Source organism: Fictibacillus macauensis ZFHKF-1, from assembly GCF_000269865.1.
Taxonomy (GTDB): Bacteria; Bacillota; Bacilli; order Bacillales; family Fictibacillaceae; genus Fictibacillus_C; species Fictibacillus_C macauensis.
Window position 1 is genome coordinate 1 of the sequence record NZ_AKKV01000007.1, and the last position, 57,671, is coordinate 57,671.

Sequence of the window (57,671 nt, forward strand, 5' to 3'; positions counted from 1 at the left end):
CTTCTGCCTTCACAGTTCGGGACTTTCACCCTATAGATTGTACCCATGCCAGGCACACCAAAAAAAATCAGATGAATGAGGTTACTCATCCATCTGATTTTTCATTTGTTTTAAAATTTTCTTTTCGAGCCGTGACACCTGCACTTGAGAGATGCCTAGGCGGAGCGCGACTTCGGATTGTGTCTGGTCCTTGTAGTATCGCAAGTAAACGATGACTCGCTCTCGTTCATCTAAAGAAGCAATGGCTTCTTTTAAAGAAATTTTATCAAACCATTTGTTTTCTCCACTATCAGCAATTTGATCAAGCAATGTAATCGGATCGCCATCATTTTCATAGACTGTTTCGTGAATAGAGGCCGGTGCTCTTACGGCTTCTTGCGCAAGCACGGCATCTTCTACCGAAATATCCAATTTCTCCGCCACCTCGTGTATTGTCGGGATTCTGCCTAGCGTTTTTGATAATTCATCTTTCGCCTTACGTACTTTATTTCCCGTTTCCTTCAGAGATCGACTTACCTTAACCGTACCATCATCTCGGATAAAGCGTTGAATTTCACCGATAATCATTGGCACAGCATACGTAGAAAAGCGCACATCATACGATAAATCAAATTTATCGACCGATTTTAATAAACCGATACTTCCGATTTGGAACAAATCATCTGGCTCATAGCCACGATTAATAAAGCGTTGCACAACCGACCAAACGAGTCGCATGTTTTTTTCTACAATTAAGTCACGCGCTTGTTGATCGCCTTCTTGACTTCGTTTAATCAATAGCTTTACTTCTTCATCTTTAACGAACGATTCGTTCTTGCCTCCCTTAACCTCAACATCCATAAGGCATGCTCCTTAATTATAGACGGCTTTATTTTTGGCCAAATATTTTGTTACGTGAATCGTCGTCCCATACGCAGGCTCCGAAATCACTTCCACTTCATCCATGAAATTTTCCATAATCGTAAAGCCCATACCTGAACGCTCAAGCTCTGGCTTAGACGTAAATAACGGTTGGCGCGCTTCATCTAAGTCTTTAATACCAAGTCCTTTATCGCGAATTGTCAGGCGCACCACTTCTTCATCAATGCTTGCTTCAATATAGACAATGCCATCGGCTTGATTTTCATAGCCATGTATGATGGCATTCGTTACAGCTTCCGAAACGACCGTTTTAATTTCTGTTAATTCATCAACCGTTGGATCGAGCTGGGCAATAAAGGCCGCAACAGTTACCCTGGCAAAGGATTCATTTTCACTAAGCGCAGAAAATTGAAGCTTCATTTCATTTTTCATTACGCCACCCCCAAGGATTGAAGAGCGTATTCTTCGCTCGTTTCAAGACGCATGATTTTAAATAAGCCAGACATGTCGAACAAGCGTTTCACCGCAGGCGAAATCGCACACACGACCATTTCTCCTTGCTGACTTTTTATTTGCTTATAACGTCCTAAGATCACACCAAGACCTGAACTATCCATGAATTCTAAGTCTTCAAGGTTTAAAAGGATATGATCAATGTTTTTCGTTTTAATGAGCTCATCTACTTTTCGACGTAAGTCATCTGCCGTATGATGATCCAGCTCCCCTTCTAGTCGTATACAAAGCACGTTATGCTTAATTTCAAGCCCGATGTTAAGACCCAACTCCTTCTCCTCCTTCTTCTTGATACTGACATTTTCGCTGAAAAAAGGACGAATTCCTTCACGCTAGCAAAACTAGTGAGGATTCGTCCTTATCAGTCAAATTATGAGAAATTCTTTAATGAACCATTTCGCTAATGGTCCGCTTAAACAAACGCCACCATGAAGCACTGTCTACATCTTCCGAAGCTAGCAACGGGCTTGACGTTACCACTTTACCATGTTGCATAATTTTCAATTCTCCGACAGGCTGGCCTTTTTTAATCGGCGCTTTTATGTTGTTATGCAGTGTAATAACGGACTTTGCTTCGCTGTTGCGATCGCCTTTTTTATTCAAAACGGAAATGCTTTCTGACGTAACAGCTGCTAGTTTTGGTTGACTTCCTTTTTGTACATTTACTTGCTGAACGATTTGATAGCGATCATACAACCGTTTTGTTTCATACTGCGAGAACGCATAGTCTAACATTTTCGTCACTTGTGCATTGCGCTCTTTCGGATTAGGTGCACCCATAACGACGGCAATGACACGCATATCCCCTTTTTTCGCTGTTGCTGTTAGACAATATTTCGCTTCTTGTGTAAAGCCTGTTTTTAAACCGTCCACGCCAGGATAAAATTTCACAAGGCGATTCGTATTCACAAGCCAAAACTTTTTCTTCGTATTTTGGCGTAGAAAATCTTCATAAAGTCCTGTATACTTCGTGATTTCTTCATGTTTTAAAAGCTCGCGACCCATCATTGCCATATCGTGCGCCGATGAATAATGCCCAGCTGATGGCAGACCTGTTGCATTTTTAAAAAACGTTTCTTTTAAGCCAAGCTGCTTCGCTTTTTTATTCATTAACTCGACAAATGCTTCTTCAGAGCCTGCGATTTTCTCAGCCATGGCGACTGAACCATCGTTCGCACTCCCAATAGCGATTCCTTTTAATAGATCGTGAACCGTCATTTCCTCACCTGGTTCAAGGAAAATTTGCGAACCACCCATAGAGGCAGCATAATCACTGACACGTACCGCGTCATTACTTTTAATTTTCCCCTCATCTAAAGCTTCCATAATTAAAATCATGGTCATAATTTTTGTCATGCTTGCTGGTGGTAGTTTCACATGTGAATTTTTATCATATAATAACTTGCCCGTATCTCGTTCAATCAAAACAGCGGACGACGCATTCGGTACAAGCTCCTTCGTCGATTGTTCCTTAGCCAGGACGCCATTACCACTAGCTCCTACGAGTAAAATGACAGCGAATAACGCCATTATGTATCGTTTCATGTTCGTTCCCTCCATATTCAATGTACTCCTATTTTTTCCAACCACTCCTGCTTTATACGTTTTCTTCAACAAAAAGCAAAATCGGAAAAGGAAGGGAACAAAAAACTCGAGGGGCAATGGTATGGAACCATCGTCTCCCTCGAGTTTTGTTGTTTTGTTATTTAATAATATCGTGAATAAGCTCTGGCGCTGGAACTTCTTTGTCTGTAAATGTATAAGCGTCTTTTAGCGTTTTTTCTGCAACAGCGATATCTTCCGCATTCGCATGGAAAATCGCAAGTGTATCACCTTTTGCTACCGTGTCACCGACTTTTTTCAGCAGAGTAATGCCAACTGCATAATCGATCGCATCTTCTTTCGTTTTACGACCCGCACCTAGTAACATGGCAGCAATTCCAACAGATTCTGCATCAATGGCTTCTACATTACCTTCTGCTTCTGCTTTAATTTCAATATGATAGGCTGCTTGAGGCAACGTTTCTGGTGAAGTAATTTGATTGCCATTACCACCTTGGGAAACGACGAAATCTCTCATTTTCTCAACAGCTTTACCTGATTTTAGCACGTCTGTTAAACCTGCATACGCTTCTTCAAACGTATCATACGCCCCACCAAGTACGGCCATATTCCCAGCAAGCGTTAAACATACTTCTGTTAAGTCATGATCGCCTTTTCCGCTTAACACGTCAATCGCTTCTTTCACTTCATTCGCATTTCCGATTTCATGACCTAGTGGTTGACCCATATCTGTAATAATAGCAATCGTTTGACGACCCAATTTATTACCGATTCCAACCATTGCATTTGCAAGCTTACGTGCGTCATCTAATGTTTTCATAAACGCACCTGAACCAAATTTCACATCAAGAACGATGGCATTGGAGCCAGAGGCAATTTTTTTAGACATGATTGATGAAGCAATCAATGGAATAGAGTCCACTGTGCCCGTTACATCACGAAGTGCATAAAGCTTTTTATCAGCTGGCGTCAAGTTTCCACTTTGGCCCACGATGGCAATTTTATGTTCATTTACATTATCAATAAATTGTTGCGTCGTTAATTCCACTTGGAATCCTTCAATCGCTTCTAATTTATCAACCGTTCCACCAGTATGACCAAGTCCGCGCCCACTCATTTTAGCGACTGGAATGCCGACTGAAGCGACGAGTGGCCCGATAATTAAACTTGTTTTATCACCAACACCGCCAGTAGAATGCTTGTCTACTTTAATACCCTCAATTTTAGAAAGGTCAATTTGATCACCTGACTGCACCATTGCGTTCGTTAAATGTGCTGTCTCTTCTTCCGTCATTCCTTTAAAGTATACGCTCATTAAAAAAGAAGACACTTGATAGTCTGGAATGTTCCCCGCAGTATACCCTTCAATTAAGAAGTCGATTTCTTCCTTTGTCAGCTCTTTACCGTTACGTTTCTTTAAAATGATGTCAACTGCTCTCATATGTTCCCTCTCCTTTTAAGAAAAAAATTCTATTTTTACAGTGTTACGTCTTTTACAAGCTCTTTAACAAGTTGGATAAACTTCGGCTTTGTACGGTTTGCGACAGCAACTACTTGCTCATGTGTTAATGGCTCAAGCTCATCGGCAACCGCCATATCTGTAATACAAGAAATACCAATAACTTTCATACTCATATGACTTGCTACGATGACTTCTGGAACGGTTGACATACCAATTGCATCGCCACCGACTGTACGAAGCATGCGAAGCTCTGCTTTTGTCATGTAAGTTGGTCCTGTAATACCTGCATAAACACCTTGTTGGACGTTCACGCCAAGACGCGCTGCTGTTTCTTTTGTAAACGTTACAAGCTCTGGTGTGTAGGCTGTACTCATGTCTGGGAAACGAGGCCCAAGTTCTGCATCATTTGGCCCGATGAGTGGATTTGCTCCAGTCATGTTTAAGTGATCTTCAATGATCATTAAATCGCCTGCCGCAAAGCTTGGATTCATTCCACCACATGCATTCGTTACGAGAAGAAGCTTAACACCAAGTCCTTTCATTACACGAACTGGGAACGTTACTTCTTGCATAGAATAGCCTTCGTAAAAGTGGAAGCGTCCTTGCATCGCAAGTACTGTCTTTCCATTAAGTGAACCAATGACAAGTTTTCCAGCATGTCCTTCTACAGTTGAGACTGGGAAATGAGGAATATCACTATAATCGATGTGAACCGCTTGCTCGATTTCATCTGCTAATTCTCCAAGACCTGAGCCGAGAATCAATCCAATTTCAGGGTGTAACCCGTTCATTTTTTCTGTAATGAAGCTTACTGCTTCGTTCATTTTCAAAGATAAAGTTGCCATTTATTTTTCCTCCTTAAATAGATTGAACAATGCCTTTAACTAAACCTAAAAAGTTTGCTTTAACGCGTTCTGTCGTTTCCATCACTTCATCGTGTGTTAACGGTTGATCCAAAATGCCTGCAGCCATATTTGAAATACAAGAAAGACCTAGTACTTCCATACCTGCATGACGAGCAACGATGACTTCTGGAACGGTTGACATACCGACTGCATCGCCACCAAGCGTACGAAGCATGCGGATTTCAGCTGGTGTTTCATAGCTTGGTCCAGAGTTTGCAACGTATACGCCTTCTTGTAATGAAATCGATAAAGAAGTAGCGACCGAACGAGCCACGTCTTGCAGGCGTTTCGTATAAGCTTCCGACATATCAGGGAAGCGAACACCACGAGTTGGATCATTTGGTCCAATAAGTGGGTTATCACCTACTTGATTAATATGGTCCGTAATGAGCATAAGATCTCCTGCTTCAAACGAAGTATTAATCCCACCTGCCGCATTCGTTACGAGCACCGTTTCAACACCAAGCGCTTTCATAACAACAATCGGAAATGTTACTTTTTCTAGAGAATAGCCCTCATAAAAATGGAAACGTCCTTGCATAGCAATGACTTGTTTGCCTTCTAATTCACCGATTACCAATTGGCCTGCATGACCTTCTACAGTAGAAACCGGGAATTCAGGAATTTCATTATAAGGAATCATAACTGGATTTTGAATTTCATCCGCTAAAATACCAAGGCCTGAACCTAGCACAAGGCCAATTGTTGGTTTGTTTGAAAGTTTACTTTCAATATAAGCTGCTGCTGTTTGGATGTTCATGTCAACGTTCTCCTTACTTTCTTAAGATAACTGATCGAGGAAGCTCGTTCCGTGTTTCGGAAGTGTTACATCATAATTGTCGGCAACGGTTGCACCAATATCGGCAAACGTATGACTTACGTTCAATGGCTTGCCTTCTGCGATGCCTTTATAGTAGACAAGTAGTGGTACATATTCACGCGTATGATCCGTGCCGTGATGGACCGGGTCATTTCCGTGATCAGCCGTAATAATGAGAACATCTTCATCGGTCATTTTCGCAAATACTTCTGGTAAGCGGGCATCAAATTCTTGCAGTGCCGTTCCATAGCCAATTGGATCACGACGATGGCCGAACAACGCATCAAAATCAACAAGATTTAAGAAATTCAACCCTGTAAAATCTTGATCCATTGATTGAACAAGCTGATCCATTCCATCCATGTTGGACTTCGTACGAATGGCTTCTGTAACACCTTCACCATCATAAATGTCGGAAATTTTCCCTAACGCAATCACGTCAAAGTGATTGTCACTTAACTCATTCATCACTGTACGTTCAAATGGTTTTAAAGCATAATCATGACGGTTCGCTGTGCGTTTAAAATCGCCCGGTGAGCCAACAAATGGTCGTGCAATAATACGACCAACCATATATTGATCATTCATTGTCATCTCGCGCGCCATCTTACAAATGTTATACAATTCTTCTAACGGTACTACGTCTTCATGCGCCGCAATTTGCAACACAGAGTCAGCAGACGTATAAACAATGAGCGCTCCTGTTTTCACATGCTCTTCGCCAAGTTCATCCAAAATTTCTGTTCCAGAAGCCGGTTTATTCCCGATAATTTTACGACCTGATTTTTCTTCTAATTGTTGAATTAAATCAGCCGGAAATCCTTCTGGAAATGTTTGAAACGGTTGTTCAATATGAAGGCCCATGATTTCCCAATGTCCTGTCATTGTATCTTTTCCGTTGGATGCTTCTTGCAGCTTTGCAAAATGTGCCTCTGGGCGCTGTGCAACGGGTACACCTTGGATTTCACGAATATTACTTAAGCCTAATTTCGCCATATTAGGCATCTTAAGACCGTTCATTTCGCGGGCAATATGACCAAGCGTATCCGAACCAAGATCATCAAAGCGTGCTGCATCAGGTGCTTCCCCAATACCGACAGAATCCATGACGATTAAAAAGGTTCGTTTGAATCGTTTGTACTGTTTCATAAGTAGTCCCTCCAAAAAAATCCATCATTCTGCATCTTAACTAGTGTTTCCGTTTCATTAAAACATCAAACAAAAGTCGGGGATGTCAGAAGTCAGACATCTATCCACAAAAAGAAATTACGCACGCGGATGGTATGAAGAATAAATATCTTTTAACCGCGCTTTAGAAACGTGCGTATAAATTTGAGTCGTCGAGATGTCTGCATGTCCGAGCATTTCTTGCACGGCACGTAAGTCTGCTCCATTTTCTAACAGATGTGTCGCAAAAGAATGTCGAAGCGTATGCGGCGTTAATTCTTTTTGAATATTCGCCTTTTGAGCTAACTGCTTTAAAATCTTCCAAAAGCCTTGTCGTGACAAACGATTACCATGATGATTAAGAAACAGTGCCGTCCCATTTTTCCCTCGAGAAAGCTTAGGTCGACCTCGTTCTAAATAACGCGTAATTGCTTCTGCTGCCATCGTTCCTAACGGGATTATTCGCTCTTTATTCCCCTTACCGACACACCGGACAAAGCCCATCGTTAAATGAACATCTCCTAAATCAAGTGAGATCAGTTCTGAAACACGAATACCTGTCGCATAGAGCAACTCAAGCATTGCTTGATCTCGTTGGGAAAAAGGAGTCGTCCCTTTTGGCGTATCTAAAAGCGCTTCCACTTCTTTCATCGTTAGTACTTTCGGAAGTTTCCGCTCGGCCTTTGGTGTTTCAATATGTACCGACGGATCACTTTCGCATACTTTTTCACGCAATAAAAATTGATGTAGCGATCGGATCGAAGCGATATTGCGTGCAATCGTGGTCGTTGCCTTTCCGCCTTCCTTCAAATGAAGAAGATATCCGATAATATGGGAACGTTGCACATGATCCAGGTTGGTCACGTTTTCCTTCGTCTCAATATACATCGTATACTGAGAAAGATCTCGGCGGTAAGATTCGACCGTATTTTTTGAAAGACCACGCTCGACAGTTAAATAATGCATAAAATCATCGATAGGATCCTTCACATTTAACGCTCCTTATTCACCAGATTCAAAGAAAAACAGCAATCGTTTCAGCCAATCATTTCCTTGCTCACCGACTTCAGATGAGTTGGCTTGGTATACTTTGACTGCTTTTCCCTTCGGTTCATCATATTTATGATAATTTTGATATTCTTGATTCATCCATAGTAAGCCGAAATAAAAGATTAACGTACACACTGTGAATGAAAGAAAGATTTTGGCAGCATGCCATCCCGCTCTCCATGCTTTCACTTGTCCATCCTCCTGTACAAAACATATTAGTACAGGGTATGCCAATGGAAGAACAGAATATACGCATCAATTTAAAAAATTGATGCTAACTTTACGTTAACTGATTGAGCGCGATTTGTAAATAAAAAAGATGAGCTCCATTAGGACGTCTCATCTTTTTCCTCATTTTCATGACACCGATGACAAATTCCATGAAACGTCAAGCGGTGATCTTTAATTTTGAAATTCCAGCCTGCTTCTACAATTCGTTCTACGTCTTCTAGTAAATCTTCTTGAATTTCGTCCACTGCCCCGCATTCTAGGCAAACGAGGTGATGATGAAAATGAGCGGCTCCTTCCGTCCGTAAATCGTACCGTGAAACGCCATCTCCGAAATTTATTTTATCGACCACTTTTAATTCGGTTAATAGCTCCAACGTCCGATACACCGTGGCTAATCCAATTTCTGGAGCCTTTTCTTTGACGAGAAGATAGACATCTTCCGCACTTAAATGATCTTCCTCGTTTTCTAGGAGGACCCTAACGGTCGCTTCTCGCTGCGGGGTAAGCTTATAGCTTTGAGAATGCAGCTGTTTTTTTATCCGGTCTAGACGGCTTTCCATACCTTATCCTCCCTTATTCATCACCTTTTTATTATAAGTCATGAGAAGAAAAGGTGTCAATTTAAAATAATTATAATCTAGAGATGATAATTATTATTAAGTGAGAATCACTTCCCAATCAAGCTCATAATACCTTTCATTAAATAAGGAGAGACGTAGGCTTCAAATCCTGAAGCAACACTCATCAATAATCCAATCCCTACTATAATAGACGAATATCTAAAAAAGGAAGGAAAAAAAGGTTCTGATTTCTTTTTTAAAAACTGTTGTTTAATCATGTTCACGGAAAATAACACCGAAGCACCTCCCGCACAAAGAATGAGCGGTACAACGAGTATATTCTGGGGTAGCACAGAAACAAAGGCTAAAAAAAAGCCATGCCAGCCCATTTGGCTCACCAAAAATCCAACCGTAAAACCAATCACCGCACCTTTAATAAAAATCATAATTAACACAATCGGTAACCCGACCACTGTTAATCCTAAAATCCATAATAAAAAAATGTACTTAATATTATGACTGAAACTTTGCGAAAACATATCCGCTGCATTCGCAAAGTTTCCACCTTTTACTTCTGAAAAGAAACGAAGCAAATACGTAAATAAATCTTGCTTTTGTGATAGCGTTAAACTATTTACAATGACGGCCCCAAAGATGACGCCAACGAACATTAATACCGAAATAAACACATATAAAGGATAGTTTTCTTGTAAATGAAATCGCGCAAAGCGTTTAATAGCTTGCATCTCTCTTCCTCCCTTAGTCTCTTAATATATTCTATGAGACGGGTTGGAAGATATGTCACTTTTACTAGAGTTCTCTCTCTATTATTTCGTTAGTAGCTGTTGCAATTGTAAATATTGCACGGCATACACTGTTTTCGCATCATGAATTTCTTCATTTAGCACCATTTGTTCTGCTTCCTCTAGCGATACTTCTAGTACATCTAGAAATTCATCTTCATCTAATTGTTGTTTAGAAAAAGTTAAATCCTCTGCTACATAAAGATGAATAAGCTCATCTGCAAAGCCTGGCGACGTGTAAAAAGAGCCAATAGAACGCAAGGAGCCACTTTCATAACCTGTTTCTTCTTGTAATTCGCGCACGGCACTCTCTTTTGGATCTTCCCCTTTTTCTAGCTTGCCTGCTGGGATTTCCACGATTACTTTTTCAAGTGCTTTTCGATATTGACGCACGAGCAAGAGTTTATTTTCTTTTGTAACGGCAATAATAGCTACTGCTCCCGGGTGTTTTACAATTTCACGCTTACTTGTAGAGCCGTTTGGTAAGGAGACGTCTTGCACTTCAACATCAATGATTTTTCCATTGTAAATCGTCGAGACGGATAGTGTGTTTTCTTCCAAATGCTTCATTAGTATCTACTCCTTGTTCTATTCCTTATTTACTCTCATAAAGTGTATCACAAGACAGTTCACAATCCTACGAACGGAGGTTCATCTGTGAAAGTATTCATTCAGCCAAAGCGGATTATGGTGTCAGGAAAAGCCTGGCAAGTACAATATCTATTAAAAAAATATATGCAAGAATATGAGACCGTACAAGACTGGATTGATGGACGGCCAAAACAAAAATAATAGAAGAATGGAAAGAACGGAGCGCCTACTCTCTGTTCTTTTTTCATGTAGTAGAGGCTGAAAAATTACCATCTTGGCGGTCAATGCGCTATAGTAGTAACTAAAAAAGGACTGATTGCATATGAAGCGCAATACGCTTGGATCTTCTGATTTAGTTGTAAGCGAAATAGGATTAGGATGCATGTCCATCTCTCCCAACAACCCAGAAGAAGGTAAGAAAATTATCGCGACCGCTCTTGAAGCTGGCGTTACCTTTTTTGACACAGCTGACTTGTACGATTTCGGATGGAATGAATCATTTATTGGCGAGGTACTGAAACCTTATCGGAATCAAATCGTGCTCGCTACAAAAGTCGGCAATCGCTTTACACCTGGCGTAGAAGGCTGGGAGTGGGATCCGTCCAAAACCTACATAAAAGCCGAAGTAAAGGAAAGCCTTCGCCGCCTCCAAACCGATTATATTGATTTATATCAACTACACGGTGGTACGATTGAAGATCGTATGGATGAAACCATTGAAGCATTTGACGAATTAAAACAAGAAGGTGTCATTCGTGAATACGGGCTATCTTCCATTCGTCCGAACGTCATCGATTATTATGCAGAACATTCATCCATCGTGTCTGTTTTAACTCAATATAGTATTTTAGATCGTCGGCCTGAAGAACAAACGTTAGATCGTTTAGCGGAAAAAAACATTAGCGTCATTGCTCGCGGACCGCTAGCAAAAGGATGGTTATCCTCCCGTGCTTTCGAAAAAGATGGGGCCGCTTATTTAACGTATTCATCCGAAGAAATGAAGCAGCTTTTAACAGCATTTCAAGAAACATTGCCGCATCGCTCGTTGCTTGAACTCGCTCTGCGCTATCCATTGCACCATCCTGCAGTTGCCACGATTATTCCTGGAGCAAGTTCTGCTACGCAACTGCAAGAAACGATTGCAGCTGGCACGTGTGCTTCTCTTACAGAAGAGGAAGTAAAGCAGCTCCAGGCTCTTTCGAAAGCAGATGTGTATGAGCAACATCGCCTATGAGCGTTCCTATTTACGACTTAGGACACACTATTTCCTCTGTTTTGTGGCACATGAGCGAGCTTAGCGCTTGATTTGCTCTCTTTTCCTCTTTTGCGTATGCTCTGAAGGCTGATTTGTCTTGCTTGCGCGCGAATCGAGTGCTCCTGCGCGCGAACGGACATGCTCTGCGCGCGAATCGAGTGCTTCTGCGCGCGAATCAGGCGCTTCTGCGAGACTTGAACACAAGACAATCTACTATAAAATAACAAGCAACATCAAAGAATGGCTTCAGCATCAAAAACCGATGATGAAGCCATTTTTAGGAGTGAGAGCTGTGAATGTCACAGCCTCTTTTTTTGTGGCTCTGTCTTACACATTTTCAATGAGCATGGCAATGCCTTGACCGCCACCAATGCATAAGCTTGCGATGCCATAGCGCTTGTCACGGCGCTTTAGTTCGTATGCAAGCGTAAGCAAAAGACGACTACCGCTTGCACCAACCGGGTGACCAAGGGCAATGGCACCGCCATTAACATTGGTTTTCTCCCGATTTAACTGCAATTCTTTTTCAACGGCTAAATATTGAACGGCAAAGGCTTCATTGATTTCAAATAAATCGATGTCTTCACTAGTTAAACCGCTTTTTTGCAGCACGTTCGTAATGGCTGGAACCGGTCCAAGTCCCATCCGTCCTGGATCGACACCGCACACACTCCAGTTCACAATACGCGCGAGTGGTTTCACATGAGATGTGCGGATCATCTGTTCATGCGCAAGTATGAGAGAAACAGCACCATCATTTATACCACTCGCATTGCCTGCTGTTACCGTACCTTCTTTCTTAAAAGAAGCACGCAAAGAGCCGAGCTGTTCTAATGAGCTGTCTTCTTTAATGCGCTCATCTTGACAAAATGAACCCTTTTTCCCTAACGGTACCGAAATCATTTCTTCTTCCAAACGACCGGCAGCCGTTGCGGCGGCGGCCCGTTGGTGACTTAGTAGCGCAAACTCATCTTGTTGTTGCCGCGTGATCTGATACTGATCGGCCAATGCTTCAGCTGTTATTCCCATTGGTACACCGATATATTGATCGGTCAATGTATGCAGCAGCATATCTTCTAACGCAAGTGTCCCCATTTTCGGGCCACTAAATCGTTGTGTATACGTCGCATGTGGACTCATCGACATGTTCTCAATGCCTCCACAAAGTGCATAATTATTCCCTTCGCTTACTAGCTGCTGGGCACTAGAAATAACCGCTTGTAGTCCTGAGCCACAAAGGCGATTGACTAGCAGCGCTGGAACTTCGACCGGCACACCAGCCTTGAGCGCTGTATGGCGAGCAATGTAAGCGGCATTTGTGCTCGCATGAATCACATTGCCGTAAACAACATCCTGCACTTGTGTCGGTTCAATGCCTGCTTTTTTCAAGGCAGCTTCTGCTGTTACAAGACCAAGTTCAACAGGAGCTACATCTTTTAATGAACCTCCGAAACTACCAAACCCTGTTCGTGCTCCATCAACAAGATATACAGAACTCATCTTTTCACCTCACGTTTAATACGCTTCTAACTTCACGTCTTCATCAATAAGCAGTGTAGCTTCTGTACATTGTTTAATTGCTTCTACATCATAACCAGACGCTACTTCCACTAATTTTAGCCCGTCTGGTGTCACATCCATCACCGCGCGATCGGTAATAATACGTTGCACAACACCTTTTCCGGTTAAAGGAAGGCTACAGTTTTTTAATATTTTGCTATCGCCACTTTTATTCACATGATCCATAATAACGATGATTTTACGAGCGCCATGCACGAGATCCATCGCGCCTCCCATTCCTTTAATCATCTTGCCAGGAATCATCCAGTTTGCAAGATCACCTTGCTCTGAAACTTCCATTCCGCCTAAAATCGCAATATCTACATGACCGCCGCGAATCATTGCAAACGAATCCGCACTATCAAAATACGAAGCACCAGCAATCGCTGTTACGGTTTCTTTGCCAGCATTAATGAGATCTGGATCCACTTCTGCTTCCGTTGGATACGGTCCAATACCGAGCAAGCCGTTTTCAGATTGCAAAACAACATGTTTGTTGTCTTGAATATAGTTGGCAACCATTGTAGGGATGCCGATTCCGAGGTTAACGTAAAAGCCGTCTTGAATTTCCTTTTCTGCGCGTTTAGCAATCTTTTCTCGATTCATTGTTACGTCACCCTTTCTCTCTTTATGAACGTACTGTCAAACGCTCAATGCGCTTTTGTTGTTGACCGACAATCATTTTTTGCACGTAGATACCCGGCGTATGGATATGATCTGGTGTTAGTTGACCGATTTCATGAAGCTCTTCTACTTCCGCAATGGTAACGCTTCCAGCTGCGGCCATCATCGGATTAAAATTGCGTGCCGTCTTATGATAGATTAAGTTTCCTGCATAATCTCCATGCATCGCGCGTATTAAACTAAAATCGGCTACAAGCGCCTCTTCTAGTAAATAAGGCTTGCCATGAAACAACCGCGTTTCCTTCCCTTCAGCAATCGGCGTTCCAACGCCTGCTGGTGTATAGAAAGCCGGTATGCCAGCGCCACCTGCTCGAATCCGCTCTGCTAGCGTGCCTTGTGGAAGCAGTTCCACTTCAAGCTCTCCTGATAGTACTTGACGCTCAAATTCTTTGTTTTCACCTACATAAGATCCGATCATTTTTTTAATTTGTTTATTTTGCAACAAGAGACCGAGACCCCAATCATCAACGCCACAATTGTTTGAAATGACTGTTAAATCTTTCGTTCCTTTTTCAGCAAGCGCAAGTATTAATTGTTCAGGAATGCCGACAAGACCGAATCCTCCAACCATTAAAACGGCGCCATCATGAATGCCTTCAATTGCTTCTAGTGCACTTTTTAACACTGGTTTCATCGTAACCTCTCCTTTTGTGTTATACGTTTTCAACGATGGTTGCTACCCCTTGGCCGCCTCCGATACAAAGCGTTGCTAGTCCATATTTTACTTCTCTTTTTTTCATTTCATGAAGCAACGTGACGAGAATGCGTGCACCACTTGCGCCAATCGGATGACCTAACGCAATCGCACCACCGTTTACATTCACTTTCTCAGGCGACCATTGAAGCTCGCGACCGACAGCTAATGATTGCGCTGCGAACGCTTCATTTGCTTCAATTAAATCGATGTCTTCAAGCGATAGCGCTGCTTTTTCTAGTGCTTTTTTTGTTGCTTGAACAGGTCCAATGCCCATGATCGATGGATCAACACCGACGCTTGCGTTCGCACGAATAACCGCCATTGGCGCTAATCCTAACGCTTCCGCTTTTTCACGCGACATCACCACAAGCGCTGCTGCGCCGTCATTAATGCCTGATGCATTTCCTGCCGTCACACTGCCATCCTTTTTAAAAGCAGGGCGTAGCTTCGCAAGCTTTTCTGCTGTCGTTCCTTGCTTTGGATACTCGTCATGTTCAAAGAGAACGGGCTCTCCTTTTCGCTGTGGAATGGGAACAGGCACGATCTCTTCCGTAAATTTATGTACCTTCATCGCTTCTTCACATTTTTGTTGACTTCCTGCACTAAATGCATCCATTTCTTCGCGTGTAATGCTATATTTTTCACTAAGATTTTCCGCGGTTACGCCCATATGGTAATCATTAAATGCGCACCACAAGCCGTCTTTAATCATGGAATCCGTTACCTTTTGATCTCCCATCCGCATGCCGCTTCTTGCTTCCGATAGCAAATAAGGAGCTGCGCTCATGTTTTCCATACCACCACAAACAATCACTTCGCTATCGCCTACCATAATGGCTTGACTAGCAAGATGAAGCGCCTTTAATCCAGAGCCGCATACTTTATTGATCGTCATAGCGGGTATTTCTTTTGGAAGCCCTGCCTTCATCGCTGCTTGTCTAGCTGGATTTTGTCCGAGCCCTGCTTGCAGCACGTTCCCCATAATGACTTCACTTACCTCTTCTTTCGCTACGCCTGCCTTTTCTAGTGCCGCTTCGATCACAAGCGCCCCTAATTGTGTAGCCGGTACATCTTTTAATGCTCCTAGAAAACTTCCAATCGGTGTTCTGACAGCGCTTACAATTACAGCGTCTCTCCCATTCATTGTGCCACTCTCCTATCTTCTCTTTTCTAATAATTTGCACTATTAGCATACCATATATTTCTACAAAAGATTGCAACTTCTGCAGTAAGAACGTAAAATTAAGAAGAAATTTAAAAAAGCAAGTTCATGACACGCTCAATTAAAGGAGATATTGTATGAACCTTCCTACACACGCAACAATTATTGAAGTGGGAGCACGCGATGGGCTACAAAATGAAAAACAGCTCGTGCCAACGGCCGATAAAATTGCCTTTATTCACAAATTAAAAGCGAGTGGTCTAGTAGAAATGGAACTAACGAGCTTCGTTTCCCCAAAATGGGTACCACAAATGAGCGATGCGGCGACCGTAATTGAACAGTGCACCGATCAACTGCGTAACTTCGTCCTCGTACCGAATGAAAAAGGTGTCGAACGACTGCGCGCTACGGCTTGCAAAAACGCTGCTTTTTTTGTAGGCGTTAGCAATACATTTAACCAAAAAAACATTAACGCAACGACCGAGGAAAGTCTTCAAAAGATCGGTCCGCTTATCGAAGGTCTTAAAGCGGACGGTTATTTTGTAAGGGCTTGCATTTCGACAAGTTTCTATTGTCCATACGAGGGGAAAATCGAGCCGCGCGCTGTGCTCGCTCTTTGCGAACGGTTTGTTGCCTTAGGAGCCGACGAGCTTAGCATCGCCGATACAATCGGTATGGCCAATCCTTTTGAAGTATATGAACTTTTTACGTTACTTAAAGAAAACCTACCACCCTCTGTCCTTTTAACAGCTCACTTTCACGATACGCGCGGCATGGCGCTTGCTAACATTACTGCTAGCTTACAAGCCGGTATTAGTCGTTTTGACACGTCAGCAGGCGGTTTAGGAGGGTGTCCTTTTGCTCCAGGTGCCACGGGGAACGTAGCGACCGAAGATGTTGTCTACATGCTTCATGCGATGGGAATTGATACAGGCATTTCACTTCCAAAGCTCCTTGAAGCTGTTGCCTATATTGAACCTTTTGTTACGCATGGCATTGCTAGTCGACAGTTTTTGCTTGCCCAAAACAAGCACGTTTCTGTACCAAAACCATGATTACTCAAAAAAAAACAAACGATTGTAACATGCATACAGCGTGTCACAATCGTTTGTTTTAACGTCTCGATCGTTACTTTGTAAGAACGAGTCGCAGACGTGGATTAAGCATCCCATTTGGGCTTTTTAGTTGAAACGTGTTGTATTCTTTCTTGTAATCGATCGTCATACGTTCCTCAAAAAACACAAGCTTTGTTGTATCAAGAAAGACGGAAATATCATTTGTGTTTAGTTCCGTCGTACCTTCAGGTTGCTCATGAACCGGATACAGTGCGGTCACGCCGCTCATAACACAACCGCATCCTTCTGTTTCATATTTCAGGTACATACTCGTCGATAGCGCGCGTGTTCTTAATTGTTCAATTGCTTCTTTTGTCCATTCTAGTTGCATATCACTCTTGCTTCCTCTCTATGCTTTCTTTGTTCTTCTCTGACTCAATAATAGCCATTGCCCAGTCACACCAGTCGATCCAGTGTTGCATATAACGTCTGCCAAACTCTGACGTTAAGTATTCGCCGAGGTCTGCACTTGAAAACTCATTACCCGGAAAATGAGTCGTGCGCCACTCATTCATTAATCCTACTCCAAACAGATGTTGTTCCTTCGCTTTTTGCAAATAAGACAATGCCACATCTTTTGGAATTAAATGAAACAACGAGGCTTTTAAAAGCAAATCATCCTTCAGTGTCGGTTGAGCTACGTTCATATTCATCATCCATTGTAGCAAGAGGTGCTGCCCTTGCTTTTCTAGTTTATAAAGCTTCTTATCCGGGTACTCTACTTGATGGATTACATGTGAAGATACGAGCTGTTCCTGCTCCATCTTCCCAAGCTCTCGATAAATTTGGGTATGATGTGCCTTCCAAAAATGAATCATCGTTTCTTTAAAGCGCTGATTCAGTTCGTAGCCTGTTGCCTCTCCTTTCGTCAATAGACCAAGAAGTGCATACCGTAACGCCATGTCTATTCATTCCTTCATTTTCGTCTCTTGTTTCATTGTAACATAATTTTTTTCGTATTTTTACAATTAAGACTTGATACATAACTAATACTTTTATTATACTAAACATACACATATGTGAAAATGCACATATTGATATTAAAGGAGTGTGAAGGATGAACTGGCTCACAAAGTTTAGTTTAAAAAACCCCGTTGCAATATTCATATTTTCATTTCTTCTTATACTTGGAGGGCTCTTTTCCTTCAGCTCACTGAAGGTAGATTTGTTGCCAAACGTGGAATTCCCACAAATCACGGTACAAACGGTCTATCCCGGTGCTTCTCCTCAGGATGTGAATAAACAAGTCACAGATCCATTAGAAGAAAAGTTTAAAGGGCTTGATAACGTTAAGACGATTAAAAGCTCTTCCTTAGAGGGTGTCTCCATCATTAGTATGGAGTTTCCATTTTCAGCGAAAATGGATGACATTGAAAAGCAAGTCAACACTTTGGCTAGCGATGCAGATCTTCCTGACTCCGCTAAGCCTGATGTGAAACGTTTCTCATTTGGAACGATTCCAATCTATAATATTTCTCTATTCCCAAAAAAGGGCGATTCTATTCAAGGATTTGTTGAAAAAGAGTTAGTGCCTGAATTGAAAAAAATCCAAGGTGTTAATAACATTTCTGTCGGTGGTGTGCAGGAAAATTACGTTTCTATTACTGTGGATGAGAAAAAAGCACAAAAGCTTGGCTTAAGTCTTAGCGCCATTAAAGATACGATTAAATCACGCTACATTTCCTTCCCAGCTGGAAATGTTAATACGAAAGAAGTGGCCGTTCCTGTTCGTGTGAACGAAAAAGTAAAAACGATTGCTGCTTTAAAAGAACTGAAGCTTACCCCAGCTAGTCAAGGACCAAAAGAAAGTGCTCAAAGTGCTGGACCACCCGCTGCCCCAAAACCTGGTGGACCGCCACAAGCAAGTGCGCCTGCTAGCGCTACACCTCCTTCTGTGAAGCTGAAGGACGTGGCTACGGTTAAGCAAGCAAAAGATGTAAAAGAATTAACGCGTTACAATCAGAAGGCCTCGTTATCGATGGCGGTTACAAAAAAACAAGATGCGAATACTGTTGATGTCGCCGACCAAGTAACGGATGTTCTTCAGAAAAAGAAATTTAAAGATAAGCTTGATTACACGATTGGTTTTGATCAAGCCGCAAGCATTAAAGATTCCGTAAACTCACTCGTTAAGGAAGGTTTATTCGGTGCTTTATTTGCTTCCATTGCCGTTCTCTTATTTTTACGCAATGTGCGTGCTACAATTATTGCGATTATCTCGATTCCATTATCGTTGTTAATTTCGGCTATCTTCTTAAATCAATTAGACATTACGTTAAACATTATGACACTCGGTGGCATGGCGGTTGCGGTTGGACGTGTGGTAGATGACAGCATCGTCGTTATTGAAAATATTTTCCGACGCATTCGCAAAAGCGATGGTACAGCTTCCAAAAATGAGCTCGTCATCCAGTCAACAAAAGAAATCTTACGTGCGATTGTGTCTTCTACGATTACAACGGTCGTTGTCTTTTTACCGCTCGGTTTCGTAGGTGGTATTACAGGGGAATTCTTCTTGCCTTTTGCTTTAACAGTCGTCTTCTCCTTACTTGCTTCTCTCTTAGTAGCGATTACGATTGTTCCAGTCTTAGCGAAGTTTTCCTTTAAAAAGGTGAAGCCAGAGAACAACAATGAAGGCCCGCTCGTACGCTTATATGAAAGAGTCATTCGTTCGTCACTTAATCATAAAGTGATTGTGCTCGTAACCTCTGTTCTTCTGCTTGCCGGCTCTCTCTTTTTATCAACGAAGCTCGGTATGGTCTTCTTGCCAAATGAAGAACAAAAAACGATTACAGCGAACATTGAGCTCCCTGTATCTACAACGGTTAAGAAAACCAATGATATTTCTCTGAAGATTGAGCAGCTATTAGCCGATCGCAAAGATACGGTGAAAGACGTCACCGCAGGAGTTGGTAGCCGTGATTTCCAAACGGGTCTCAAGCGTGAAAATGTTGCCAACTATTTTATTAATCTGAAGAAATCTACTGATGTTTCAAAAGAAATTAAAGTACTTGAAAAAGAAATGAAAGAGATTGTTAATAACAAGAAAGCGGTCATTACGCTTCAAGAAGCGCAATCCGGTGGCCCGCCTTCCAACAATGAAGTAAAGATCGATTTGTATTCAAATAATTTAAATGATCTCCAAAAAGCGGCAGCTTCTGTAGAAGACTATATGAAGTCGCGCAACGATTTAAAATATGTTTCTAATAACTTTAAAGATACACAACGCCAATTCGACGTTGAAATTAATACGAAAAAAGCAAGTGAGCAAGGTGTATCCGGTTTTGCCCTACTTGGCGCCGTAACCGATGCGACAAAGCCTTTATCTGTCGGCAAACTGGAGCTTAACGACAAAGAAAGCGACGTACGTCTTGTTTATAATAAGAAACCGAGTAGCATTGACGATTTAAAGAAACTCAAAGTATTCGGTGCCAAAGGACCTGTTTCTCTCGATAGCGTCGCTACGGTTAAAGATATTAATGCGGCAACCGCTATTCAAAAACTGGATGGTAAAGTTTACGCACAAGTATCTGCACAAGTGACGAATACGAACATTCAAGGCGTTACAAAAGAAGTAACTGACCACGTCAATGGCATGAAATTGCCTGATAGCATTTCTACGAACAGTGGTGGTGGTAACGAAGAAACAGTGAAAACATTTAAAGAGCTTGGACTTGCGATTTTAGTTGCGATCGGCCTCGTATACTTAACGATGCTCATTACGTTTGGTCGCGCGCGCATTCCATTCATTATTCTCTCATCACTTCTTTTCGTTCCGGTTGGCGCCATCGGTGGTCTTTACCTTACGAATGAGCCGCTTTCTGTATCGGTGATGATTGGCATTCTCATGCTGATCGGGATTGTGACGACGAATGCAATTGTTCTCGTGGATCGCATCGGTCAAAATCGTGAGCTTAAAGAAATGTCCATTCGTGAATCCTTGCTTGAAGCTGGGAAAACGCGGTTGCGTCCAATTTTAATGACGGCTTTTGCTACCATTGCCGCTCTCATTCCATTGGCGTTAACCTCTTCATCAGGTACACTGATCTCTAAAGGCTTAGCTGTCGTTGTTATTGGCGGTCTCGTAACCTCTACACTACTAACCTTAATTATTGTACCTGTATTATATGAACTGTTTTTCCGTAAACAGGCGAAAAAAGAACAAAAACAACAAAATTAAGGACGTGAAATGACCCTTGCAAAAACTAGGCAAGGGTCGTTTTTTTTTTAGCAAATCATTGTTTCACACGTAGCATTTCTGGGTATAAACTAGTATGACAGAAAATCAACCTTGATTCCTTTAAGGAGGACTATACATAATGAAAACCATTTGTTCAAAATCCATCTCATTAACGCAAGGGGCATCTACTTTTACGATTCAAAAAATGACTGATTTAGCGCATAGTTTGCAAGCGTTTCAATCCAACGTATTTCTTTGTAAAAACGGCATAACGTTACAAGCAAAAAAACTTTCAGGACTTGTTTCCTTTTTCTTAACGTTACGTAAAGGAGAATCCTTTCTTTTAATTACAGAAGGAGCAGATGCCCAACCAGCCATCGATCAGGTGATGAAATACTTCTCTCTACCACAAGCCACTGTATAAAACGTAAAACGCTTGCTCATTATTTAAAATGTAGCAAGCGTTTTTTTCATAGAATGCTTTCTCTACTCATAAGCTTTAAAAAACTTCCTCGGTTTAGAACGTCATACCTTCCTATGAGCATTGCTTTTTCCTCTTTTTATGCGTTTGCTTTTTGTCGTCTTTAAAATGACCATCCAAGGAGCTACTGTCGATGAAAATGATCGCAACAAAACCACTGTATCGTCGTAATGCTGCTTTATTTGTTGAACAAGCAACAGCACTTAATCAGCCCCTGCTGTTAAAAAAAGGACACCTCACCGCTAATGGACAAAGTCTTCTTGGTGTAATTACGCTAACAATTCTACCTGGTGATACGATTGATTTCATCAGCGCCGCTTCACTTTCTTCACTGATCCAATACGTAGAAGAGTGCGCGCTTTTCCGAAAAGCATAGCAAACTTTAGGCTTTATGCCCACCTAGCAACGTACTGCGATGGCGCGCCGTTCCTGCTGATGTATACGACACCGCACGCAACAAAGCCGTCGAACCATGCTTACGCCGAATTTCATCCATCACATAACCAAGTGTGCGTTTTTTAGGTTCATCAAGCGCAAATAAATTCAATTGCATTTCCGTATCATCACATACGTTCGACAATGTAATGGAAAGTTTTCGCACCGTTTGTCCGCTATAAAATTCCTGCATTAACTGCAAGCATACGTCATACAACTCCATCGTAATATTCGTCGGTTCTTCTATGCTTTTGGAGCGATGAAAGCCACCACCGCCTTCATGTCTGCTATAGCCCATCCCTAAACTAATCGTCCGGCCCGCTTTTTTAGCTGTTCGTGCGCGCCGTGCGACCTCTTCACACATTTCTAACATGACATGCTGAATCTCTTCTTTCTTCGTATAATCACGCAATAAGATTTGGCTTTTACCATAGCTAATTTGTCCGTTCGTTGCTGGTCGTTCTTCTAGCTGCGTTTCATCAATTCCCCAGGCGTGATGATACAGTTGATTGCCCATCACACCAAATTTTTTCTCCAATAACGCGAGGGGATAGTGCGCCAAGTCTCCTACCTTCGTTATGCCCATACGGTGAAGTGTCTGCTCTAGCCGCGGCCCAATGCCCCACATTTTACGCAAAGGCGAAAGTGGCCACAGTTTCCGTGGAACATCTTCATACGTCCACTGAGCAATGCCGGTTTTTTTTGCTTCTAAATCTAGGCAAAGCTTTGCTAGCAACATATTGGGACCAATTCCAATGGCACTCGGAAGACCAAATTCTTCTTGAATGGACGTTGTAATCGCAGTGGCTAACGCGCGGCCATCTCCCCATAATCGCTCCGTACCATCTGCTTTTATAAAGCTCTCATCAACGCTATACGTATGAATCGCCTCTTGCGGCACGAAACGATTTAACAGCCCCGTAATTTCTATCGATCGTTGCAGAAAAAAAGCCATTTGTGCATTAACAACATGAATGCGTTCATCTTTTGGAATTTCAAATAGTCGACTGCCCGTTTTAATGCCATAATCTTTTTTTAAGGCAGGTGATGCAGCTAACACGACACTTCCTTGTCGCTCGGTATTGCCAACGACTGCTAAATGACAGGTGAGAGGATCTAAGCCAAGACGAAGGGCGGCACAACTTGCATAAAAACTCTTCATATCAATGCATAAAATCGTTTGCTTCGTTAACATGTAACACTCACCTCCAAACATTTGTTCTCTTTATCTATTCCCAGTTTATACGAATATATGTTCTTTATTCAACAGGAAATGTTCACCAAAAAACGACGAAAAAAAACCGAACGTCACACGCGTTCGGATTTTCCTTACTTTTGATGAAAGGCTTTGCCACCAAGTGTCTCGACAAGCCGTGGAAACAATTGATAGAGCGTACTGCCAATGCCCATTAAGCGCGGTATATTCACTTCACGGCGACGAGAACTAATGGCGCCAAGTACTGCCTTCGAAACAGCTTGTGGCGTAAGCATCCACCGCTTGACATTGTTAACGTAATTCCCACTAGGATCTGCAGTGGCAAAAAAATTCGTAGCAATCGGACCTGGATTCACAGCTGTCACTGCTATACCCGTACCCGCAAGCTCCATGCGCAATCCGTTCGTAAAACCAAGCACGGCATGTTTAGATGCCGCATAACCTGTCGATTTGGGCGTTGATAGCTTACCCGCTTGTGAAGCAATATTAATAATATGACCCCGACCATGTTGACGCATCGCTCCTAACACCGCTTGTGTACACGCCATCGTCCCCATTACGTTTGTTTGCAACATATGTTGAATGTCCGATAGGTTTGCTTCATGGAAAGAATCAAACACACCAAAACCAGCATTATTAATGAGCACATGCGGCGTTACTTTTTGCAGAAGCGCGTCAAAGACGGCACGGACCTCCTCCACGTTGGCCACATCCAGTGTATAGAGAAGCGGTTCTTTGCCAGTAGCATGAGCAATACGTTCTTGTACTTCTACTAACTTTTCCCCCGTACGCGCCATCAGTACAACCTCTGCCCCAAGCGTTGCTGCATCGAACGCCAATTGAGCACCAAGCCCGCTTGAAGCCCCAGTAATCACAATGACTTGACCATCAAGGCGCTTCATTGACTTCGACTCCCTCTTTTTGAACATAGTACGTTGTATGCTCATGCTCTTGGCGCTCTACTAATTGTTGTTCTTCTAAAAGATCTAGCAATGCTACTGTTTCAGAAATGGTTAAATGAAGATCTTTTGTATATATTTTTGGAAATAGCAGCTGACTAAGTTCATACGGTGTTTGCGGCGATTGCAGCGCTAACAACAGCGAAGAAGCACGTTTTTCCTGTAAGTGTAAACGTTCATCAATGAGTGTTGACACGTTGCTAAAAGGCAGTCGATGACCTGGATAAAGCAGTGTCACCGGTAAGGAACGCAGCATTCGCAGCGACTGACGATAGTGAAGTATTGGCTTTAATCGCACCGTTTCACCGTGCAGTGGCGGTTCCATAAGCGCAGTGGATGACACGTGCGGCAACAAACAGTCACCGCCAAGAAGCGTACCGCTGTCCTTATGATAAAAGGAACGATGATCGGGAGAATGACCAGGTGTTTTCAGCACTTGCCAGTCAGGATGACAAGGTAACGTCGGACCGAGCGGTAATGGCGCTGAAATAACCGAAGCGTAGTGTGCATACATCGCTAATTTCTTTTGCTCTCCCTCTATCAGCTTAGGAGGAACACCCATCTGTTTATAAAAAGTTGTAAAAAATGTAGTACGATGTTGTAAAAATAAGGAATCTCTTTGCAAATACACCATTTCATCTGCGGGAGCAAAAACAGTCGGCGGCTCTGAAAAATACGCGTACATCCCAACATGATCGGGATGATAATGCGTAAGAACAAGCTGCTCAATATCGCTCTCTCGATAGCCATAATGATGAAGTTGCTCCGTAAATACAGTCCACGCTTCCTTCGTTTTCGGACCACAATCAATAAGGGTGATTGTGTCTCCAACGAGTAAATACACATTAACCGCTCCAATATGAAACGGAGTTGGAAGCTCAATTGTAATGATTTTTTCTTTCATAAAATGCACCTAACCTTACGTATGTGTCATATGTATATAGTGACAGTATAGCAAATTTTTCTCATGAACAAAAAGAAGCTTGACATCTTCCCCCACAAACTTGCATACTATTTGTTAATAAAAATATGGCATGATGGCGCTTGTAAGGGGGCCAGTACATGATGAACGGCTGAAAAGAGAACGGAATCCACCGGCTGAAAGATTCCGACAGTACGTGATCACGGAAACCTATCCCCTAGCCTGTCAAGGATTGAACTTGGCCGTACACCTTCGTTACAGGTATAAAGAAGCTGGGCTTGCACGCAATAAGCCAATAAAGGTGGTACCGCGGAACACACTCCTCCGTCCTTTTCTAAGGATTGAGGAGTGTGTTTTTTTCTATTAAACAAGTAAAGGAGCGGTTTCGTATGAATGAACAAATCACCTTTATTGGGGCAGGCGCAATGGCAGAAGCGCTCATTGCCGGCTTATTAAAAAAAGGCCTTCATCCATCTCAAGTAACAGTAACCAATCGCAACAATAGCCTACGATTACAAACCTTACAACAACGCTATGGTGTTCGCACAGCTGCACTGACCGCTGAAGCGGTTGCCAACGCCACTATCGTTCTCTTAGCAGTAAAACCAAAAGATGTGGGAGAAGCACTGCAAATGCTCGCTGGGATTCTTGTAAAAGACACCTTGGTTCTTTCCGTTGTTGCCGGTATTTCCACCCAGCATGTAAACGAATTATTGCACGGAAATACGCCTATCATTCGTGCTATGCCAAATACGTCAGCTCAAATCGGCTATTCGGCGACAGGTCTTGCGCTCGGCTCTTCCGCTACTAACGAGCATTTACAACGAGCCCTTGCTTTATTTCAATGCATCGGCACAACAACGGTTGTCAGCGAAGAGCAGCTTCATGCGGTGACGGGATTGGCCGGAAGTGGGCCAGCCTACATTTATTACGTAGTCGAAGCGATGCAACAAGCGGCTACAGAGTTAGCACTTTCGGCTGTCGATGCCAAAGAGCTAATCGTACAAACGTTGCTCGGTGCTGCGCATATGTTGCAACAAAGCGGTGATTCTCCACACGTATTACGGAGTAAAGTAACGAGCCCAGGCGGTACGACGGAAGCTGGCATTACCTTTTTAGAGAATGCTTGTGTAGGAGAAGCGATCACACAAAGCATTCAAGCAGCTGCCGCCCGCTCGTTTACACTTAGTCAAATCGACCTATAATTGTTTGACAATTCTGTCATATCATCCTATACTAAGGGAACGATAATCGAAACAACGGGAGGTATTTTATATGCTTGGTCAAGAAGCTGTCGAGCGTTACAATCTGTTGTTTAAAGAATTCGAACGTTTTCTTACACGACCGTTAACGATGAAAGAGAAAACCTTTTTAAAATGGATGGCAACACATGACATTGAAATGGAATACTTTCGCAAACAAACATCGATTACCTCCTCCTCATGAGGAGGTTTATTTTTTTGTTTAGCACACCTATGGTAAAGTGAATGCTAGAAAGAAAGAGCAAGAAAAAGGAGTGACTCTCACATGACTTACATATACGGACATCGCGGTGCTAGCGCACACTGTCCCGAAAATACGATGGCTGCCTTTGTCAAAGCACTGGCATGTGGCGCCGATGGCATTGAGCTTGATGTTCATTTAACAAAAGATCGCATTCCCGTTATTATTCATGATGATCAAGTAAAGCGCACGACAAACGGCAAAGGCTGGGTAAAGCATCTCTCCTTGGATGAAATCAAGCGCCTTGATGCCGGAAGCTGGTTCAGCCCAGCTTTTAAGACCGAGAAAATTCTTACCTTACAAGAATTTCTAGAGTGGATTGCGCCTACTTCTCTTTTCTTAAACATCGAATTAAAAAACAATACTGTTGAGTATGAAGGAATGGAAGCGCTCGTCTATAATCTCGTGCAAACGTATGAAATGAAGGAGCGAACCATATATTCTTCCTTCAATCACTACAGTCTCGTGCAAATGAAGAAAATCGATGAAAGTGTGGAAACAGCGACGCTTTATTCTTCGGCACTGTATAAGCCATGGGCTTATGCAAAAAGTCTTGGTGCAAGCAGCGTTCACCCACACTACAAAACTTTAAAACCAGCTATCATTCAACAATTAAAAGCACATGGAATCGGCATTCGACCTTATACCGTTAATCAAGAAAAATGGCTAACTTATTTTTTTCAACAGAACATTGATGCCATTATTACCGATTCCCCTGATGTAGCACATGCCATTCGACACTCATGTTAACAAGAAAGGACTTGGTACACACTATTTCCTCGGTTTTGTGGCGCATTCGCGAGCTTTGCTCTTGAATTACTCTCTTTTTGATTTCTTGCACATGCTCTGAAGGCGAATTTATCTTGTTTGCGCGCGGTTCGAGTACCCCTGCGCGCGAACTCATCGGGTCTGCGCGCGAACTCACCGGGTCTGCGTGCGAATCGAGTACCTCTGCGCGCGAACTCACCGGGTCTGCGCGCGATTCACTCTTTTCTCAATCATTGCATGGCTTGCACGCAATTTTACTCGTTTTTTTGGCGCATTCGTGATCTTTGCTCTTGAATTACTCTCTTTTTGATTTCTTACACATGCTCTGAGGGCGAATTTGTCTTGTTTGCGCGCGAATGGAGTGCCTCTGCGCGCGAACTCACCGGGTCTGCGCGCGAATGGAGTACCTCTGTGCGCGAACTCTCCGGGTCTGCGCGCGAATCGAGAGCCTCTGCGCGCGAATTGGAAGCTCTTGCGCACGATTCACTCTTTTCTCAATCATTGCATGGCTTGCACGCTACCACTTTCATTTGAAAATTCTTCAAGTAAGGCAGCGTTTATGACAGGAAACTTGAACGCAACACAATCCAAAAAGAAAATAACAAGCAACATAAAAAAAATGGCTTCAGCATAAAAAATGATGCTGAAGCCATTTTTTATGAGTTAAGGCTGTTTATGTCCCAGCCGCTTCCCTCACTGTTCCGCTAGCATCCAATCGATAACAGGCAAAATCACGCGCCACTGCTACATGATTCGTCTGTGTCTTTGCTTCGGCAATTAGCAAGGCTTCATCTTGTTCAGAATAACGCGCACTTACATGTTGAAGGATGAGAAAGCGCGCTTTCGCTTCAGCGGCAACGCTACCAGCTTGTTGCGCGGAAGAATGGCCATATGCGTTTACGTGCTCCACACGCTCATGAAGAGATGTAGCTTCGTGAAGAAGTACATCTGCGTCCTGCGCTAACGCAATTGCGGCAGCACATGGTCGGGTATCGCCTAAAATCGTCACAATACGTCCTCTCGTCGCTGCTTCCACAAAGTCTTGGCTCTTCAGACACGTCCCATCTTCTAACCACACATCTTGTCCTTCTTTTAATTGACGAAACAAAGGACCCGCAGGAATGTTCAAGGCGCGTAGCTTCTCCACTTTCAGACGCCCCGGGCGATCATGCTCTTGAATTCGATATCCGTAACATGGAATGACATGATCTAATTGTCGCACTTCAACAGAAAACCCTTCATCGGTAAATAAGAGTCCCTCTTCTTGAATTTCATGCACAATCAAAGGATACGTTACATGCGTTTCACTCAGCGTAAATACCGTATCAATATACTGTTTTAACCCTATAGGACCATAGATATGAAGGGGCGCCCCTGTTCCTAAGAACGAGCGACTTCCTAAAAGTCCTGGTAAGCCAAATAAATGATCGCCATGAAGATGGGTAATCATTATTTTTGTAATTTTACCAGGCTTGATTGGTGTGTGTAACATTTGATGTTGCGTCCCCTCGCCACAATCAAATAACCATACAGAGGCGTGGTCATTTATCTTTAAAGCGACACTGGAAACGTTTCGTGCTTTAGAAGGCATTCCAGCGCCTGTTCCTAAAAATTGCAACTCCATCTCTTCACACCTTTTCATTCATCATGCGGCTCTAAAGGAGCGGCTTCCGCTCCTTTACGAATCGATGACTGTCCAAATTTTTCTTGTAAATTTTGTACAAGTTGATTTACTTTTTCTGTTTTCTCATCCTTCTCGTAGGTGAATAAATCCATTTGCCGAAAAGCATGTTCTTTTGACAGTAATGCACTTGCTGTAATCCCAAGTAAACGCACGGGTTCGCGTGTCCAATGCTTCAAAAAAAGCGCCCACGCTTCCTGTAAAATGATTTGTTTTTCATGAAACGTATTATCTAAGGCTTTACTTCGCGTCACCGTCTTACGGTCACGATAACGAATCACAATTTGCACGTGTTGCCCGACCACGCTTTTTTCAAACATTCGTTTTTCAACAGAAGTCGCCAATGAGGAAAAAATGTGAAACAGAGATGCTTCGTCATCTAGATCCTCGGCGAGCGTAGTAGAATTACCAATCGATTGAAATTCATCGGCGCGTTGTGGATTTACTGGCGAGTCATCGATCCCATTGGCACGCTCCCACATTTTCACACCATTTACGCCCATGCGCTGTTTCATCGTATAACGATCTTGCTGCGCTAAGTCACCAATCGTATAAATGTCATACTGCTTCAGCTTTTCAGCCGTAGCTTGGCCAATGCCGTGCATTTCAGCTACATGTTTTGGCCATAAAATATGGTGCACTTCCCGCTTGCGCAAAATTGTAATTCCCATGGGTTTTTTCATATCCGATGCCATTTTTGCTAAAAATTTATTCGGTGCAATGCCAATGCTACACGGTAAGCCAATTTCCTCATATAAACGCCGTTGAAGGTCCTGTGCAATTTCAATGGGGTTAGACGCTAAATGCGTCACATCCATATAGCCTTCATCGATGGAAACAGGTTCGACCATCTCGGTATATTCACGCAACAGTTGAAACATTCTTTTTGAAAAGGTACGATATTTCGGGAAATCCGGTCGACGAATAATGAGTTCAGGACAAAGTCGTTTTGCCTGCCATAAGGGCATTGTCGTCTTTACGCCACGCTTTCGTGCTTCATAGCTACAGGTCACGATAATACCGCGTCGCTCTTGAGGATTCCCGGCAATGGCAAGGGCTTTTCCTTTCAATGAGGGATCTACCACGCTTTCCACAGAAGCATAAAAACTATTCATGTCTACATGTAAAATGAACCGACGTTTTCCTACAGATTCTTGATTCATAGCAGCCGACCCCTTTCACTCTCTTATTATTATACGAAGAAAAGCAAAAAAGAGACAAGGAATCTCTCCATGTCTCTTTCCTACTATAATGGTTTAAGAGATGAACAATCGTAGACAGCTTGTCTTTTTACGATTTTACTTCTGCTACATCCATTAATTGATTCCCTGTATGTTCAATCCATTGAACATATTCTTTGCCATGAAAATGTTCATTAATATCTTTATGTAATGCTACTAATTGAGCAGTAAATTGCTCTTTATCAATATCTTGGCTCCACTTTTCAAAATAAGAGAAGACGGGGTTGCGGTCCGCACTCGATTGCTGTTGCTTTTCCACTCCCTCTGCTGTTAACGTCACATAAGAAATGCGGCGATCATGATCTTTTTTCATAAGCTGAATAAATCCTTTTTCTTTTAACCGCTTGATCACTTGCATGACCGTTGAAACATCCCATAAGCCAAGCTGTGCAATACGCGTAATCGTTGCTTCTTTTTCAAAAGAAACAATCCAAAGAATGTGCTGTTCAGCTTGCGTTAAACCAATCGCTTTCGCTGACTTTTGCCACTCGTCTTCTAGGACCTTATAAACACCTCGTAAATAGTTCATCATCATGTGCATTTTTGCTAAATCACTCATTCTATCCCTCCAGCTTCCATCAATTCATACATATATTTCCACTACTGAACTATCAACAACTATACTAATTCATGTGAAAACTGTCAACCTTTATGTTAAAAGAGATGAACAATTAAGCAAAAGGAGCCAGTCTCAATGAGAATTGGCTCCTTTTTTATCCTTTATGCTTGTGCCACTTCTTGAATGACCGCCACAACCATTTCCGCTGTTTTGTTCAATTCTTCAATTGGCATTCTTTCATTTTTCGTATGAATATCTTCATAGCCTACCGCTAGATTGACTGTTGGAATTCCATGTCCGGCAATGACGTTTGCATCACTACCGCCACCGCTGTGCAGCAAACGATGTGGTCGACCAATGCGCGTTGCTGCTTTTTTGGCAATTTCAACAACGTGATCGCCATCTCCAAATTTAAAGCCTGGGTACATAATGTCTACTTCTACCGTCGCTTTGCCACCAAACTCTTGTGCTGTTTCTTCAAATGCTTTTTTCATTTTAGCAACTTGTGCTTCCATTTTTTCAGCAATCAATGAACGTGCTTCTGCAAGGATAAACACATGATCGCATACGATGTTCGTTTGCGTTCCGCCTTCAAAGCGACCGATATTAGCCGTCGTATCTTCATCAATGCGACCAAGTGGCATACGAGACACAGCCTTTGACGCTAGCGTAATAGCTGATACGCCTTTTTCAGGTGCCACACCTGCATGCGCTGTTTTGCCATAAATGTTCACGTGGAGCTTGGCTTGTGTTGGTGCAGCAACGATAATATCGCCTACTTTTCCATCGCTATCAAGCGCAAAGCCGAATTTCGCCGTTAATTTTGCCGGATCGAGCACTTTGGCACCGACGAGACCTGACTCTTCACCAACAGTAATAATGAATTGAATATCGCCGTGTTCGATTTCTTGTTCTTTTAAAAGACGAATTGCTTCAAACATTGCAGCAAGGCCCGTTTTATCATCCGCGCCAAGAATTGTCGTGCCATCCGTCACAACATATCCATCTTTGATCGACGGCTTCACACCAGCACCCGGAACGACCGTATCCATATGTGATGTAAAATAAATTGGATCTACGCCTTCTTTTGTCCCTTTAAGCGTACAAATTAAGTTGCCCGCGCCATGGCTCGTTTGGCTTTCTGCATCATCTTCGTATACGTCTACACCGAGCGCCTCAAATTTTTTCTTTAAAACGATTGAGATTTCTTTTTCATGTTGCGTTTCTGAGTCAATTTGCACAAGTTCTAAAAACTCTTCTAATAGACGTTGTTCATTTACCATGTGTAGTTACTCCTCCATTTACAACGGAATGTTTCCGTGTTTCTTCCACGGACGGTCTTCCTTCTTCGTACGTAACATATCAAGCGCCGCAATCAGTTTCGTGCGCGTATCGCGCGGATCAATCACATCATCCACCATGCCACGCGAAGCGGCCACGTACGGATTAGCAAACTTCGTGCGATATTCGTCGATTTTTGCTTGTCGCGTCGCCTCGGGATTGTCACTTTGTGCGATTTCCCGGGCAAAAATAATATTTGCCGCTCCCTGTGGTCCCATTACAGCGATTTCAGCGTTCGGCCAGGCAAACACAAGGTCAGCGCCAATGGACTTACTGTTTAGCGCCACGTACGCTCCACCATACGCTTTTCGCGTAATCACCGTTATTTTCGGTACCGTCGCTTCGGAATACGCATATAAAATTTTCGCACCATGTCGGATGATTCCACCATGCTCTTGCTTAATGCCTGGGAAAAAGCCCGTCACATCTTCAAATGTAATCAGTGGAATATTGAATGAATCACAAAACCGAATAAACCGCGACGCCTTGTCCGAAGAATCAATATCCAGACCGCCTGCCATCACTTTTGGTTGATTACATACTAATCCTACCACTTCTCCTTTGATCCTGGCAAAACCAACGACTATATTTCGCGCAAAATTAGCGTGGACTTCAAAAAAAGATGCCTCATCGACGACTTCAGCAATAACCTTGCGAACGTCATACGGCTTTGTGCTATCAAACGGCACCTGATCTACTAAATGCGGTCGATCATCACTTGCTTCGTGATCAACAGGTAGAGCTTGTGGCTTTTCTTGGTTGTTTTGCGGTAAATAGTGCAACAACGTGCGCACTTGTTGAAGCACTTCCGCTTCGGTACTTCCCATAAAGTGCGCATTTCCGCTTTTGGAGGTATGCACTTTTGCACCACCAAGATCTTCGGAAGAAATTTTTTCACCTGTAACCGTTTCAATCACTTTCGGTCCCGTAATAAACATTTGGCTCGTCTCTTCTACCATGAAAACAAAATCAGTAATCGCAGGTGAATAGACAGCGCCACCTGCACACGGTCCGAGAATAACGGAGATTTGTGGAATAACACCCGAGTAAATGGAGTTTCGATAAAAAATTTGTCCGTAGCCATCTAATGACACGACGCCTTCTTGTATACGGGCACCACCAGAATCATTTAATCCGATAAAAGGTGTACCGTTTTTTGCGGCTAAATCCATGACGGCCGCAATTTTATGCGCATGCATTTCACCTAGTGCACCACCAAAGACGGTAAAGTCTTGTGCGAAGAGATACACTGGGCGACCATGAATTTTACCAAAGCCTGTTACAACCCCTTCCCCCGGCGCTTTCATGGCATCAAGACCAAAGTCTGTACAACGATGTTCAATAAAGGGATTTAATTCAATAAACGTTCCTTCATCAAGCAATAAATCGATGCGTTCACGTGCCGTAAGCTTGCCGCGTTCGTGCTGCTTATCAATTTTTTCATCGCCACCGCCAAGTTCCACTTCACGCTTTTTATCGTATAACTCATCCATCACTGAGAAATGATCCATTAAGAAACACCGCCTTTTACAACCGGCTTTTCACATAGCTCAAAAAGAACTTTATGCGTAGAGGCTGGGTGAATAAACGCAATGTTAGCGCCTCCCGCTCCAGGAACAGGTTGATCTTGAATCATTTTGATTCCCTGTGCCTTTAACTCTGCAATTCGTTCAGTCAGGTCGGTGACGCCAAGTGCAATATGATGCACCCCTTGACCGCGTTTTGCTATGAATTGTGCTACTGCGCTTTGGTCACTCATCGGCTCTAATAGCTCAAGGCGAACGTTGCCAATCTGTAAAAAGGCAACTTTTACTTGCTGGGTACTGACCTCTTCAATGGCCTCTAACGTTAAGCCTAGTACATTTACGTAAAACGGCAACACCTCATCTAGTGAAGCAACAGCAATTCCAATATGATCAATGCGCTCCGGAGGCGTTACGTTCCCTGTAACCGGCAAGCCATCTCGTTCACGTACCGCTTTTTCTATGTAAATCGCGGTTTCTTGCAGAGGTGTACCGGGTGTAAAAATCTTTTGAATCCCTGCTTGCTCTAAAAACGGAATGTCTTCCCACGGAATGACACCGCCACCGATTACGATAATATCGTCTGCGCCTCGTTCCTTTAATCCTTTCATCACTTCTGGAAATAGTTCGTTATGCGCCCCTGACAAACACGAAAGGCCAATTGCATCTACATCTTCTTGAATGGCTGCGGCAACAATTTGTGCGGGCGTTTGGCGCAATCCGGTATAAATCACTTCCATTCCATAGTCACGTAAGGCCTGTGAGATAACAAGCGCTCCACGATCGTGCCCGTCAAGCCCTGGCTTTGCTACTAATACACGAATCTTCTTTTCCATATGAATCCACTCCTACTCTCTCTATACTCCCGTAAACTCCCCAAATTCTTGACGAAGCACGCCACATATTTCACCAATCGTACAGTACGATTCCACACAGGCAATAATAAGTGGCATCAAATTATCGGTACCTTGCGCTCCGCGTTGAAGCGCTTCCAACTGAGCGCTCACTCGGTTCTGATCTCGCGTATTACGCAAAGCCGCTAGCTTTTCTTTTTGCTTCTCTCCAAGCGACGGATCAACCCGTAATAACTCCGGCTGCGGCTCATTTTCCATTTTAAAAGAGTTCATTCCAACAATGACCTCTTCACCACGTTCGATTGCTTTTTGCGTTTCATAGGACGTATGATGAATTTCCCGCTGCATATAGCCTTGCTCGACAGCTGCTACCGCTCCGCCAAGTGCCTCAATTTTGTCTAAATAGTTCGCTACACCTTGTTCCATTTCATCGGTTAGTTGCTCCACATAAAAAGAGCCCGCTAGTGGATCTACCGTGTCAGCCACGCCACTTTCATGTGCAATAATTTGTTGTGTACGAAGCGCAATGCGCGCAGAATCTTCGGTTGGCAAAGCGAGCGCCTCATCGCGTGAATTCGTATGCAAACTTTGTGTACCGCCCATGACGGCTGAGAGTGCTTGCAGCGTTACACGAACGATGTTGTTATCCGGCTGTTGCGCCGTGAGCGTGGAGCCTCCGGTTTGCGTATGAAAGCGGAGCTGCCAGCTTTTCGGATTTTGTGCTTTATATTTTTCTTTCATTAATTTCGCCCAAATACGTCGTGCTGCTCGAAACTTCGCCACTTCTTCAAAAAATTGATTGTGCGCATTAAAAAAGAACGCCAATCGTGGTGCAAAGTCATCGATTTCTAAACCGACCGCTAGTGCTGCTTCTACATAGGCCATGCCATTTGCAATCGTAAAGGCTAATTCTTGTAGCGCATTGGCTCCCGCTTCGCGAATATGATAGCCAGAAATACTAATCGTATTCCATTTCGGGACATGCTCTTTGCAATAGGCAAAAATATCTGTAATGAGACGCATGGATGGCTGCGGTGGAAAAATATACGTTCCCCTTGCAATGTATTCTTTTAAAATATCATTTTGGATGGTGCCAGAAATAAGGTGTGATGCTACGCCTTGTTTTTGGGCAACGACAATATACATCGCAAGCAATACAGCCGCTGGTGCATTAATCGTCATGGACGTGGATACTTGATCGAGAGGGATTCCTCGTAAAAGCGCTTCCATATCTTCCAACGAATCAATGGCAACCCCAACTTTTCCGACCTCTCCTTTTGCCATCACATGATCGGAATCATAGCCAATTTGCGTCGGTAAATCAAATGCAACGGAAAGGCCTGTTTGTCCTTGCTCTAATAAATAACGAAACCGTTTATTCGTTTCCTCCGCCGATCCAAACCCAGCGTATTGCCGCATCGTCCAATAACGAGCACGATACATGGTTGGTTGAATTCCACGCGTAAATGGATATTCGCCAGGCAATCCGAGTTTCTCCATAGGATAGCGCTCATCTTCAAGACCATATAACCGGTCCACCGTCAGCTCAGAGCTCGTTGTAAAAGTTTCCTTACGTTCTGGAAAGCGTTGCATGCCTTTTTCTGTCGCAAGCTTCCATTTTTTAATGCGATCGTGATGTTTATTCACTATGCTGCCTCCCTACATCCTATCATTCGACATTTTCCGTTCCTTCCATAGTTCTTGTTTTGTTCCGTTATTTCCTGCTTGATTTTATAAAAAATGCAAAGAAACCGTAGATTTATTGTCTCTACCATAAATTCTTTGTACAATATAAGGAGAATAAGGGGGCACTTATTATGTCAAAAAAAATAATGAAAACCGTGGTTGTTGTTATGCTCTGTTGCTTATTGCTTACAACACTCTTAGCAGGCCTTTCTGCACTTCTTTAAAGGCTACAAAAAAACAGGTCATTCTCACTTGGAGAATACCTGTTTTTTTGGAGTAGGAATACCTGATGGATGAAAGCTTTTTTTAATCAGTAAATAGTGTTCAATTTCATGAAGCAGCGCAATCAGCTTTGAACGCGTTTCAAATTCTTCTCGGTCTTTTGGCAGCGGCATCTCACGAAATTTTTCACGCATAACATCAATGATTTCTAAATACTTCACCGCTGTGTTCCCAGGATGAACGGCCTCGCTAATACTTTGAAAGAAATCGCCTAGCATCAAGCTTTGTACATACCGACGATCTAATGAAGAAAGAATGGGCACCATCCGTTCAATTCGCTCTAACTGTTTTTCGCGCATTTTAAAATAATGATAATATTTATTTTCATAGCGCACGGTATGATTTTCAATATCTCGAAATGCTAAGTTCTTTCCTTCGTCGATCAGTTCAGCAGCTCGGGTAATTTCTTTTCCATCCCACATATGACTTTGTTCATACAAATACTGCTTAAACTCCATAAAGATCGCTTTAAACTGCTCTTCTAGTTCTCGTTGGCGAAGCTTAAGCGTCCGTTCCATGCTCGGCATGTATAAATTGACGAGTAGGGCAATCCCAATGCCAATAACAATCAGCGCAGCTTCATTTAAAACGGCTTGAATGCTTATGTATTGCAAGTTATATAAATGCAAAATAATAACCGCGCTCGTTATGATTCCTTCTTTCAAATGAAACATGACGAGCACAGGGATAAATAAGAGCAATAACAAGGCAACACTCCACGGATGATAGCCAAGCGTCGAAAAAAAGATCGCGGCAAACAGTATGCCAATCATGCAGGCAGCAACGCGTTCCCAGGCGGAAATTAACGATCGTTTTTGTGTTACTTTTACACATAATATGGTTAGTATTCCAGCTGAACTATAAAACTGTAAATCAAGCCATTGAGCAATAGCAATTGCCAAACCTGCTCCAATTGCTGTTTTTATCGTTCGATAGCCGATTTTATAACCGGTCATAAACTACTTCCTTTCACCTTTGATTCATTTGTATTATTCTACTTCATTCAAAAGAAATACGATAATAATTTGTTTTACAACGTAGAATTATAAAAAAAAAAGCGTCGCAGCACACTGTCTGCAACGCCATGATTTATAATACTTTTTCTAAAAAAGCTTGTGCACGCTCACTTTTCGGTGCGGCAAAAAACTGTGCAGGTGACGCATCCTCAACGAGCAAACCACCGTCTAAAAATAAGACGCGATCAGCCACTTCTTTAGCAAAGCCCATTTCATGCGTAACAATGACCATTGTTATACCTGAATGTGCTAATGACTTCATGACTTCTAATACTTCTTTTACCATTTCAGGATCAAGCGCTGACGTTGGTTCATCAAATAAAATTACTTCTGGCTCCATAGCAAGCGCGCGCGCAATCGCTACCCGTTGCTTTTGTCCTCCCGACAACCGATTCGGATACTCGTTTTCTTTATCGGCAAGTCCTACTTTTTGCAGCAATTCTCGTGCCTTTTGCACGGCTGTTGCTTTTCCTACCTTATTCACTGTAATCGGCGCATACGTTATGTTTTCTAAAACCGTCATATGCGGAAATAAGTGAAAATGTTGAAAGACCATGCCAATTCTCTTGCGAACCGCTTGAAGCTTGGCCGCATGTGCTGTTACTTCCTCACCTTGATAAACAATGCGACCGGACGTTGGCACTTCTAAAAAGTTAATACAGCGTAGGAAAGTTGATTTACCGGAACCGGATGGGCCGATGACTGCGACAACCTCTCCTTGTTCAATATGAGCGGAAATCCCTTTTAACACATCATTTTTCCCAAATGATTTATGCAACTTTTCAATATCAATCACTGCGACTCATTCTCCTTTCTAGCATTCTGCCGAGCACGGTTAGAATCATAACCATGACATAATAAATGACCCCAGCCACTAGAAGCGGCTCTAGATAGCGATAAGAATCGGCACTAACAATTTGCGCGCGACGCATGATGTCCATCGTGCCAATCACAGCCACAATTGCTGATTCTTTTGTTAACGTAATAAATTCATTCATTAAAGATGGCAATATATTTTTTAGTGCTTGAGGTAAAATGATTTGGCGCATCATTGCACTTTTCGGTATACCAAGTGCCATTGAAGCTTCCCGTTGTCCTTTATCCACGGCATTAATACCACCACGAATAATTTCAGAAACATAGGCTGCAGAGTTTAAGCCAAAGGTAAGCACCCCGGCAACAAATGCGCTAATTTTATAGCCTGTTACTTGCGGTGTCGCATTGTAAATAACAATAAGCTGTAAAATAAGCGGTGTGCCTCGGAAAATAGACGTATAGGCATCCGCAAACCAGCGAAGCGGCTTTACGCCTCCAATTTTACAAAGCGCCAGCAACGTTCCTAGTAAAAAGCCAAAAATGATAGAAACAACGACAAATTGTAGCGTTGTGACAATTCCTTTAAGAATGAAGGGAACCGATGGGAAAATCTCCGAAAAATCAATAATCGCTCGCTTCTCATCACTTGCTTTCTTTTTAGGTTCAAACCATTTTTTTGCGATTTTTTCAATGTCGCCATTTTTTTTCATCGTTGCGATTTGTTCATTAAATTTTTCCGTTAACGCACTGTTCTTAGGTAAAGCGATAGCTGTTCCTGTGGCATCGGAATGAGGAATTTTAAAGCCCGATAAGTCCGGGTTTTTATTTAAATACTCTACCGCCACGCCATCTTCAATAACCGCCGCATCCATGCGGCCACTCTTTAATTGCTCTACAAGATCGGTTACTTTATTTTGCTTATCAATAGCTACATCGTTCACTTGACTCGCAATTTTCTTAGCTTCTTTTTCTTGAATGGAACCAAGTTGCACCCCAATGGTTTTTCCTTGTAAGTCTTTTACCTTTTTTATGCTTTTTTGATTCGTTACAATCATTTGTGACGCTTTATAGTAGACCGAGCTAAAATCAATTTTCTTTTTTCGTTCGGCATTTGGCGTCATTCCAGCCATTACAAAGTCTACACGGTTGGCGTCCAACGCTGGAATTAATCCATTAAAGTCCATATCTTTTATTTCCAAATTATAGCCTAAGCGATCCGCAATTTTCCGCGCAATATCCACATCAAAGCCAATTACATCAGAACTTTTTTTCGTATCGACAAATTCATACGGTGCATAATCAGCAGACGTTCCCATGACGAGCGTTTTTGCATGCTTTCCTTGAGCGGCTGCGTGTTGTTGAAAAGGTGTAAACAGCATACTACTAATCGTTACCATAAGTATCGTTAGCAGTAGCCAACTTGATTTTTTCATGAATCAAACTCCCCCTTACGTTTCTCTATTGTCATGTAAACAAATTAATAATTATTCATATTAATGCATTTTAACACATTTTAAAAGGAAAGCGTACTTTTTGATTATTCTGAATTTAAGGCTCGTAAAGAAACGTAAATATGAGAAAAGACCCCTCACATCATAGGAGAAAGGTCTTTATGTTTCCATCTAGAAGATTGTATTAGCGACAATAGGTTTCAAAAGCATTCATTAATTTATTCACAACATTCATTGGCTCTTCGCCTTCAATTTCGTGGCGCTCGACCATCATTTGAATTTCGCCATCTTTTAGAAGCGCAAATGATGGGGATGATGGCGCATACCCTGTAAAATAAGAACGTGCTTTTTCCGTCGCTTCTGCATCTTGTCCTGCAAAGACGGTGACAAGATGATCCGGACGTTTTCCTTGTTTTACGGAATACGAGGCAGCCGGACGAGCAATTCCTCCCGCACACCCACAAACTGAATTGATCATTACGAGCGTTGTACCACTTTTCGCCATTGCTTCATCTACCGCGTCAGGTGTTTGCAACTGTGTATAGCCTGCTTCAATCATTTCTCTACGCGCCGCTTCTACGGCATCGTCCATGAAGAAGTTAAAATTTAAGTTCATGAAACCACATCCCTTTTTTCTTTATTGTACCGAATTTTTGTGCACAATCAAAGAAAAGACGCTTATTTAAAAGCGTCTTATCCAATAGGGGGTATAGGGTTTGGAGGTGTAGATAGTATTCCATTCCCGCCTCGCTATTTTTAAAACCTATTTTCTTTAATAAATTGAAACTGTTTCACTAGAAATGTTTTCCAAGCGTTCTTTCACGCGAGCTAAGAAACGACCACATACAAGACCATCTAACACGCGATGATCAAGCGATAAACAAAGGTTTACCATATCGCGAACAGCAATCATGCCATTGTTCATTACAACAGGACGCTTCACAATCGATTCTACAGAAAGAATCGCGGCTTGTGGATAGTTAATGATTGGCTGCGACATAACCGAGCCAAAAGAGCCCGTATTATTAACCGTAAAGGTGCCGCCTTTCATATCATCAGCGCCAAGCTTATTGTTGCGAACTTTATCTGCTAAATCTTTTACTTCACGCGCTACACCTTTAATGCTTTTCTCATCCGCATGTTTAATAACAGGTACATATAGTGCAGTATCCGTTGCAACAGCAATTGAAATGTTAATATCTTTCTTTTGGATGATTTTATCGCCTGCCCACATCGAGTTCAGTTGGGGGAATTCTTTTAGTGATTCAACGACTGCCTTTATGAAGAACGGTAAGAACGTAAGATTGTAGCCTTCCTTCGTTTTAAAGTCGTTTTTCACAGAATTACGATAGTCCACTAAGTTCGTAACATCCACTTCCACCATCGTCCACGCATGAGGTGCTTCATGCTTACTACGAACCATATTCGCAGCAATTGCTTTACGAACGCCATTGACTGGGATTTCTAGATCTCCCGGTGCTGATTCGATTGGCGCCGCTGCAGGTTGCGATGATGCTTTCGGCGCTTGTGGTGTTGGTGCTTGTGCTACTGGCGCTTGGGAAACAGGTGCTTCTGCTGGTGCTGATGGCGCCGTTGGAATGTTTCCTGAAGCAATGATGGCATTCAAGTCTTTACGCGTAATGCGACCATTTAAGCCCGTTCCTTTCACATGATCCAAGTTAATGTTATGCTCACCTGCTAGGCGCAATACAGCAGGTGAAAAACGTGCTTTACTTCCTTCTGTTTCTACGGCTTGCTCTGATGAAACTTTATTCTCACGTTGAGGAGCCGCTTCCGTTGGCGCTTGCTCACCGCCACCTTCTGTTTCAATGTAACAAATGAGTTCACCAACAGCGAGTGTATCTCCTTCGCCAGCTACGAGATCTTTAATGACACCGGAAAAAGAGGAAGGCACTTCTGCATTCACTTTATCCGTCATCACTTCCGCAAGCGGGTCGTATTTTTTTACCGTATCGCCAGGCGCTACGAGCCATTTAGAAATTGTTCCTTCGGTTACACTTTCCCCAAGTTGGGGCATTACGATTTTTTCTGTCGCCATGTTTTTACCCTCCTGCTTACAGCATTAAAATGCAGCCAATTCCCTCATTGCTTTTTCCACTTTATCTGGATTGATCATGAAGTATTTTTCCATTGTTGGTGCATAAGGCATTGCCGGTACATCTGGACCTGCAAGGCGTTTAATTGGCGCATCAAGCTCAAATAAGCAATGTTCAGCAATAATTGCGGCTACTTCACTCATGATGCTACCTTCTTTGTTATCTTCCGTAACAAGCAACACTTTACCTGTTTTCGTTGCTGCTTCAATAATCGCTTCTTGATCTAGTGGATAGACTGTACGTAAATCAAGCACGTGGACAGAGATTCCGTCTTTTTCAAGTTTTTCAGCTGCTTGTAACGCAAAGTGCACACTCAGTCCGTATGTAATGACAGTAATGTCTTCTCCTTCACGCTTCACATCTGCCTTACCGATCGGCAGTACATATTCTTCTTCTGGAACTTCACCTTTAATTAGACGATACGCCCGCTTATGTTCAAAGAAAATAACCGGATCTTCGTCACGAATCGCTGCTTTTAACAACCCTTTTGCATCATAAGGTGTGGATGGCATGACAATTTTCAAGCCGGGAACGTTCGCGAATAGCGCTTCAACAGATTGTGAATGATAGAGCGCACCATGAACACCGCCGCCATAAGGCGCACGAAACGTAATAGGACATGACCAATCGTTGTTTGAACGATAACGGATTTTTGCCGCTTCTGATACAATTTGGTTCACCGCTGGCATAATAAAATCAGCAAATTGCATCTCAGCAATTGGACGCATACCATACATAGCAGCACCAATACCCACTCCTGCAATTGCAGATTCTGCAAGTGGTGCATCAATCACACGCTCTTCTCCAAATTCTTCAATTAAGCCAGCAGTAGCGCGGAACACGCCTCCACGTACCCCAACATCTTCTCCAACAACAAACACTTTCTGATCGCGTTGCATTTCTTCACGCATCGCCTGTGTAACTGCTTCAATATATGAAATAATCGGCATCGCTATCTTCCCCCTTACTCCGCATATACGTAGCGCATCGAAGATTCTGGATCTGCGTATGGCGCTGCTTCTGCATAATCAGTTGCTTCATCAATTACAGTCGCAATTTCGTCTGTTAATTGCTGTTGCAGCTCATCTGTCAATACACCTGTTTCTTTTAAGTACGCCGCAAACGTGAGCAGCGGGTCTTTTGCTTTTGCTTCTTCCACTTCTTCTCGTGAACGATAGGCACGATCATCATCATCACTTGAATGTGGTGTTAAGCGATAGGATACAGTTTCAATGAGCGTCGGACCTTCACCGCGTCGACCGCGATCCGCTGCTTGTTTCACTGCTTCATACACAGCTAATGGATCATTTCCATCCACTGTTACACCTGGAATTCCGTAACCTAGCGCGCGATCGGAAACATTTTCACAAGCCAACTGCTTAGAAATTGGAACCGAAATCGCATATTTATTGTTTTCACACATGAAAATCACTGGTAATTTATGCACGCTTGCAAAGTTAATTCCTTCGTGGAAATCTCCTTGGTTAGAAGACCCTTCACCAAACGTTGTAAATGTGACTAAATCTTTGCCTTCTAATTTTCCACCAAGCGCCATTCCAACGGCATGGGGAACTTGTGTTGTTACCGGTGAAGAACCTGTCACAATGCGGTACTTTTTAGCACCAAAGTGACCTGGCATTTGACGGCCACCGCTATTCGGATCTTCCGCTTTCGCAAAGCCAGAAAGCATTAAATCACGAGCCGTCATACCAAACCATAGAACAACGCCCATGTCACGATAGTACGGTAATACGTAATCTTTTTCGCGATCTAAAGCCATAGCCGCTCCTACTTGAGCCGCTTCTTGCCCCTGACACGAAATAACGAATGGAATTTTACCAGCGCGATTTAATAACCACATACGCTCGTCAATCTTTCTTGCCATTAGCATCGTTTTGTACATTTCAAGTACATTTTCGCTGCTTAATCCTAATTTCTCATGGCGATTTTCTCCCATGATGGATCCCTCCTCATACAATCTACAAAGTATTAAAAATGTATTGCTTTGCCATCAACAGCAAGCGCTGCTTCACCAATCACTTCTGATAGCGATGGATGTGGATGAACGGTATGCGCAATTTCAAACGGCGTTGCATCAAGCACGCGAGCAAGTCCTGCTTCAGAAATCATATCTGTTACGTGTGGTCCAATCATATGAACACCTAGAAGGTCATCCGTTTTCTCGTCCACAACAAGTTTCACAAAACCATCTGATTCACCGTAAACAAGCGCTTTACCAACTGCTTTAAATGGAAATTTCCCAATCTTTACAGCATAGCCTTTTTCTTTTGCCTCTTTTTCTGTATAGCCTACGCTTGCCATCTCTGGAGAGGAGTAGATACATTTAGAGATCATGCTATAATCGAGCGGATGCGGATTTTCATTACAAAGATGCTCAACGGCTGTAATCCCTTCATGAGAAGCAACATGAGCAAGTTGTAAGCCACCAATCACATCTCCAATCGCATAAATATGGCTTTCTGCCGTTTGAAACATATCATTCGTTTCAATAAAGCCGTTCTTAACAGCGATGCTTGTATTTTCAAGACCGATGCCTTCTACGTTCGCTTGACGTCCAACGGAGACTAGCAATTTTTCAGCGCTATACGTTTCGGTTGTACCTTTACGTTCAGCTGAAATGGAAAGCTGTGCGTCTTTTTGTAAGGTTTCTGGCAATACTTTCGCACTTGTTACGAGCTTAATGCCTTTTTTCTTTAACAAGCGCGCCGCTTCTTTTGAAATCTCTTCATCTTCGGTTGGTAAAATGCGATCGGCATATTCGAGCACCGTAACGTCTACACCAAAATCATTCAGCATCGATGCCCATTCGATGCCAATCACCCCACCACCAACGATGATCATGGAACTAGGAAGAGATTCCATCGTTAAGGCTTCGTCAGACGAGAGCACGCGCTCACCATCAAATTCAAGCCCAGGCAACGTGCGAGGACGAGAACCTGTCGCAACAATTACATTTTGTGGAACAAGCATTTCGTTTTCGCGACCATCTTTAAATTCTACAGAAATTGTGCCTGGCATTGGCGAGAAAATACTCGGTCCTAAAATGCGGCCCATTCCTTCAAAGACTTGAATGTCGCCTTTTTTCATAAGATGCTTAACACCATTATGAAGCGATTGAACAATGCTTTCTTTACGGCTTTGAACTTGTTGAAAATCGAGGGATACTCCATCAATTTGCACGCCGAATTCGCTTGCTTTTTTTGCTGTACGATACACTTCAGCACTGCGCAGTAAAGCTTTACTCGGAATACATCCTTTATGTAGACATGTTCCACCAAGCAAACCTTTTTCAACGACTGCTACTTTTTTCCCAAGCTGCGCTGCTCGAATGGCTGCTACATAACCACCCGTACCGCCACCCAGTATGACTAAATCAAAATCTGTTGCCATAAATTGGATCTCCTTTAATTCGTTTTACGTAAGAAGCGCTACTTTCTTCGTTTATTGTGGATATACTTTCGCGACTTCTTCTTTACGAAGGACGCGTAAACCGCCTTCTGCGAGCGCTTGAAGTTCATTTTCGCCCGGTTGCACGATGACATCAGCAATCCATTCAATGCGTTCGGTAATTTTCTTTACAAATTCTTTGCCATACGCTAAGCCGCCGGTAATGATAATGGCGTCGACTTTTCCGTATAAAACCGCACTAGCCGCAGCAATTTCTTTCGCCACGCCATAAGCCATCGCCTCATACACCATCGCTGCATCCTTATTGCCATTAGCAATCATTTCTTCGACTTTTACCGCATCATTTGTACCAAGATAGCCAACGAGCCCACCTTGTCCTACGAGCTTTTTCATAATTTCTTCTGCATAATACTCACCAGAGAAACAAAGTTCAACCAATTGTCCCGCCGGTACAGTACCAGCTCGCTCTGGTGAAAAAGGTCCTTCACCATGAAGACCATTATTGACATCTACGACTTTACCATGTTCATGAACACCAACGGTAATGCCACCGCCCATATGCGTCACAATCAATCGAAGGTCTTCGTATGCCCGACCAAGCTCTGCAGCCGTTCGCCGCGCTACTGCTTTTTGATTTAACGCATGGAAAATGCTTTTGCGCTCAAGCTCTGGCACGCCAGAAAAGCGTGCAAGTGGCCCCATCTCATCAACAACGACAGGGTCTACAATAAAGGATGGAATATTTAAACCACTTGCTATTTCATACGCCAGAATACCACCTAAGTTAGAAGCATGTTCTCCAGCATAACCTCGTTTTAAATCATGAAGCATGTCATCATTGACGGCGTACGTACCACCCTGGATGGGACGAAGCAAACCGCCTCGCCCAACAACAGCGTGTAATTTGGAAATATTAATGCCTTCATGATGTAACGCTTCTAATATGGTTTGTTTGCGAAAATCATATTGATCAATAATATGAGAAAACGCCGATAATTCTTCCGTACTATGTCGAATGGTTTTTTCTAAGATCGCGCGTTCGTTATCGTAAATCCCGATTTTCGTCGACGTCGAGCCTGGGTTGATGACGAGCAAACGATATTCATTCTGGTGCACGAGTGAGACCTCCAAATAATAATCCTTATCGCAACTTAACGAATGCGGTTAGAAAGCACATGTCTTTCATTCACTAGAAATTGGCTTCTAGAATTACGCATTCTTTCAATTCTTTCTTCAGCAAGACGATCGGCCGCTACATACGTAGGAATGTTGTCACGTTTTGAAATATCGATAACTTTTGCAATGTTATCATAAATCGTTTCAACTTTCTTTAACGCCCGCTCACGATTGTAGCCATTTAATTCGTCTGCTACGTTAATAACGCCACCCGCATTAATAACATAGTCTGGTGCATATATAATGCCCATTTCGTGAATAGCGTCACCATGACGTGTTTCACGAAGCTGATTGTTGGCAGCTCCTGCAATTACTTTTGCTTTAATTTGCCCAATCGTCTCGTCATTAATAATCGCGCCTAGTGCACATGGTGCAAAAATATCGCAATCGACGCTATAAATTTCACTTGGATCAACAGCTTTTGCACCAAATTCAGTAACAACACGATCCACTGCTTCTTTATTAATGTCCGTTACGATCAGTTGCGCGCCTTCTTCATGAAGGTGACGGCAAAGGTTATATGCCACATGGCCAACACCTTGAACAGCAATGACTTTTCCTTCAAGAGAATCTGTGCCAAATGCTTCATTCGCTGCTGCTTTCATTCCTTTATATACACCGTAAGCTGTGACAGGAGACGGATTACCCGAAGAACCAAAAGCCGGAGAAACGCCCGTAACAAATGGTGTTTCTTGATAAATCATATCCATATCTTCTACTGTCGTACCTACATCTTCTGCTGTAATATAACGACCATTTAAGCCTTGAATGTAACGACCAAAGGCACGGAACATTTCTTCATTTTTATCTTTTTTAGGATCGCCAATGATGACTGTCTTTCCACCGCCAAGGTTTAAGCCAGCTGCTGCGTTTTTATACGTCATTCCACGCGCTAAACGAAGTGCATCTTCAAATGCTTCTTCTTCTGATTTGTACGTCCACATTCTCGTTCCACCTAGAGCGGGTCCAAGCGTCGTATCATGAATAACGATAATTGCTTTCAAACCTGATTGTTTATCTTGACACACTACCATTTGTTCGTAATCATAAGTTTCCATATATTTGAAGTATTCCATGTTTCATTCCTCCTAATAGTTGTTCATTCAGATTCGTTTTGTAAAGATGTGATGGCGAGCGCGATCGAATAGAGTTTACTTTGCGCAGAATCCGATCGTGATGTTAAAACAATCGGCGCTTTGGCACCTGCAATCATTCCGCCATTTTTAGCGTGTGCAAAGTAGACGAGAGATTTATACAGTACATTGCCTACCTCAATGGAAGGAACCATTAATATATCCGCACGCCCTGCCACTTCTCCATCAATATGCTTCATTTTTGCAGCATGGAGATTAATAGCATTGTCTAGTGCTAATGGACCATCAACGATACACCCTTGAAGTTGACCGCGACGATTCATCGTCGTTAAAAGTGAGGCATCGGTTGTTGCGCTCATCGCTGGATTGAGTGTTTCAACAGCGGCCAGAACAGCTACCTTTGGTAAAGGTACACCCATTCCCCTTGCCACAGCTGCTGCATTTTCAATGATTTGTGCTTTTTGCGTTACATCTGGGGCGATATTCATGCCCGAATCGGTTATAAAAAGCAAGCGATCATAGCCTGGGACTTCAAAAACGGCCACGTGAGACAATACATTACCCGTGCGTAATCCGTATTCTTTATTTAAGACAGCCTTCATTAATGTCGCTGTTGGCACATGCCCTTTCATTAAAATATGCGCATCCCCAAAGTGAACAGCTTTTACTGCTTCTAGCGAGGCGTGAGCAGCGTCGGTGGGAAAGACTTCTAGCTCGTGTGAGCGCTGCAACTCATGTTTGTGCAGTAAGCGTTGGATTGCTTGTTCATCTCCGTACAAGCGAAAGGATGCTAATCCAAGGTTATACGCTTCTTTTACACTAAGGATCACTTCCTCATCCTCTGCATGAGCGACCGCGATGATTTTCTTTGCTTGCTCAGAAATGGCGGATACTACGTGTTCTAATTTCACTTCTTCGCCTCCTTTCACCACTCTTATCTATATTGCAAGTTCTGTGCCAACTTTTCCACGTCGTCAAAAGGCGGATTTGCGTATTTTTTTCATCCTTACTATGAAAGCGATTGCAAACCATGAATAATATTGCATGCAAGTTTTTACATCATATGATATTTTTCAAGTTTATAATACAAACTTCGCAGCGAAATGCCTAATACTTTTGCACATTTCGTTTTATTTCCCTCAAAGCGTTGCAACGTTTGTTCAATAATTTGCTGTTCAACACGTTCTAGCTGATCCGCTAAGGACGCCTCACTCTGTTCATGTGTTGGTAGCTGCTCGCGATGTTGTTGTAACGGCGGCGCAAGCGCAATGTGCTCCGAGCCAATCATATGCGCTAATAGCGGCATATGAATCATCGCTCGTCCTAGTACATTTTCAAGCTCTCGCACGTTACCTGGCCAATCATATTGTTGTAAAACGAGGAGCGCCTCCTGTGTTACTCCTTCTACATTCTTTCCATAGTCTTGATTAAGCTTATGAATTAAATGCTGACATAACAAGGGGATATCCTGTTTTCGTGACCGTAATGGGGGGATGAAGATGGGCATCCGATTTAAGCGATAGTATAAATCTTCTCGAAAAATACCTTCACCAATTTTTCGTTCTAGATTCATATTCGTTGCAGCAATCACACGAACATCAATCGGAATAGAAGTCGTACCGCCTACTTTACGAATTTCTTTTTCTTGCAAAACGCGTAACAGTTTTGCTTGCATTTGCGGTGCTAATTCACCAATCTCATCTAAAAAAATGCTCCCGCCATTTGCTTCTTCAAATAACCCTCGCTTGCCGCCGCGAACGGCACCTGAAAATGCACCTTCCACGTAACCAAACAATTCGCTTTCTAAGAGCGACTCCGAAAGAGCAGCACAATTCACACGAATAAACTTGTTATACTTGCGAGCACTACCATTATGAATGGCATGTGCAAATAGTTCTTTACCTGTTCCAGATTCACCGCGCAATAATACCGTCGCTGGCGTGGATGCAGCAAGTCCAGCTTGCTCGATGGCAAACTTCATTTCCTCAGATTGACCGCGGATGTCTTCAAACGAATATTTTGCTTCGAGCGTTCGAATAATTTGGCGTGCCCGGCTGAGTTCTTCTGTTAAGGATTTAATTTCTGATACGTCGTGCACAACGCCAACGCTGCCTTTCAGCTGGCCGTCTACAATGACAGGCGCAACATTTACAATCACATCTCTTTTTTGTGGACCAACCTTCAATCGTGCACCGCGAATCGGTTTTCGATTGTTTAACACTTGCATGTGAATGCTTTCTCCTTCAGAAATGTCGATGGCCGCTGGATGCCCAATAACATTTTCTGAGGAAAGACCGGTTAACTTCGTATAAGCTGGGTTTACCATCATGTTGTTTCCGTGTTCATCGACGACTGAGATCGCTTCTTCCGAAGACTGTATGATGGCTTTGAGCATCGATTCAATGCTTTTTAAATTGGTCACTTCTTCTGCTAAATCAATCATTTCAGTAATATCGCGAAAAACAGCAAAAGCGCCGACTTTTACACCGTATTCATCGACAACAGGAATGCGGGTCGTAATAATTCTCGTCCCATTATCAAGCACTTGCTCTTGATTGATCTCCTCTTTTCCGTCTCTCATCACTTTTGGCAGACGACTCGTCGGAATCACATCGGTTATTAGCTGACCGATGACTTCTTCTTTTCGACAGCTTGTCATCTTTTCAGCACTTTTATTAAATAACGTAACTTTTGAATCCACATTAATGGCAATCATGCCATCATGCGCCGATTCTAAAATGGCATTAATCTTATGTAACTTACTCTTATAAGAAGGAATATAGTCTTCACTTGTCGCTAGCGTTTGGCAAAATCTCCATGCTTTACTAGCGGGTATGACCGTTACAGTAGGCCCCCCCATCGCTTTTGCTGCTTGGAGTGATAACCCTTCCGTAAAATCAAAGATAAAATCGACATGTCCCTTCTTAGGATCTTCCATTGATTGCAATGGAAATAAAAATTGTTGTGCTAATCGTTGCATCATAGAAGAGGGTGTAGAGGTTATGACCGCTTCGATTTGTAACACACGAGTGGAAGCCAGTAAACGTACGAACGCATCGATTTGTTCTCCCGATCCATAAATGACAGCTTTTTGCATAGGACACTCCTCATGCTTTGCAATAAATTTCATAACCATCATATCGTTATATGAAATGAATTGCAACCTCCTTCTAATGACAAGGCTTACATTTTCCAGTACACTAAAAGAAGAATAAAGGGGGAATCCTTATGCAGCGCCTTGTTGCCTTACTTATTATGCTTATCCCTGGAATCATTGGTGTGATTGGTGTCAAACTGATGAGAGATGTTTTGTTTGGAATTGTCCATCGTGGCTTCTTTTCGTTAACACTTCAATTTATTATCGGCTTGCTGATGCTTCTCGGCGGCCTAGCTTTTGTCGGTGGCTTCATTTTTTATCGCGACCGCAAACGTAATAAAGTACAACCGAAATTCCAGCGCAAGCCTTCTTCCTAACTTGTATAAAAAAAAGAGCGATAAACTATGAGCGCTCTTTTTTTTATGAACAAAAAGTACCAATGGTCACACCAAACGGAAAACTTCCAACTGGTACTTCCGCGACGACAGTATTGGTCCGTAAATCAATGACAGAGACGTTGCTTGAAAGTGCATTGGCGACATACGCATAGCGACCGTCAGGCGTAATGGCAATGCCTGTAGTCAATTGCCCGCCCGTCGGAATGACCGCGGTTTGTGTGTTGTTAACCGTATCGATGACCGTAACCGTTCCGTTTGTCGTATCGGTCGCATATAGACGCGAACCGTCAGGCGATAACGCCAAATAGTTCGGATTGGACACATTTGCAATTGTCGCGCTTACCGTATTAGTCAGAACATCGATTACACTTATGGAATCGTCATCGCGATTAGCTACGTAGGCTGTCGTTCCATCACGCGAAAAGACAATGCCTGCTGGATTACCGCCAACGTTAATCGTCGCCGTTACCGTATTGTTACTCGTGTCAATCACGTCTATCGTATTAACATTTGTACCGGCAACGTAAGCTACACTACCATTAGGCGAGATAGCGATCGTGCCGGCAATGCCGCTAACCGGAATAACGGCAACGATCGTATTCGTCGCCGTCTCGACTACCGTAACCGTTTCCGCCAAAAAGTTTGCTACATATAAATAGGCATTATTGGGCGTTAAGGCGAGATCGACCGGACTCGTAATGCCTGTAATCGTCGTGATGGTTTCACCCGTTGTGCTCGCTACGACGGAAATCGTATTATCCGCTAAATTCGCCACGTAAAGAAGCGATTGATCGGACGATAATACGAGCGACCGTGGTTGTGTCTCGACCGTATAAGTGGCAATGACCGTATTCGTTGCCGTATTGATTACAGAAACCGTAGATGATCCAGAATCGGCGATAAATGCGAGTACAGAACAATTACTAAGTGGATACAGTCCGTAATACAGTGCAGCCACATCACAGCACCCTACCGTAACTATACTTCCCGATCCAATACGCGCCCCTCTTATACAGCCACTCGTTGTGTCAACACTAAGAAACACAATAGGAAGTGGCGTAGCATACGACGATAAAAACAGCGTAATGATTTGACCTCTTATGATATGAACGAGGCGAGAACACATGCAATTAGACATGACTTTACCTCCTCTCCTCGTCTAGTGTATGACCGATTAATCCCAATGGTTAGTAGCACAAAAACAAAGAAAGCACTATAAAAAGGCAAAATGCCTTTTCATAGTGCTTGTGTTGTTTATCGATTCTTTCAAACGACTGATTTATGCTCAATTCGTAATTTATCTGCGACCATCGCGATGAATTCTGAATTCGTTGGTTTTGCTTTCGTCATTGAAACGGTATAGCCGAACAACGAAGAAATGCTATCAATGTTCCCACGACTCCATGCAACCTCAATGGCATGGCGAATGGCACGCTCTACACGGCTGCTCGTCGTATTAAATTTCTTCGCAATATCCGGATACAATACTTTTGTAATCGAGCCTAATAGCTCAATATCGTTATACACCATAGAAATTGCTTCACGTAAGTACATGTATCCTTTAATATGAGCCGGAACACCAATCTCATGAATAATGCTCGTAATGCTCGCATCTAAGTTACGCGGTTGTTTTACGGCATGTGACGTTTGTCGCGAACTTTGTGGTCTTGTTGAGAATCCTTGGTCTGAACCACATACGGCACGAATTTGACTAGCAAGGTTTTCCATATCAAACGGTTTCAAAATAAAATAGGCAACGCCTAAGTCGACCGCTTTTTTCGTAACATCTTCTTGACCGAACGCTGTAAGCATAATAACCGTTGGCTGAGGGAGCTGCTCGTTTGCTCGAATTCTCTCAAGAACCGCCAAGCCATCGAGATGCGGCATAATTATATCAAGCACAAGAACGTCCGGCTGGTGCGTCTCCACCATATTTAAACATTCTTGCCCGTTATAAGCCACCCCTTGAACCTCCATATCCTCTTGGTTCGTGAGATATTCTTTCAATAAACTAGTTAGTTCTCGGTTATCATCCGCCAAACAAACTTTTATCTTATGCACGAATATTCCTCCCTATCTTACATTTTCTTCTATTCCACTTTAGTATTTCCACAAAAAACCTGTTTTCCCTTTATTTTTTCTCAAAATATTGTTTTTTTAGGGAATAAGGCGTATATTCTTCAATTATCTCATGTTTTCGACACTTCTCATCTTTTCCATATGAAGATGTCGAATTTTCTTTATGTATTGTTATTGTACAAAATATTCCTGTAAAAGTCTAAGGAAAAAAAGCAGAGATGGCTCGTTAGCCGGCTCTCTGCTTATCACTACCATATAATTTAATCCCAGCTTCTTCTAGCATCCACTCGATATGAACACCATAACCTGACGTTGGATCATTCACAAAAACATGGGTAACCGCCCCGATTAATTTACCGTTTTGTATAATAGGGCTACCGCTCATTCCTTGAACAATGCCACCTGTTTTCTTTAACAATTTAGGATCGGTTACTTTAATAACCATTCCTTTAATGGCAGGAAACTTTTGTGGAACCGAGCTTACAACTTCCACATTAAACGCTTGGACTTTCGTGCCATCAACAACGGTTAAGATTTGCGCTGGCCCTTCTTTTACCTCATCCGAAAAAGCGACCGACATCGGTTGATCCCATTTTCCATTCGATAAACCGCTGTTTAGTTTCCCGAAAATTCCAAAAGGACTATTACGAGTAATCCCTCCGATGCTTTCATTTTCGTTTGAAAAACGCGCTAGTTTTTCCCCTGGATGGCCGTTGCTACCTTTTTCAATAGATGTAACCGTTGAATTTAAAATTTCTCCATTATTCACAACAATCGGTTGTTTCGTATCCATATCGGAGATGACATGACCTAAAGCACCATACTTAAACGTATCCGGTTGATAAAATGTCAAGGTTCCGACACCTGCTGCCGAATCACGGATGTATAAGCCGATTCGAAAGCTAAGGTCGTTTTTATCTTGGAGTGGTGTTAACGTACGGTGATAGGTTTTTTTCTGCCGAATTACGGTAACATTTAATGGTTCTCCCGTCTTTCCAGCTTGTTTGACAAAGGGAGCAACATCCCCCATTTTTGTAATGCTTTGTCCGTTAATTTTCGTAATAATGTCACCAATTTGTATGTTTGCAATTTCACCTGGTGACTTTTGTCCTTTTTTCGTATTCACTAAATGGTGGCCAACGACAAGAACGCCCAATGTATTCAGTTTCACACCAATGGATTGCCCACCCGGAACTACTTTTAACTCCGGCAATGAACGAACGGCCATTTTCTTCATTGGAAAATGCCCAGCTTCTAGTGTGACCACAGAATCACCATCCTCATGAGCATTAACTGAAAATGAGTGCTGATTGTCTCGTTGACCAACTGTTACAACTCCACGAGACGCGTCTTCTTTTCCAACAGAAACATGCGTACCCGCTGGCATATTTGAAATGGTTCGTTGGTCTCCTGAAAAGATGTTAATTCCTTGTGGCACGTTTATAAAATCCCGGACAGGTTGTAAAAAACCAATACCAACAAGACATCCTAAAAGAATTACCCCAAATATCCGCCTTATATAATCTTTAACCATTGTTCGTTCTCCTCTCAAAAAAACCTACACCTCCAACATGGCTGTAATAATTACTTTTGCCTTAGAACTCCGAGATTATAACCGGCAAACAAGAAAAAGCTACCCTCAATTGGATAGCTTTTGCATGAATATTAAGAGCTTTTTTTGATTTCTTCAGCAAGCAGGAGCAGTTCTTGTGCATGTTGTTTCGTCAATTCAGTCATTTCCACACCGGAGATCATGCGGCCAATTTCATCCGCTTTTTGTAGGGAATCCAGCGCAATGACATTTGTTGTCGTTCGTTCATTACTGATGTGCTTTGAAATATGAAGGTGTGTATCTGCCATAGCCGCTACTTGAGGAAGATGCGTAATACAAAGCACTTGAGACCCAATAGACACGCGATAAATCTTTTCAGCAATGGCTTGTGCTACGCGACCACTTACACCCGTATCCACTTCATCAAAAATGATGGCTGTAATGCCTTGATGCTCAGAAAAAATGGATTTGAGTGCCAAAATAACCCGTGATAATTCCCCACCAGAGGCTACTTTTGCCAGCGGCTTTAATGGCTCTCCTGGGTTAGTGGAAATATAAAATTCAACTTGATCGCTACCATGCTTCGTAAATTCTGGCACACGCTCTCCTTCTTGGTCTACCGTTAACGAGCCGATTCGTATGTCAAAAATGGTCTTTTCCATGTAAAGCTCTTTTAGCTCTTGATGAATCGCTTCCGTCAGTTCAGTACCTAACGCTTTGCGATGATTATGTAAGGAGGAAGCGACATTTTGCAAGGCTTGCTGTATTTCCGACAGGTCATGGCGAAGCGCTTCAATGTTGCTATCTTTGTTTTGCAACAGCTCTAGTTCTTTTTCAATGGTTGCTGCATAGTCAATAATTTCGTTCACTGTGTGACCATATTTTCGTTTCAGCTTACTAATATCGTTTAAGCGACCTTCAATATAATCCAAACGCGCTGGATCAAATTCTAATGACTCCAAATAATGGCGAATAGATGAAGCCGCTTCTTCTAGAGCATAATAATGATTCCCTACGTTTTCTTCCATATGCTGAAGCGCCTCGTCTAAATGAGAAACATTTTGCAACGAATGAAGCGCCAACGAAACAAATTCAATGCCACGCTGCTCTCCATAGAGAGATTGATACGCGTCTTGTAAATTGTTATACAGCTTTTCATAATTGCCAAGCTTCGTTCGTTCTTCTTGAAGCTGATCATCTTCATCTTGCTTTAATTCGGCTAGCGAAATTTCCTCAAGCTGATAATGGATTAAATCAAGCCGTTGATTGACCTGCTGTTCATTTTCAGTTAAATGACGCAGTTTCTTCTGAAGCTCTTTATAGCGTTCATAAAGCATTTGATATTCTTGAAGCGTCTCAGCCATTTCTTCGCCACCAAAGCTATCTAGCAACGCTAAATGCATATCAGGTTGTAACAAATATTGCGTTTCATGCTGTCCATGAATATCGACTAACGCTTGCCCTACTTCTTTTAATAACGTTAAGGTGACGAGCTTGCCGTTAATGCGACAAATGCTTTTTCCTGCGTCTGTAATATCTCGCTTTAAAACAATCATACCATCCGAAAGATCAATGCCTAGCGCTTCTGCTTGTTCAAAAACAGGATGTGGCTCTTCTACAAGAAATAAGCCTTCTATTTCTGCTTTTGCAGTGCCGTAGCGGACAAATTCAGATGAACCTCGTCCGCCGATCAGCAAGCCAATGGCGTCAATAATGATGGATTTTCCGGCTCCGGTTTCTCCGGAAAGAACCGTTAGCCCTTTTTGGAATGAAATGGTTAGCGTGTCAATAATCGCGAAATTGCGAATGGTTAACTCTGCTAGCAAATAGTATCACACCTTACAATTTAATTTCCTAAAGTTACAACATATCTAAAAAACGTTGTGAAACAAGGGGTGAGCCTTCTTTGGAACGACAAATGACTAAAATAGTATCGTCTCCACAAATGGTTCCCATGATTTCTTCCCAATCAAGTTTATCAATTAACGCACCAATGGCATTCGCATTTCCTGGCATCGTTTTCATTACAATTAAATGATCAGCCTGATCAATGCTAACGAAGCTATCAATCAGTGTACGTCGTAACTTTTGCAGCGGATTAAAGCGTTGATCTGCAGGTAGACTATATTTATATCGACCATCCGACATCGGAACTTTAACAAGATGAAGCTCCTTTATATCTCGTGAGACAGTAGCTTGCGTCACGTTAAAATGAGCATTGCGTAGTTCTTCGACGAGATCATCTTGAGTTTCGATTTCTTTATGGGCAATGATTTCTCTAATTTTTATATGACGTTGTCCTTTATTCACGTCTTCACCTCATTGTTTGCTCTTCTGTATTGTTTAAATAATCTGCCTTTATCTTATAATATTGTACCCATCTTGTACATTCTTTCTCTTACACCATCCATTTTAAAAGAAAACGCCCGCATCGATAAGAAAGATGCGAGCGTCACACATTATGCCTCTTTGTCTGTCTTTTTAAAAGACTGATGTGCGTCTTTTACAACTTGCTTCACTTCGGCATCTGAAAAGGGCACTTCTTCCTCATCTACCGCCTGTAAATGCACGATAAACTCAATATTCCCCTCACCACCAGTAATCGGGGAAAAGGAAAGATGGCGAATCGCAAACCGCTCACGTTGCGCAAAGCGGATAATTTCTGTAATTACGCGCTCATGTACCGCGGGATCCCGCACGATGCCTTTTTTTCCCACATCTTCTCTGCCCGCTTCAAACTGTGGCTTAATTAAAGCCATCACTTCGCCTCCTGGCATAATGAGCTCTCGAAGGACCGGCAAAATCAATTTCAAGGA

The 57,671-nt window shown here is 42.7% G+C and carries 59 protein-coding genes (1 of these 59 running past the window's edge); 11 read left to right on the forward strand and 48 right to left on the reverse strand.

Annotated elements, in window-relative coordinates:
* Positions 1–81: 81 nt before the first annotated feature.
* The 13 genes from sigF to A374_RS00840 all read right to left on the reverse strand — a co-directional run bounded on the left by sigF (position 82) and on the right by A374_RS00840 (position 10,505).
* The gene (gene sigF / locus A374_RS00780; protein ID WP_007200258.1) at positions 82–840 is read right to left on the reverse strand and encodes an RNA polymerase sporulation sigma factor SigF; all 759 of its coding nucleotides are present in this window, start codon (positions 838–840) and stop codon (positions 82–84) included.
* 12 nt (positions 841–852) lie between these two features.
* Positions 853–1,293 carry an anti-sigma F factor gene (gene spoIIAB / locus A374_RS00785; protein ID WP_007200259.1) on the reverse strand — a complete coding sequence of 147 codons (441 nt, stop codon included), beginning with the start codon at positions 1,291–1,293 and terminating at the stop codon, positions 853–855.
* Positions 1,293–1,643 carry an anti-sigma F factor antagonist gene (spoIIAA, locus tag A374_RS00790; RefSeq protein WP_007200260.1) on the reverse strand — a complete coding sequence of 117 codons (351 nt, stop codon included), beginning with the start codon at positions 1,641–1,643 and terminating at the stop codon, positions 1,293–1,295. The genes spoIIAB and spoIIAA overlap by 1 nt, the downstream gene beginning before the upstream one ends.
* 115 nt (positions 1,644–1,758) lie before the next feature.
* Complete coding sequence (locus tag A374_RS00795) at positions 1,759–2,919, reverse strand: D-alanyl-D-alanine carboxypeptidase family protein (RefSeq protein WP_040340221.1); 1,161 nt, start codon at positions 2,917–2,919, stop codon at positions 1,759–1,761.
* Positions 2,920–3,076: 157 nt separating this feature from the next.
* Positions 3,077–4,378, reverse strand: coding sequence for a pyrimidine-nucleoside phosphorylase (locus tag A374_RS00800; RefSeq protein WP_007200262.1), 1,302 nt, complete (start codon positions 4,376–4,378; stop codon positions 3,077–3,079).
* A gap of 35 nt (positions 4,379–4,413) precedes the next feature.
* Positions 4,414–5,244 (reverse strand): purine-nucleoside phosphorylase, encoded by an 831-nt coding sequence (locus A374_RS00805; protein WP_007200263.1) that lies wholly within the window; start codon positions 5,242–5,244, stop codon positions 4,414–4,416.
* Between the two features lie 13 nt (positions 5,245–5,257).
* Positions 5,258–6,064 (reverse strand): purine-nucleoside phosphorylase, encoded by an 807-nt coding sequence (locus A374_RS00810; RefSeq protein ID WP_007200264.1) that lies wholly within the window; start codon positions 6,062–6,064, stop codon positions 5,258–5,260.
* A gap of 21 nt (positions 6,065–6,085) precedes the next feature.
* Positions 6,086–7,273: a phosphopentomutase gene (gene deoB, locus A374_RS00815; protein ID WP_007200265.1), complete on the reverse strand. Its 1,188-nt coding sequence runs from the start codon at positions 7,271–7,273 to the stop codon at positions 6,086–6,088.
* Between the two features lie 117 nt (positions 7,274–7,390).
* On the reverse strand, positions 7,391–8,281 hold the full coding sequence (xerD, locus tag A374_RS00820; RefSeq protein WP_007200266.1) for a site-specific tyrosine recombinase XerD: 891 nt from the start codon (positions 8,279–8,281) through the stop codon (positions 7,391–7,393).
* Positions 8,282–8,293: 12 nt separating this feature from the next.
* Positions 8,294–8,530 carry a YqzK family protein gene (locus A374_RS00825; RefSeq protein WP_007200267.1) on the reverse strand — a complete coding sequence of 79 codons (237 nt, stop codon included), beginning with the start codon at positions 8,528–8,530 and terminating at the stop codon, positions 8,294–8,296.
* Between the two features lie 140 nt (positions 8,531–8,670).
* The gene (fur, locus tag A374_RS00830; protein ID WP_007200268.1) at positions 8,671–9,132 is read right to left on the reverse strand and encodes a ferric iron uptake transcriptional regulator; all 462 of its coding nucleotides are present in this window, start codon (positions 9,130–9,132) and stop codon (positions 8,671–8,673) included.
* A 107-nt stretch (positions 9,133–9,239) separates the two neighbouring features.
* Positions 9,240–9,878 (reverse strand): stage II sporulation protein M, encoded by a 639-nt coding sequence (spoIIM, locus tag A374_RS00835; protein WP_007200269.1) that lies wholly within the window; start codon positions 9,876–9,878, stop codon positions 9,240–9,242.
* An 81-nt stretch (positions 9,879–9,959) separates the two neighbouring features.
* Positions 9,960–10,505 (reverse strand): NUDIX hydrolase, encoded by a 546-nt coding sequence (locus A374_RS00840; protein WP_007200270.1) that lies wholly within the window; start codon positions 10,503–10,505, stop codon positions 9,960–9,962.
* An 87-nt stretch (positions 10,506–10,592) separates the two neighbouring features.
* Between A374_RS00840 and mciZ the strand changes: the two genes are divergently transcribed.
* Together mciZ and A374_RS00850 are read left to right on the forward strand one after the other, a co-directional pair.
* A complete protein-coding gene (gene mciZ, locus A374_RS00845; RefSeq protein WP_007200271.1) occupies positions 10,593–10,727 on the forward strand; it encodes a Z-ring formation inhibitor MciZ in 135 nt (44 codons plus the stop codon).
* Between the two features lie 121 nt (positions 10,728–10,848).
* Complete coding sequence (locus A374_RS00850) at positions 10,849–11,760, forward strand: aldo/keto reductase (RefSeq protein ID WP_007200272.1); 912 nt, start codon at positions 10,849–10,851, stop codon at positions 11,758–11,760.
* A gap of 60 nt (positions 11,761–11,820) precedes the next feature.
* On the opposite strand, the gene A374_RS20410 is transcribed toward A374_RS00850, so the two are convergent.
* The 5 genes from A374_RS20410 to A374_RS00875 all read right to left on the reverse strand — a co-directional run bounded on the left by A374_RS20410 (position 11,821) and on the right by A374_RS00875 (position 15,866).
* Positions 11,821–11,985: a hypothetical protein gene (locus tag A374_RS20410; RefSeq protein ID WP_156793092.1), complete on the reverse strand. Its 165-nt coding sequence runs from the start codon at positions 11,983–11,985 to the stop codon at positions 11,821–11,823.
* 123 nt (positions 11,986–12,108) lie between these two features.
* Positions 12,109–13,281: a thiolase family protein gene (locus A374_RS00860; protein WP_007200273.1), complete on the reverse strand. Its 1,173-nt coding sequence runs from the start codon at positions 13,279–13,281 to the stop codon at positions 12,109–12,111.
* Between the two features lie 15 nt (positions 13,282–13,296).
* On the reverse strand, positions 13,297–13,947 hold the full coding sequence (locus A374_RS00865; RefSeq protein ID WP_007200274.1) for a CoA transferase subunit B: 651 nt from the start codon (positions 13,945–13,947) through the stop codon (positions 13,297–13,299).
* 22 nt (positions 13,948–13,969) lie between these two features.
* The gene (locus A374_RS00870; protein ID WP_007200275.1) at positions 13,970–14,659 is read right to left on the reverse strand and encodes a CoA transferase subunit A; all 690 of its coding nucleotides are present in this window, start codon (positions 14,657–14,659) and stop codon (positions 13,970–13,972) included.
* A 19-nt stretch (positions 14,660–14,678) separates the two neighbouring features.
* A complete protein-coding gene (locus A374_RS00875) occupies positions 14,679–15,866 on the reverse strand; it encodes an acetyl-CoA C-acetyltransferase (protein WP_007200276.1) in 1,188 nt (395 codons plus the stop codon).
* Between the two features lie 155 nt (positions 15,867–16,021).
* On the opposite strand from A374_RS00875, the gene A374_RS00880 reads away from it, so the two are divergent.
* Positions 16,022–16,939 carry a hydroxymethylglutaryl-CoA lyase gene (locus tag A374_RS00880; RefSeq protein WP_007200277.1) on the forward strand — a complete coding sequence of 306 codons (918 nt, stop codon included), beginning with the start codon at positions 16,022–16,024 and terminating at the stop codon, positions 16,937–16,939.
* 73 nt (positions 16,940–17,012) lie between these two features.
* Here A374_RS00880 and A374_RS00885 read toward each other — a convergent pair whose 3' ends face one another.
* Together A374_RS00885 and A374_RS00890 are read right to left on the reverse strand one after the other, a co-directional pair.
* Complete coding sequence (locus tag A374_RS00885) at positions 17,013–17,330, reverse strand: iron-sulfur cluster biosynthesis family protein (RefSeq protein ID WP_007200278.1); 318 nt, start codon at positions 17,328–17,330, stop codon at positions 17,013–17,015.
* A gap of 1 nt (position 17,331) precedes the next feature.
* Complete coding sequence (locus tag A374_RS00890; RefSeq protein WP_007200279.1) at positions 17,332–17,901, reverse strand: PadR family transcriptional regulator; 570 nt, start codon at positions 17,899–17,901, stop codon at positions 17,332–17,334.
* Positions 17,902–18,056: 155 nt separating this feature from the next.
* Here A374_RS00890 and A374_RS00895 point away from each other — a divergent pair, with 155 nt between their 5' ends.
* From A374_RS00895 to A374_RS00905, 3 genes are all read left to right on the forward strand, one after another.
* Positions 18,057–21,179: an efflux RND transporter permease subunit gene (locus A374_RS00895; RefSeq protein ID WP_007200280.1), complete on the forward strand. Its 3,123-nt coding sequence runs from the start codon at positions 18,057–18,059 to the stop codon at positions 21,177–21,179.
* Positions 21,180–21,318: 139 nt separating this feature from the next.
* Entirely contained in the window at positions 21,319–21,603 is a 285-nt protein-coding gene (locus tag A374_RS00900; RefSeq protein ID WP_007200281.1) for an HPr family phosphocarrier protein, read from the forward strand.
* A 190-nt stretch (positions 21,604–21,793) separates the two neighbouring features.
* On the forward strand, positions 21,794–22,036 hold the full coding sequence (locus A374_RS00905; RefSeq protein ID WP_007200282.1) for an HPr family phosphocarrier protein: 243 nt from the start codon (positions 21,794–21,796) through the stop codon (positions 22,034–22,036).
* A 6-nt stretch (positions 22,037–22,042) separates the two neighbouring features.
* Here the strand turns inward: A374_RS00905 and A374_RS00910 are convergent, their stop codons facing one another.
* The 3 genes from A374_RS00910 to A374_RS00920 form a co-directional block, all read right to left on the reverse strand.
* Positions 22,043–23,290 carry a Y-family DNA polymerase gene (locus A374_RS00910; RefSeq protein WP_007200283.1) on the reverse strand — a complete coding sequence of 416 codons (1,248 nt, stop codon included), beginning with the start codon at positions 23,288–23,290 and terminating at the stop codon, positions 22,043–22,045.
* Between the two features lie 134 nt (positions 23,291–23,424).
* Positions 23,425–24,213, reverse strand: a complete 789-nt coding sequence (locus A374_RS00915; RefSeq protein ID WP_007200284.1) for an SDR family NAD(P)-dependent oxidoreductase — start codon at positions 24,211–24,213, stop codon at positions 23,425–23,427.
* Positions 24,200–25,174, reverse strand: a complete 975-nt coding sequence (locus A374_RS00920; RefSeq protein WP_007200285.1) for an MBL fold metallo-hydrolase — start codon at positions 25,172–25,174, stop codon at positions 24,200–24,202. Before A374_RS00920 ends, A374_RS00915 begins: the two co-directional genes overlap by 14 nt.
* A gap of 407 nt (positions 25,175–25,581) precedes the next feature.
* On the opposite strand from A374_RS00920, the gene proC reads away from it, so the two are divergent.
* From proC to A374_RS00930, 3 genes are all read left to right on the forward strand, one after another.
* Entirely contained in the window at positions 25,582–26,397 is an 816-nt protein-coding gene (gene proC / locus A374_RS00925) for a pyrroline-5-carboxylate reductase (RefSeq protein WP_007200286.1), read from the forward strand.
* A 70-nt stretch (positions 26,398–26,467) separates the two neighbouring features.
* On the forward strand, positions 26,468–26,638 hold the full coding sequence (locus tag A374_RS20415; RefSeq protein ID WP_156793093.1) for a hypothetical protein: 171 nt from the start codon (positions 26,468–26,470) through the stop codon (positions 26,636–26,638).
* Positions 26,639–26,719: 81 nt separating this feature from the next.
* The gene (locus A374_RS00930; protein WP_007200287.1) at positions 26,720–27,445 is read left to right on the forward strand and encodes a glycerophosphodiester phosphodiesterase; all 726 of its coding nucleotides are present in this window, start codon (positions 26,720–26,722) and stop codon (positions 27,443–27,445) included.
* A gap of 691 nt (positions 27,446–28,136) precedes the next feature.
* Here the strand turns inward: A374_RS00930 and rnz are convergent.
* From rnz to A374_RS00970, 7 genes are all read right to left on the reverse strand, one after another.
* Positions 28,137–29,087: a ribonuclease Z gene (gene rnz, locus A374_RS00940; RefSeq protein WP_007200288.1), complete on the reverse strand. Its 951-nt coding sequence runs from the start codon at positions 29,085–29,087 to the stop codon at positions 28,137–28,139.
* Positions 29,088–29,101: 14 nt separating this feature from the next.
* Positions 29,102–30,307 carry a DNA polymerase IV gene (locus tag A374_RS00945; protein WP_007200289.1) on the reverse strand — a complete coding sequence of 402 codons (1,206 nt, stop codon included), beginning with the start codon at positions 30,305–30,307 and terminating at the stop codon, positions 29,102–29,104.
* Positions 30,308–30,434: 127 nt separating this feature from the next.
* Positions 30,435–30,944: a MarR family transcriptional regulator gene (locus tag A374_RS19415; RefSeq protein ID WP_007200290.1), complete on the reverse strand. Its 510-nt coding sequence runs from the start codon at positions 30,942–30,944 to the stop codon at positions 30,435–30,437.
* Positions 30,945–31,105: 161 nt separating this feature from the next.
* Positions 31,106–32,227, reverse strand: a complete 1,122-nt coding sequence (locus A374_RS00955) for a tripeptidase T (protein WP_007200291.1) — start codon at positions 32,225–32,227, stop codon at positions 31,106–31,108.
* An 18-nt stretch (positions 32,228–32,245) separates the two neighbouring features.
* A complete protein-coding gene (locus A374_RS00960; protein ID WP_007200292.1) occupies positions 32,246–33,796 on the reverse strand; it encodes an acyl-CoA carboxylase subunit beta in 1,551 nt (516 codons plus the stop codon).
* Positions 33,796–34,644 (reverse strand): methylmalonyl-CoA epimerase, encoded by an 849-nt coding sequence (mce, locus tag A374_RS00965; RefSeq protein WP_007200293.1) that lies wholly within the window; start codon positions 34,642–34,644, stop codon positions 33,796–33,798. The genes A374_RS00960 and mce overlap by 1 nt, the downstream gene beginning before the upstream one ends.
* A gap of 21 nt (positions 34,645–34,665) precedes the next feature.
* Positions 34,666–36,255 (reverse strand): acyl-CoA mutase large subunit family protein, encoded by a 1,590-nt coding sequence (locus A374_RS00970; protein ID WP_050979692.1) that lies wholly within the window; start codon positions 36,253–36,255, stop codon positions 34,666–34,668.
* Between the two features lie 224 nt (positions 36,256–36,479).
* Between A374_RS00970 and prli42 the strand changes: the two genes are divergently transcribed.
* Positions 36,480–36,572 carry a stressosome-associated protein Prli42 gene (gene prli42 / locus A374_RS20420; protein ID WP_156793094.1) on the forward strand — a complete coding sequence of 31 codons (93 nt, stop codon included), beginning with the start codon at positions 36,480–36,482 and terminating at the stop codon, positions 36,570–36,572.
* 24 nt (positions 36,573–36,596) lie between these two features.
* Here the strand turns inward: prli42 and A374_RS00975 are convergent, their stop codons facing one another.
* The 12 genes from A374_RS00975 to A374_RS01030 form a co-directional block, all read right to left on the reverse strand.
* Positions 36,597–37,586 carry an aromatic acid exporter family protein gene (locus A374_RS00975; RefSeq protein ID WP_007200295.1) on the reverse strand — a complete coding sequence of 330 codons (990 nt, stop codon included), beginning with the start codon at positions 37,584–37,586 and terminating at the stop codon, positions 36,597–36,599.
* 133 nt (positions 37,587–37,719) lie between these two features.
* A complete protein-coding gene (locus A374_RS00980; RefSeq protein WP_007200296.1) occupies positions 37,720–38,442 on the reverse strand; it encodes an amino acid ABC transporter ATP-binding protein in 723 nt (240 codons plus the stop codon).
* Positions 38,435–39,895, reverse strand: coding sequence for an ABC transporter substrate-binding protein/permease (locus A374_RS21015; RefSeq protein WP_007200297.1), 1,461 nt, complete (start codon positions 39,893–39,895; stop codon positions 38,435–38,437). The genes A374_RS00980 and A374_RS21015 overlap by 8 nt, the downstream gene beginning before the upstream one ends.
* Positions 39,896–40,097: 202 nt before the next feature.
* Positions 40,098–40,529 (reverse strand): BrxA/BrxB family bacilliredoxin, encoded by a 432-nt coding sequence (locus A374_RS00990; RefSeq protein ID WP_007200298.1) that lies wholly within the window; start codon positions 40,527–40,529, stop codon positions 40,098–40,100.
* Positions 40,530–40,685: 156 nt separating this feature from the next.
* Positions 40,686–41,972 carry a dihydrolipoamide acetyltransferase family protein gene (locus A374_RS00995; RefSeq protein ID WP_007200299.1) on the reverse strand — a complete coding sequence of 429 codons (1,287 nt, stop codon included), beginning with the start codon at positions 41,970–41,972 and terminating at the stop codon, positions 40,686–40,688.
* 24 nt (positions 41,973–41,996) lie between these two features.
* Positions 41,997–42,980 carry an alpha-ketoacid dehydrogenase subunit beta gene (locus A374_RS01000; RefSeq protein ID WP_007200300.1) on the reverse strand — a complete coding sequence of 328 codons (984 nt, stop codon included), beginning with the start codon at positions 42,978–42,980 and terminating at the stop codon, positions 41,997–41,999.
* A 14-nt stretch (positions 42,981–42,994) separates the two neighbouring features.
* Positions 42,995–43,987: a thiamine pyrophosphate-dependent dehydrogenase E1 component subunit alpha gene (locus tag A374_RS01005; protein ID WP_007200301.1), complete on the reverse strand. Its 993-nt coding sequence runs from the start codon at positions 43,985–43,987 to the stop codon at positions 42,995–42,997.
* 32 nt (positions 43,988–44,019) lie between these two features.
* Positions 44,020–45,441 (reverse strand): dihydrolipoyl dehydrogenase, encoded by a 1,422-nt coding sequence (gene lpdA, locus A374_RS01010; RefSeq protein ID WP_007200302.1) that lies wholly within the window; start codon positions 45,439–45,441, stop codon positions 44,020–44,022.
* Positions 45,442–45,492: 51 nt separating this feature from the next.
* The gene (gene buk / locus A374_RS01015; protein WP_007200303.1) at positions 45,493–46,575 is read right to left on the reverse strand and encodes a butyrate kinase; all 1,083 of its coding nucleotides are present in this window, start codon (positions 46,573–46,575) and stop codon (positions 45,493–45,495) included.
* 35 nt (positions 46,576–46,610) lie between these two features.
* Complete coding sequence (gene bcd, locus A374_RS01020; protein WP_007200304.1) at positions 46,611–47,711, reverse strand: branched-chain amino acid dehydrogenase; 1,101 nt, start codon at positions 47,709–47,711, stop codon at positions 46,611–46,613.
* A 23-nt stretch (positions 47,712–47,734) separates the two neighbouring features.
* Complete coding sequence (gene yqiS, locus A374_RS01025; RefSeq protein ID WP_007200305.1) at positions 47,735–48,640, reverse strand: phosphate butyryltransferase; 906 nt, start codon at positions 48,638–48,640, stop codon at positions 47,735–47,737.
* Positions 48,641–48,783: 143 nt separating this feature from the next.
* On the reverse strand, positions 48,784–50,826 hold the full coding sequence (locus A374_RS01030) for a sigma-54 interaction domain-containing protein (RefSeq protein ID WP_007200306.1): 2,043 nt from the start codon (positions 50,824–50,826) through the stop codon (positions 48,784–48,786).
* Between the two features lie 131 nt (positions 50,827–50,957).
* On the opposite strand from A374_RS01030, the gene A374_RS01035 reads away from it, so the two are divergent.
* The gene (locus A374_RS01035) at positions 50,958–51,203 is read left to right on the forward strand and encodes a DUF2627 domain-containing protein (RefSeq protein ID WP_007200307.1); all 246 of its coding nucleotides are present in this window, start codon (positions 50,958–50,960) and stop codon (positions 51,201–51,203) included.
* A 43-nt stretch (positions 51,204–51,246) separates the two neighbouring features.
* Here A374_RS01035 and A374_RS01040 read toward each other — a convergent pair whose 3' ends face one another.
* From A374_RS01040 to A374_RS01065, 6 genes are all read right to left on the reverse strand, one after another.
* Positions 51,247–52,362, reverse strand: a complete 1,116-nt coding sequence (locus A374_RS01040) for a PQQ-dependent protein (RefSeq protein WP_007200308.1) — start codon at positions 52,360–52,362, stop codon at positions 51,247–51,249.
* Between the two features lie 128 nt (positions 52,363–52,490).
* Positions 52,491–53,285, reverse strand: a complete 795-nt coding sequence (spo0A, locus tag A374_RS01045) for a sporulation transcription factor Spo0A (protein ID WP_007200309.1) — start codon at positions 53,283–53,285, stop codon at positions 52,491–52,493.
* A gap of 244 nt (positions 53,286–53,529) precedes the next feature.
* On the reverse strand, positions 53,530–54,837 hold the full coding sequence (gene spoIVB / locus A374_RS01050; protein ID WP_007200310.1) for a SpoIVB peptidase: 1,308 nt from the start codon (positions 54,835–54,837) through the stop codon (positions 53,530–53,532).
* 131 nt (positions 54,838–54,968) lie between these two features.
* Entirely contained in the window at positions 54,969–56,681 is a 1,713-nt protein-coding gene (gene recN / locus A374_RS01055) for a DNA repair protein RecN (RefSeq protein ID WP_007200311.1), read from the reverse strand.
* 34 nt (positions 56,682–56,715) lie between these two features.
* Positions 56,716–57,165, reverse strand: a complete 450-nt coding sequence (ahrC, locus tag A374_RS01060) for a transcriptional regulator AhrC/ArgR (RefSeq protein WP_007200312.1) — start codon at positions 57,163–57,165, stop codon at positions 56,716–56,718.
* Positions 57,166–57,314: 149 nt separating this feature from the next.
* Positions 57,315–57,671, reverse strand: partial view of a TlyA family RNA methyltransferase gene (locus A374_RS01065; protein WP_007200313.1) — the 3' end only. The gene runs 471 nt beyond the window's last position; the window shows 357 of its 828 coding nt (coding positions 472–828); its start codon lies off the right edge, out of view; its stop codon occupies positions 57,315–57,317.

Bases quoted from the DNA above. Each gene is read 5' to 3' on its own strand.
- A374_RS00900 (WP_007200281.1), top strand. From the start codon at position 21,319: ATGAAAACCATTTGTTCAAAATCCATCTCATTAACGCAAGGGGCATCT.
- A374_RS00890 (WP_007200279.1), bottom strand. From the start codon at position 17,901: ATGGCGTTACGGTATGCACTTCTTGGTCTATTGACGAAAGGAGAGGCA.
- A374_RS01035 (WP_007200307.1), top strand. From the start codon at position 50,958: ATGCAGCGCCTTGTTGCCTTACTTATTATGCTTATCCCTGGAATCATT.
- A374_RS20415 (WP_156793093.1), top strand. From the start codon at position 26,468: ATGCTTGGTCAAGAAGCTGTCGAGCGTTACAATCTGTTGTTTAAAGAA.
- A374_RS00895 (WP_007200280.1), top strand. From the start codon at position 18,057: ATGAACTGGCTCACAAAGTTTAGTTTAAAAAACCCCGTTGCAATATTC.
- A374_RS19415 (WP_007200290.1), bottom strand. From the start codon at position 30,944: ATGAGTGATTTAGCAAAAATGCACATGATGATGAACTATTTACGAGGT.
- proC (WP_007200286.1), top strand. From the start codon at position 25,582: ATGAATGAACAAATCACCTTTATTGGGGCAGGCGCAATGGCAGAAGCG.
- A374_RS00850 (WP_007200272.1), top strand. From the start codon at position 10,849: ATGAAGCGCAATACGCTTGGATCTTCTGATTTAGTTGTAAGCGAAATA.
- A374_RS00975 (WP_007200295.1), bottom strand. From the start codon at position 37,586: ATGACCGGTTATAAAATCGGCTATCGAACGATAAAAACAGCAATTGGA.
- prli42 (WP_156793094.1), top strand. From the start codon at position 36,480: ATGTCAAAAAAAATAATGAAAACCGTGGTTGTTGTTATGCTCTGTTGC.
- A374_RS21015 (WP_007200297.1), bottom strand. From the start codon at position 39,895: ATGAAAAAATCAAGTTGGCTACTGCTAACGATACTTATGGTAACGATT.
- lpdA (WP_007200302.1), bottom strand. From the start codon at position 45,441: ATGGCAACAGATTTTGATTTAGTCATACTGGGTGGCGGTACGGGTGGT.
- A374_RS00875 (WP_007200276.1), bottom strand. From the start codon at position 15,866: ATGAATGGGAGAGACGCTGTAATTGTAAGCGCTGTCAGAACACCGATT.
- A374_RS00870 (WP_007200275.1), bottom strand. From the start codon at position 14,659: ATGAAACCAGTGTTAAAAAGTGCACTAGAAGCAATTGAAGGCATTCAT.
- A374_RS00905 (WP_007200282.1), top strand. From the start codon at position 21,794: ATGAAAATGATCGCAACAAAACCACTGTATCGTCGTAATGCTGCTTTA.
- A374_RS00865 (WP_007200274.1), bottom strand. From the start codon at position 13,947: ATGAATCGAGAAAAGATTGCTAAACGCGCAGAAAAGGAAATTCAAGAC.
- A374_RS00880 (WP_007200277.1), top strand. From the start codon at position 16,022: ATGAACCTTCCTACACACGCAACAATTATTGAAGTGGGAGCACGCGAT.
- fur (WP_007200268.1), bottom strand. From the start codon at position 9,132: ATGGAAAGCCGTCTAGACCGGATAAAAAAACAGCTGCATTCTCAAAGC.
- A374_RS00805 (WP_007200263.1), bottom strand. From the start codon at position 5,244: ATGGCAACTTTATCTTTGAAAATGAACGAAGCAGTAAGCTTCATTACA.
- A374_RS00960 (WP_007200292.1), bottom strand. From the start codon at position 33,796: ATGGATCATTTCTCAGTGATGGATGAGTTATACGATAAAAAGCGTGAA.
- A374_RS00920 (WP_007200285.1), bottom strand. From the start codon at position 25,174: ATGAAAGAAAAAATCATTACAATTGAGCTTCCAACTCCGTTTCATATT.
- A374_RS00795 (WP_040340221.1), bottom strand. From the start codon at position 2,919: ATGAAACGATACATAATGGCGTTATTCGCTGTCATTTTACTCGTAGGA.
- A374_RS00810 (WP_007200264.1), bottom strand. From the start codon at position 6,064: ATGAACATCCAAACAGCAGCAGCTTATATTGAAAGTAAACTTTCAAAC.
- A374_RS00860 (WP_007200273.1), bottom strand. From the start codon at position 13,281: ATGAGTTCTGTATATCTTGTTGATGGAGCACGAACAGGGTTTGGTAGT.
- A374_RS00955 (WP_007200291.1), bottom strand. From the start codon at position 32,227: ATGGTAAATGAACAACGTCTATTAGAAGAGTTTTTAGAACTTGTGCAA.
- bcd (WP_007200304.1), bottom strand. From the start codon at position 47,711: ATGGAATACTTCAAATATATGGAAACTTATGATTACGAACAAATGGTA.
- A374_RS01000 (WP_007200300.1), bottom strand. From the start codon at position 42,980: ATGCCGATTATTTCATATATTGAAGCAGTTACACAGGCGATGCGTGAA.
- mce (WP_007200293.1), bottom strand. From the start codon at position 34,644: ATGGAAAAGAAGATTCGTGTATTAGTAGCAAAGCCAGGGCTTGACGGG.
- rnz (WP_007200288.1), bottom strand. From the start codon at position 29,087: ATGGAGTTGCAATTTTTAGGAACAGGCGCTGGAATGCCTTCTAAAGCA.
- A374_RS00910 (WP_007200283.1), bottom strand. From the start codon at position 23,290: ATGTTAACGAAGCAAACGATTTTATGCATTGATATGAAGAGTTTTTAT.
- A374_RS00970 (WP_050979692.1), bottom strand. From the start codon at position 36,255: ATGCAACGCTTTCCAGAACGTAAGGAAACTTTTACAACGAGCTCTGAG.
- A374_RS00915 (WP_007200284.1), bottom strand. From the start codon at position 24,213: ATGAAGCGCCTTGATGGTCAAGTCATTGTGATTACTGGGGCTTCAAGC.
- A374_RS00885 (WP_007200278.1), bottom strand. From the start codon at position 17,330: ATGCAACTAGAATGGACAAAAGAAGCAATTGAACAATTAAGAACACGC.
- A374_RS00800 (WP_007200262.1), bottom strand. From the start codon at position 4,378: ATGAGAGCAGTTGACATCATTTTAAAGAAACGTAACGGTAAAGAGCTG.
- deoB (WP_007200265.1), bottom strand. From the start codon at position 7,273: ATGAAACAGTACAAACGATTCAAACGAACCTTTTTAATCGTCATGGAT.
- A374_RS00990 (WP_007200298.1), bottom strand. From the start codon at position 40,529: ATGAACTTAAATTTTAACTTCTTCATGGACGATGCCGTAGAAGCGGCG.
- sigF (WP_007200258.1), bottom strand. From the start codon at position 840: ATGGATGTTGAGGTTAAGGGAGGCAAGAACGAATCGTTCGTTAAAGAT.
- A374_RS01040 (WP_007200308.1), bottom strand. From the start codon at position 52,362: ATGTCTAATTGCATGTGTTCTCGCCTCGTTCATATCATAAGAGGTCAA.
- A374_RS00995 (WP_007200299.1), bottom strand. From the start codon at position 41,972: ATGGCGACAGAAAAAATCGTAATGCCCCAACTTGGGGAAAGTGTAACC.
- spoIIAB (WP_007200259.1), bottom strand. From the start codon at position 1,293: ATGAAAAATGAAATGAAGCTTCAATTTTCTGCGCTTAGTGAAAATGAA.
- A374_RS00945 (WP_007200289.1), bottom strand. From the start codon at position 30,307: ATGAATCAAGAATCTGTAGGAAAACGTCGGTTCATTTTACATGTAGAC.
- A374_RS01005 (WP_007200301.1), bottom strand. From the start codon at position 43,987: ATGGGAGAAAATCGCCATGAGAAATTAGGATTAAGCAGCGAAAATGTA.
- A374_RS00840 (WP_007200270.1), bottom strand. From the start codon at position 10,505: ATGAAGCATTTGGAAGAAAACACACTATCCGTCTCGACGATTTACAAT.
- spoIIM (WP_007200269.1), bottom strand. From the start codon at position 9,878: ATGCAAGCTATTAAACGCTTTGCGCGATTTCATTTACAAGAAAACTAT.
- A374_RS00930 (WP_007200287.1), top strand. From the start codon at position 26,720: ATGACTTACATATACGGACATCGCGGTGCTAGCGCACACTGTCCCGAA.
- spoIVB (WP_007200310.1), bottom strand. From the start codon at position 54,837: ATGGTTAAAGATTATATAAGGCGGATATTTGGGGTAATTCTTTTAGGA.
- A374_RS01030 (WP_007200306.1), bottom strand. From the start codon at position 50,826: ATGCAAAAAGCTGTCATTTATGGATCGGGAGAACAAATCGATGCGTTC.